The organism is Bacteroidota bacterium, from assembly GCA_013696965.1.
Classification (GTDB): Bacteria; Bacteroidota; Bacteroidia; order JACCXN01; family JACCXN01; genus JACCXN01.
The window spans coordinates 1-57,671 of sequence record JACCXN010000044.1 but is presented as its reverse complement, the minus strand read 5'-3'; the positions used below and the strand labels follow the sequence as shown (position 1 = coordinate 57,671).

Genomic DNA, 57,671 nt, shown 5'->3' with positions numbered 1-57,671 from the left:
ACAATAGAAGTAAATATTGGGCAGGGAGTAAATTTTTTAATGGTGGGATTGCCTGACAGTGCAGTAAAAGAAAGCCAGCAAAGAATTGATGCCGCTTTGAAAAACAATGGCTACAAAATCCCGGGAAGAAGCATTGTCATAAATATGGCTCCGGCAGATATAAGAAAGGAAGGTTCTGCTTATGATTTAACCCTTGCAATTGGTATTCTGGCAGCTTCAGAACAAATAAAAGCAGAAAATGTGCATAAATATATGATCATGGGGGAGCTTTCCCTGGATGGAGGATTGCAATCCATTAAAGGAGTTTTGCCAATTGCCATTAATGCCCGTAATGAAGGTTTTACAGGAATTATTCTTCCCAAACAAAATGCAGGTGAGGCAGCAGTTGTAGACAACCTGGAAGTATTGGGAGTTGAAAACATTAAAGAAGTAATAGATTTTTTCAATGGAGACCTTGAATTGGAAAAAACCATCATAAATATTAAGGATGAGTTTTATTCCAGCTTAAACACCATTGAATTTGATTTTTCAGATGTAAAAGGCCAGGAAAACATAAAAAGAGCATTGGAAATTGCGGCAGCAGGTGGACATAATGTTATTTTAATAGGCCCTCCAGGAGCAGGAAAAACCATGCTTGCTAAAAGACTTCCAACTATTCTTCCTCCTTTAAATTTACAGGAATCATTAGAAACAACAAAAATACATTCTGTGGCAGGAAAAATGAGCAAAGGATCCTCTCTTATAACTGCACGTCCTTTTCGTTCTCCACACCATACAATTTCGGATGTGGCACTTGTTGGAGGGGGTAGCTATCCTCAACCTGGTGAAATTTCCCTTGCTCATAATGGAGTGCTGTTTCTGGATGAATTACCCGAATTTAAAAGAACAGTACTGGAAGTAATGCGCCAGCCATTAGAAGAGAGATTAATCACAATTTCAAGGGCAAAATTTTCTGTAGAATATCCCGCAAGCTTCATGCTTGTTTCTTCCATGAACCCTTGTCCTTGCGGTTATTACAACCATCCTGAAAAAGAGTGTGTTTGTGCTGCAGGTGTGGTCCAAAGGTATTTGAATAAAATTTCAGGCCCACTTTTAGATCGAATTGATATACATATTGAAGTTACCCCTGTATCTTTTAATGAATTAACTGATCAAAGAATTCCTGAAAAAAGTGAAACTATACGGGAAAGAGTGATATTGGCGCGTGAAATCCAGGAAAAAAGATACATAAATGCCCATGGTATCCATTGCAATGCCCAAATGACCTCAAAGTTATTAAAAGAAATTTGCAAAATAGATGCAGCAGGACAGCAACTATTAAAAATTGCCATGGAAAGGCTTGGCCTATCAGCAAGGGCTTATGACAGAATATTAAAAGTAGCCAGAACCATTGCTGATTTAGAAAAAAGTGAAAGTATCCAGAATCAGCATCTGGCAGAGGCAATACAATTCAGGAGCCTGGATAGGCAAAACTGGGCCGGATAGGTGAAGGATTAAAAACAATTAAATTTGTTTTCCGGCTAAATCCTAACAATCTTATAATTAAATTTAACATCATTAAGGTAAACCCTCAAATAATAGATGCCATTTGCCATATTTAATCCATCCAAATTTACTTCATATTCATAAATTCCGATTGTTTGATTCTCAGAAAAAACAACATGTACTTTTTGCCCAAGATTATTTAAGATCTCAATACTTACAGCAGCTTTTTCAGCCAAAGTATATTTTATTTTAAACATACTTCTTACAGGATTTGGAGCTATTGCCAAACCTTTGAAATTTAATTGGGAAAGTTCTGAAATTTCACATATTCCCAAAGGGATTTTTTCCATAGGCTCAAAACTACAAATCTTCATTGTTGTACTCTCATTCATTACAAGATTTCCGGCCTCAATATTTCTTTCATTCAAAACCAGGTTTTGTGTTCCCTGATTGTAGGAAAAGTGCATAATATCACTTGGATCAATCACATGGCCCAGTTGGTGCGCATGTCCAAGTTCATGCAAGGCAATTGTTTGCATGTCTATTTGAAAAGGCCCGGGCATTTCAGTTCCATAATGCCAGTTTACTCCTGGAGCAAACACGATGTCCATTTCACTTAAATACCACCTTCCTTCCTGGCAGGAGGAATAATAACTAAAAGCTGTACCAAGTACACCTTCAGGAAGTTCATTGAAAGCAGCAAAACGAATAATGTTAATATCATCTCTTTTTGTTACATCAACTTTTGCTACATCCCCAATAAGCCAATTTATGCCAGTATTGCATTTCCATGTGTTAAAAGCCCTTTTAAAAGCAGCTCCTGCAGCCTTGCTAAGATCGAATAATTCTGTCATTTGCCAAACATATCCTCCGGTTGGATTATTACTAACCATATTAGCAGGATAAGCTTTATCGTTATCTATCAAATTAATTCGGGAAAATAAAACAACCAAAGTGACCTGGCTTGTAGCTGTAGTTTGTTGCGTTACCCTAATTCTCCCTGTTCCTGCATCTTCTGGCACTTCAACTACTATTTCAGTGTTCGTCCACTTTATATATTGATGTGGCAAAGGTTCAACAAAACTAGCTCCACCATCATCTGCATTTCTAAATCCTACAGTTCCGCTTCCCTTGCTACTTCCAAACCCACTTCCCTGAATTGTTAACAATTCTTTTGTTCCTGCAGAAACACCCATTGGTAAGAAACCAGTAATTAATGGAATCATACGGGATGAATTATTTTGATCATCCCTTAACTCTGCAATATTAAATGCTTTTATTATTTTATATTGATTTTTTAATGAAAGCAAGGGATAAAGCTTTTTTTCTACATTGGTATATTTATTAAAAACATCCGTAGCACTTATATCTTCTGGATTATATTTAATAAAACCCTGTTTTGAAGCCACGGATTCAAAAATTTGATCTGAATAATAATTAATTACCCCTGGCAATTTTGATGATGTCAATACAAAAACTCCAACATTGCCTATATCTAATGATAAAAAATCAGAAACAAAAAGCATTTCATTCTCTAGCACGCCTCCCTCTGTTAATATTTGAATAAAGGCTGAAGAATTGCTTCCTTTAAATACTTTAAATACTTCAATTTTATTTAAGGTATATATCCTCTTAGTCTCAGGATTCCAAAAAGATTTTTTTTCTTCAACTTTACCTTCAATAATCAATGATGCGGAGTTTACTCTTCGGGATAGAGGAACTTCATAAAGGGAACATTGAGCATATATTCCCATGCCTGGTAAAAGCAAAAGAAAAAAAAACATATTGACTATAATCCTCATAGTGCAAAGTTAAGAATATTCTACAATAGATTTTCCAGGGTAAAAATGGTTAAACAAAGGTTTCTATATGTATGTTTTTATTAATTATTAAACAAACCAAGAATTGATAAAAGAATTTCATTAATTTTGAGGATTCCTTTTGAGTTATTATTCTAACCCTTCAACAAAACCACAGTAAGATGGTTTAATTGAATAATTCTCATCATACAACAAAGGCCATTCCTTTCGTCCAAATTCCTTTCTAACCCATGTATCTGCATCAGAAACACCCCATATGCTAATTCCGTATTTATTTTCAGATGGTAATTTATTAAAGGCTTCAACAATAATCTTGACCTTTTTTTTTTGCTCTTTCATTAAATGGAAAGTTGGATCCTCTACCTTGGTATTTGAATTTACAACAACATCAAGTTCAGAAATATGAACTTTTAAATTTGTTTGCTCAAAAGATTTAATTGCGTTTTGAATTTGTCTATCTGTTGGATATTCAAATGAAACATGCATTTGCATTCCTATTCCATGTATTTGAATTCCCAATGACTTTAATTCTTTTGCCATTTTTAATACGGCTTCCATTTTACGTGGCTTTGATTCAAGATTGTAATCATTATAAAAAAGAAGGGCATCAGGGTCTGCCTGGCTTGCATATTGGAATGCAAGGGTTATATAATGCTCTCCAATATGTTGTTTCCAAATTGTGTTCCTTAAGCTTCCATCATCTTCAAATGCCTCATTTACAACATCCCATGCTTTAATTTTTCCTTTATATCTACTTACCAAGGCAATAATGTGATTTCTGAACATAATGTTCCAATCTGCGGTATAGTTTTCCATCCAATGCGGCAAATGATTGTGCCAGATTAGGGCATGCCCATGAAAGCTTTTGTTTTCTTTAATACTAAAATCAACAAGTTGATCTGCTTCATCCCAATTAAAAACATTTTCTTCAGGATGAATAAATTCTGCTTTCATTGCATATTCAGGAGTAATACTATTAAACTGGGATTTAACTATCTCTTTGTATCTTTCATTGTTTATGATTTTATCATAGCTAACAGCAACCCCAACATTAAATGTTGTTAGTTTATACAAACTCTTCTCATTGCAATCAATTAGTTTTTGAATGTCCTTTTTACAGCTCGAAAACAGTACAATAAAAGACACCAAAAGCAACAGTTTTAATTTCATTTAACAAGAATTCTTTCCTATTAAATTTATCAAAAAATCCTGTAATTATAAAATTACACTATCTCGGCAGGTTTTTGTTTCAAGAAATAAAATCGGAAATGATAAAATGTTGAGTACATTCTTTGAACTTAAAATGGTATTCAATAATTTACAAAGGTAAATTACCTTTACATCATTCTAAAAAATGCTATATTTAATCCAGAAGAAAAAGAAAAATTTCTATTCGATAAGATCTTTTTGCATTCAATACCTTAATTATTCTTTTAGTTGAGAATTAGGAATTTCGGGAAATGGTTTTGTGTAAGAATTCGTTTGTGCTTTTTCTGGTGCAGCAGGAAATCTTAAATTTTCAAATTTCGATGACAAAACACCATTTTCATATGCATCTGCTCTATTAGCTACCACTTTATACGTGAATTTTACACTAGAATTGCCACTATTTAACTCTACTACATCAAAACTAGAGGCAGTTTTATTTGTTACAAATACACCATTGCATTCACCCTCTAATTGTATAAATACTCTTAAAGGATGATTTTGGTTAATAACAACATTTTTGGTAAATAATGGATCTAAATGAACTGTTGCTTTCCCTCCAATAATTTCTGAAAAACCATAATCTTCAAACAACACTTCTGGGGCCTCTGGACAAAACATAACTACATTGTTATTGCTTAAATCCTTAACAATTGTTGATGCTGCTCCCGGGCCTAGCACTTTATAGGCTGTGCCTGCACTATATGCAGCTACCCATGAATGGGTCATATTTGCAGCATTTAAACTATCCCTGAAATATCCTCCAGCAGAAGTTGCAGCAGTACTTCCTTGGGCAAAACCATATACTCCAAAATCTTTCCCATTAGCTGCTATTCCTGAACCAGAATTTAAAAAAAACGATGTTACATTATTTCCAGCTGCTAGCATAGCTGTTCCATTTGCATGGCTATTTCTTGCCCACAGACCCATTGCGCTAGCTGAAGTAGTGCTTCCAAATATTCCATCACCTCCTCCATTGGCAAGACCTACTACTCCTGTTCCTGCTGCTAAAGTACTTAAGCCATAGACACCTGTTCCTGTGGAATTATTCGTACCGTAGATACCTATAGCTGTAGTTCCTGATGAGAATCCACGGACTCCAATTCCAGATGCACCAGAATTAGCGCCATAAACGCCTGTGCCAGTACCTGTATTTTCCCCATAAATTCCAATTCCAGTTGTAATACTATATCCATTTATTGCATAAATTCCAACAGTATTTGTTGCTCCAGCTGCCCCTGAGGCATAAACTGAAAAAACATCATTTAGTACCGGAACATTCTGATTAATGGAAACATTTCCTGTTGACAGAATTCTCATTTTTTCTGTAAATGAATTATTGTTATTTGTAAAAAAACGAATATCTCCTGTTACATTAGTTACTGATGAGGCAGTTAAAAAACTTTCAATTGATGCAGATCTTCTATCATTAACTGCTTGAGTTGCAGCAAAATTTATTACCCCCGCCCTTAATCCATTTGCAGTGCCATGAGTACTTAATATAAATTGAGAGAAAGTGGAAGTTCCCATATCATGTAAATGTAAAACGGATGAGTTTGCACCTGGAATAAGATTAGTAATCGGAAAATTAGTTCCTATGCCTATTACAGGATAAGTTAAATTATATTTAATTCTCATCCTATCGTTGTTTCCAGTGCGAAAAACCAAGTCAACATTATCTGATGTACCTAGAAAGTTAGTTGATGGATTTGTACCAGCATTACCTAAGATTGTCCATGCAGCATTTGTTGATGTAATAGGGCCTCCAGAACCTGTAGTTCCATTCAATACTATATTTCCATTTGCGTTGTATTCCAAGGTAGCTAGGGTCCAGGTTGGGCCTGTGGTACCAGTTGAACCTGTCGATCCAAGTGCTCCTGTAGTTCCTTGAGCTCCTGTAGCACCGTTAATTCCTGCTAGGCCCTGAGCCCCAGTAGCTCCTGTTGTTCCAGCACTTCCTGTTGGACCTTGAGGCCCAGCTACACCGGCACTTCCTGTAGTTCCTTGAGCTCCTGTAGCACCGTTAATTCCAGCTACGCCCTGAGCCCCTGTAGCTCCTGCTGTTCCTGTTAGACCTTGAGGCCCTGCAACACCGGCACTTCCTGTAGCTCCTGTTGGCCCTTGCATACCTGTAGTTCCTGTGGGACCTTGAATACCTGTTGCTCCGTTTACTCCCGATGCACCTTGAGTTCCCGTAGATCCTGTTGCTCCCTGTGCACCCTGTGGTCCCGTAGCACCAACTGCTCCAGCCTGACATAAAGAGACCCAAGTAGGAACAGTACTATTAAAATAAAAGAAGCATGCTGAATCTGTATCAAAAACCAACAAACCATTTGCTGGAGAAGATATAGCCAAACGATTAACGGCTGAAATTCGAGGAACCAATAAACCTTTGTCAGAGGAAAGTAAGTCTAAAATTGCTGTAGGATGAGGAGTATTGGTGCCAATCCCTACATTATTTTGAGCGAATAAAGTCAAGAAGCTCAAGGAAAAGCCAATTAATAAAAGTAAGTTTTTAAACATAAATTAATTTTTTAAGAAAGTAAATTTACATCAAAATAAACAGCAAAAAGAATATTTAAAAAATTTCTTCTTAAATTAAACTCTTTGTTCTTGTTGAAATATTTTACATTCCGGGCACACTCTTTTTGTTTTCATCACAGGTTTTCTATCCATTACTTCTTCAGAAAGCATTTAAATATTTAGCTGAGTTCAAAAAATTGAATCGAGAGGAATCTTTTGGGAAATTATACTTAAATCAAAGGATGTATAAAAATTATTAAATTTTTATCTTAGAGTTGCACCAAGGTTTTCCTGAAAATCTTTCTGCAGTTTATCCATAAACTTGTCAATCTGGACATCTGTAAGGGTTTTTTCAGGATCTTGCAAAATAAAACTGACTGCATAAGATTTTTTGCCTGGTTCAAGTTTTTCCCCCTCATAAACATCAAACAAATTCACCTCTTTTAGCAGTTGCCTGCCACTTTGAAAGGAGATTTTTTCAATGTCTTGAAACTTAACATTTTTGTCAATTAACAGGGCAAGATCTCTTCTAACAAAAGGAAATTTTGGAATTCCTGTAAAATTTGTTTTTATTTTTTCAAGCAATGAAACAATTAGGTCCCAATTAACTTCAGCATAAAAAACAGGTTGATTAATATCCAAAGCCTTTAGGACTTTTTTGTTCAATTCACCATATTCACATATCGTTTCTTTTTTTGAGAAAAGCCTCAAGCCGTATGAAAATGCAGTGTTTTCGCTTTCTCCACTTAAGTACTCTAGGCCCAAACGTTCAAAAACACTTTGAATAAAACCTTTTAAGTAATAAAAATCTACTGGTTCCTCTTTTATATTCCAGCTTTCGGGGTTTTTACTTCCAGTTAAAAAAAGAGCTAACATTTGCTTTTCATCATAGCCTGAGTGATCTTGTTTTCTTTTGTATGTTTTCCCGAATTCATAGAATTTAAGGTTTGCATTTTTTCGGTTTATATTGTAAGCTAATGCTTCAAGACCACCAAAAATCAAGGTTCTTCGCATAACACCAAGATCACTGCTTAAGGGATTAAGAATATTTACATTCTCTTTTTCATCCAAATCACTTAATAGACCTACATAATTTATCTTAGTAAGGGAATTGCTCATGATCTCATTAAAGCCTTTATTACTCAATAAATCAGAAACAATGTTTTTTGCTTTATCCTTATCAGGTTTTTGTGAAAAAGTGAGTGAAGCTCTTACCTGTTGGGGGATTTCTATGTTATTGTATCCGTAAATGCGCAATACTTCTTCAATAAGGTCAACTTCTCGTGTAACATCAACCTTAAAAGGAGGAACAGAAAGAGAAAGCCCATCAGAAAATTCTGCATGGATTTCAATGCCCAAAACCCTTATGATTCGCTTTATTATTTCCCTGTCGATTGTTTTACCAATCAAACTATCGGTGGTTTTATACGATAATTGAATTTTAAAATTTTCTATTTTTTCAGGATACACATCCACAACTTCCGATGAAATTTGTCCACCTGCAATCTGTTTTATTAAAAGTGCTGCGCGCTTAAGTGCAAATACGGTAATATTGGGATCTGTACCTCTTTCATACCGGAATGAAGCATCGGTTTTAAGCCCATGAACTCTTGCGGTCTTTCGAATGGAAACAGCGTTAAAATAAGCACTTTCCAAAAAAACATTTGTAGTTAATTCGCTTACACCAGAATCTTTTCCACCAAAAACACCAGCAATGGCCAATGGCCCTTGCGAATCACAAATCATTAAATCCTGTGCATTGATTTGCCTTTCTACATCATCAAGAGTTTTGAATTTAGTGCCTGCTGCTACTTTTTTAACAATGATTTTATTTCCTTTAATTTGTGTAGCGTCAAAAGCATGCAAAGGTTGACCGGTTTCATGTAAAACAAAATTCGTAATATCAACAATGTTATTTATTGGTTTAAGTCCAATAGCTTTTAATTTTTGCTGCAACCACTTAGGTGATTGTTCAACCTTTATTCCTGTAATCGTTATTCCTGAATAGCGTGGACAAGCCATTTTATCTTCAATTTCAACAGAAATTTTAAAATCTTGATTATCAATTTTAAAATCAATTACATCAGGTAATTTCACAAAAATATCTCGATTTTCACTAATTGATAAAATTGCTGCCAAGTCCCTGGCTACACCTATATGAGAGGTAGCATCTGCCCTGTTTGGGGTAAGGCCAATTTCAAATACAAAATCATTTTCTATTTTAAAATAATCAGATACCAAAGTACCTTCTTTTGCATCTGAAGCAAGTACCATAATACCCTCATGAGAATTTCCTAGTCCAATTTCATCTTCAGCACAAATCATTCCTTCTGAAACGGCTCCTCTAATTTTGGATTTTTTTATTTGAAAAGGCTCACAAGAGCTTGGATATAAAGTTGTTCCAACCGTGGCTACTACAACCTTTTGGCCGGTATCAACATTTGATGCTCCGCATACAATATGCAAAGGATCCCCCTGTCCAACATCAACAGTAGTAAGGTTTAATCTATCTGCATCTGGATGTTTTTCCTTTGTTAATATCTTTCCAATAATCAGGCCTTCCAAACCACCTTTTACCGGTTGAAATTTTTCAACTGATTCTACTTCTAGTCCAGAGCTAGTTAATAAATCAGCAACTTCCTGAGCAGAAAGCCCTGTTTCAATATAATTCTTTAACCAGTTAAATGATATCTTCATTATTAAATATAAAAAATTTAGGGTGCAAAATTAATAATAATAACTTATAACAGAACATAGTAAATCAGAAGCAAAGGACTAAAAAATGAAAGCTAACCGATTATAGCAAGCAGTATTAACTGATTCTGCTCCAGTTTTGTTTATTGGATTTAAGCACCTGTAAGTGATGTTTAATTCGCTGGTGTTGTAGCAATGTTAGATCCGGATCAATTTTAAGAATAGAGGAGGCTATATCTCTAGACAATTGCAATATTTGCACATCACGCCTTAGATCAGCTAATTTCAAATCCATTATTCCACTTTGCTGAGTCCCCTCTAAATCACCTGGCCCCCTTAAGCGCATGTCCACATCTGCAATTTCAAAACCATCATTTGTCCGAACCATTGTCTCTACCCTTACTTTTGCGTCTGAACTAAGTTTAAAGGAAGTCATTAATATACAATAAGATTGATCAGCCCCTCTGCCAACTCGCCCTCTTAACTGATGCAATTGAGAAAGACCAAACCTTTCTGCACTTTCAATTACCATAACACTTGCATTGGGTACATTTACACCCACTTCTATCACCGTTGTGGCAACCATTATCTGTGTTTCCTTTTTTATAAACCGCTGCATCTCCTGATCCTTGGCACTTGCTTTCATTTTACCATGAACAATACTTATGCGAAAATCCGGAGGAGGGAATGCCCTTTCTATGCTTTCAAATCCATCTTCTAAATCCTTGTAATCCATTTTTTCAGATTCCTGTATCAAAGGGTAAACAATATAAATTTGTCTGCCTTCTGCAATTTGTTTGCGCATAAAATCGAAAACAACAAGTCTTCCCGAATCAAATTTATGAATTGTCTGAATTGGCTTTCGTCCAGGAGGTAATTCATCAATTACCGAAACATCAAGATCTCCATAAAGTGTCATTGCCAAGGTTCTTGGTATTGGGGTAGCGGTCATAACAAGTACATGAGGGGGAGAACTGTTTTTTTTCCACATTCTGGCCCTCTGCTCAACACCAAAACGGTGTTGCTCATCAATAATTACCAGTCCAAGGTTTTTAAATTGCACCTGATCTTCAATTAATGCATGAGTACCAATAAGAAGATGAATCTCTCCATTTTGCAAACCATTATGCAAAGCTTTTCTTTCAGAAGCCTTTGTTGAACCGGTTAAAATTCCAACATTAATATCCATTTTTAAAAGTGATTCAGAAATTGATTCGAAGTGTTGCCTGGCCAAAATCTCTGTTGGAGCCATTAAGCATGCTTGAAAAGAATTGTCAATTGCCATTAATGCAGACAAAAGCGCCACCATAGTCTTCCCACTTCCAACATCTCCCTGCAAAAGTCTATTCATCTGTTTCCCGGAACCCATATCAATTCGAATTTCACGAAGAACTCTTTTTTGGGCGTTGGTTAATTCAAATGGCAAATGATCATGATAAAAATTATTAAAAAGTTTTCCAATGGATGAGAAAACCAATCCTTTAATTTCAGTATTCCTGTTTACTTTTAATTTTAAAATACGAAGCTGCACAAAAAACAATTCCTCGAATTTCATTCTAAACTGTGCCTTCTGAAGCAAAATAGAATTTTCCGGAAAATGCAAATTCCTTAAAGCTTCTGCCCTGGAAATTAGTTTTTGTTTCTCTATAATTTCATTTGACAATGTTTCTGGAAACAGCTGTGAATATTCTGCTCCTGGAGAAAAAGAAAGAAGCGTGTTTTTTATTATTCGGGCAATACTTTTTGTGTCAAGGCCTTTTGCTTTTAATTTTTCCGAAGTATGGTATACAGGTTGCAATGAACTTGCAAATGTTGTGTTTTCTTCAGTTACAGGCTCTATTTCAGGATGAACTATATTGAATTTGCTATTAAAACGATTTGCTTTTCCAAAAACAACATATTCTACATTGATTTTAAGGGCAGCTGCAATCCATCTCACGCCTTGAAACCAAACCAATTCAATGATGCCTGAATCGTCTTTAAACATAGCTACAAATCGTTTTTGACGAGCCGTTCCAATTGTTTGCATTTGAATTATCCGACCTCTTAATTGAACATAAGGCAAATCATCATTTACTTCTATTATCTTATAGAATTTTGTTCGGTCTTCATAACGAAAGGGATAATGTGAAAATAAATCCGAAAGGGTAAAAACACCCAGCTCTTTTTTAAGCAGTTCGCCCCGCAAAGGCCCTATACCTTTTACATATTCAATGGGAGTATCTAATGACATTGGTTTCATAACTCTTCAGTAAAACAAAGTTATTAGGATTGAAAGATATAGGGTAAATATTCTAAAGTAAATATCAACAACGAATTGAGGGTAAATAATATTTTTACTTTAATGAATATTCAAAATCCAAATTCATTGGTTTTTACCTTGTAAAAAAGATCAAGCCTTTGGCTAAAAAAAGAAAGGCGTTTCAATTGAAACGCCTTTCTTTAAAAGAAATTTATTGCTAATTTAATAAACCACAACCTTCTTTGTTTGGTTGTAAACTCCATCAGAAATATTTAAAAAATAAACACCCGCTTTCATATTCGTTTCTGACATATTAACGATGGTTGTATTTTCACCAGGTCCATTATTTTCATTTATTGAATAAACAAGCTTTCCAACTAAATCAGTAATAGATAATTTAACCTCATTTCCTTTGCTTAAATAGGAAACATTTAAATTCTGATCATCTCTTGAAGGATTTGGGAAAATGTTCAAAGAAAAATATTCATTTTTCATTTTTTCTTCAATACCAACTACACCATCAATTGTAAAATTATTTATGTATATATTATTTGAACCATCACTTGCAGTATATTCAAATTTAAACCTAACATTACCTTGATGAAAAAATGCAGGAATACTTACCGTTGCTGTTCTCCATTGGTTGGCCTGTGTTGGAACATAAGGCCCATCAACCACACCCGCACTAATTAATTCTACACCTGTAATGGTTCTTCTAGGAGCACCCCATGTTTTCCCACAATCTGTTGAAAAATAAACAACGAGTCTTTCTGTAATTCCAGCAGCAGATGGCGACCTTGTTGCAGCAGAATAAGTAAAAGATAGATTTCCGCTTGTCATAAGAGAAAGATCATAAGAAGGGGAAATAAGAGCATCTCTTTTTCCACCTACTCTTTCATAATATCCAAACTGAGGAGCGTTTGCAATCGCATTTCTAAGTCCGTATGCTTTGCTAGCACCTGAAACACCAATGTTTACTAACTCCCATTGCACCTGATCTTTTCCAATATTGTCAACTAGCCACCAATTTTCTGATTGAAAATTATCTACATGTGTACCCTGAAATTCAGTCCATGCTCCTGATACATATATGAAATTTTCCATTGTTGTTGTATGAGAACCTGCTGCGTTTGTGGCAGTAAGGGAAACTGTTTTCCAGCCATGTGTGTTAAAAGTAACTGTTGGATTTGCTTCGGTTGAAGTAGCAGGAGTTCCATCGGTAAATGTCCAGGAATAAGTTCCCTCTGCTCTCCATGTTGCATTATTAAAAGTAATTGCAGATCCTGCGCAAATAAATTTATTGCTTACGTTAAAATCGGCAACAGGAATACACACAGGCATTGTTGTAACATCAGTACCAGTTTGAGCAAGATTAGTTGCTTTGGATAAATTGTCTCTGCTTGCTGTACTATTGTTCAAAGTAGCTTCCATTGCCTCAGCCTGTCCAATAGTAAACATTTTTGAGCAGTAAGCATATTCCATGTAGTTTTGGATGTTTTCTACTTTTCCGTTTCCTAAAGTTATAGTAACATTATCAATACCAAAAGTTCCCAAAACATCTTCAGCATTCCATCCATAAAACCGAAACTTAATTGGGGAAGTTCTTTTTACATAATTTGTAACCCCGTCAAGGTTTATCGTGCTCTTATCCATATAAGAGGTGTCATTTTTAATGAAAAATATATTTGGTGAAACAATAGTATATTTACTTGTATCGGCTGACGCAGCAAGATTATCGGCAAAATTATCAACACTTGAACGCACTGCAAAAGTTCTTACTCCTGTTTGAGTACGATAAAAATTAAAATCAATTTTTGAAATACTCATATTGTAACCTAACTTAGGAGTTATAGTTATTTCATAGTATTTTGATGTATTTAAACTTCCTGTTAATAAGTTATAGTCTGTTTCTCCATCAGTTGATCCTGTTTCCCAGTTTGTAAAAGAAAAACTTGTATCAACAAATGAATTATTGGATACACCAGAAGCTGAAAAGCTACTGAAAACAATACCGCTATCAGCAACAACAGGAGTTGGATCGGTTACTCCAGAACCGGTTGTAACACTAGAAAAAGAATAAGCCTTGGCAATATTAACAGCAGGACAACTAGTGGCATCATTCAACGAACAAAAACTCCAACCTTTGGTAGGAGGAGTATCTAAAATACCATCATTTCCGCAACCTGTACCTATTTCTCCATCTCCCCATGGATGCGATAGTCCAAGATAATGTCCTACCTCATGAGTAAGTACACGATGAGATTCTCCTACATAATCTTTGGTTACCATTATTCCATCAAGAAAATACATATATCCACCTACAGCACCTGAGGGAAAAGTGGCATAACCGGCAACTCCTGGTCTGCTAATATTTGCCGACACCCAAATATTTAAATATTTTTCTCTTGGCCAGGGATTCAGTTTGGAAAAGTCATCTCCAATTTGGGTTTCATGTGTAAATATACGTTCTATACCATTGGTACAGTTACCTTGATAATCCTTGGTTGCTAGTTTAAATTCAACTCTTGAATCAGCAATCAGTCCTTTAAATTCGGGAACAACATTAGCTGTATCTTCATTTAACTTTCTGAAATCCTTATTTAACCTTGCAATCTGAGCCTTAATTATAGTATCATGCAGATTTTCAGACCCGTATTCATGCAATATATGAAATACAACAGGAATTGTATAAACAACAGAACGTGAACGACCATTATTTTCAATTACAAATTGCTTACTGCTTTCTACTAATTTTTTTTGTTCTTCTTTTAAACCAGGATATTTTTCATACAAATCTTGCATAGCTTGATTAGTTCCGCAAAAGCCCTGAGCACTAGCCAATGAAGGACTGAAAATAAAGAAAAGCACTCCAAAAAAGGATATTAATTTTTTTAGAATTGTAAATTGTTTCATATGTTTCTGTTAAAAAGTTTAAAATCGGGTTAAATTTATAAAAAAAAACTCAACCAGTTTAATAAACTCTCTTTTTTTTTTGCAAAATCTTGATTCTAGCCTAAGCTTACGGGGGATGCAGGAACTTAATAAAATTCAAAAAACAATTATATATTGAAACTGTGAATAAAATTTCACTGTTAAATTAAATCAAATGACTTAAAAACAAACAATAGCTTAATATCGGGAGGGAATAAAATAAAAAAAGGCAGTAAAACCTATGTCTTACTGCCTTTTTTTATTTAATCTACGCGTTAATTATATAAATTTCAAATTATATAACAGCCATTAAAAAAGGATTCTCAAGAATTTTTTTAAAGCTGATGAGGAATTCCGAACCAGTAACGCCATCAACAACCCTGTGATCACAGGAAAGAGTAACTTTCATTATGTTTCCTATCTTTATCAACCCATCTATTACCACTGGTGTTTGTTTAATTCCCCCAACAGCCATAATACATGCATCAGGTGGATTTATTATTGCTGTAAATTCTTCTATACCAAACATTCCTAAATTAGAAATGGTAAAAGTATTACCCTCCCAATCCTGTGGTTGAAGTTTCTTATTTTTTGCTTTTTGAGAAAAAGACTTAACTTCTTCAGCAATACCTGCTAATGGCTTGGTATCTGCAAATCGAACAACAGGAACCAACAAGCCTTCCTCCACGGCAATTGCAACCCCAATATGAACATGATCATTAAACCTGATTTTGTCTCCCAGCCATGATGAATTCACTTTTGGATGTTTTCGCAGTGCGATTGCCGCAGCTTTCACAACTAAATCATTAAAAGAAATTTTAACTGAGGACATTTCATTAATAGCAGTTCTTGCATCAATTGCCTTGTCCATATTAATTTCCATTGTAAGATAAAAATGTGGGGCTGAAAATTTGCTTTCAGCAAGCCTTCGCGCAATGGTTTTACGCATCTGGGAAACAGGTTCTTCTCGGAAATTTTCTTGTCTGGATGCAGAGCCAGCAAAAGATGCACCTGGAATATAGTTTTCAATATCTCGCCTTACAATCCTTCCTCCATCTCCACTGCCTCTAATATTTGAAATATCTATTCCTTTATCTTCAGCGAGTTTACGGGCAAGGGGAGATGTTTTTAAACGTCCATCAGAAGAATCATGTTCACGAACAGGAATGATTCCTTGAGATTTATCTTTTTGAGCAACTTCTTTGATTTCTGGTTCTTTCTCGGGCTGCTTTTGTTCCTTTTTCTCAGGAACTTGCTTTTTTTCAGGAAGTTTTTCTTCTTTAGCAGGCCCTTGTTTTGATTTTTCTTCTTTTAAAATTTGGGAAATATCTTCATTTTTTTCTCCCAGAATAGCTAAAATAGAATCAACGGGAGCACTTTTACCCGTTTCAATACCTTGATGCAATAAAAATCCCTCCTGAAAAGATTCAAATTCCATTGTGGCCTTGTCTGTTTCAATTTCAGCAAGCAAATCTCCTGAGGACACTTTATCGCCAACTTTTTTATGCCAGGCTGCAACCACACCTTCTGTCATGGTATCACTTAATTTTGGCATTCTGACTATTTCAGCCATAGTTTATCTATTTTACTTTTATGTTAAATTAATCTTCGATAATATAAGGGTAATCCTGTTGCATATATACATCTTTATATAATTCATCTGGATCTGGAAAAGGGGATTCATCAGCAAATTTTACCGATTCTTCAATAAGGTTCTTAATTCGATTGTTTATTTTTTCCAAGTCTTTTTCTGAGGCCCATTTGTTCTTTTCAATTACACCTAAAACCTGCTCAATTGGGTCTTTTGCTTTATACTGTGCCAATTCTTCTTTTGTACGGTATTTTGCAGGATCAGACATAGAATGACCTTTATATCTGTAAGTAAGCATTTCTAAAAGTGTTGGACCTTCCCCATTTCTAGCTCGTTGAGCTGCATTAAATACGGCTTCATGAACCTTCTCGCAATCCATACCGTCAATTGGGTAGGAAGGCATTTCGTATGCACTTCCTAATTTATGTAACTCTTTTACATTAGATGTTCGCTCAACCGAAGTCCCCATTGCATAATAATTATTTTCAATGATGAATATAACGGGCAATTTCCAGGTCATAGCCATATTTAATGCTTCGTGAAAAGCCCCTTGCCTTACAGCCCCGTCACCCATATAACAAAGGGTTACCCTGTCATTTCCGCTGTATTTATCCGCAAAGGCAATACCAGCGCCTAAAGGAATCTGAGCACCCACAATTCCATGTCCACCAAAAAAACGAAGTTTTTTATCAAACATATGCATTGATCCCCCTTTGCCTTTTGAGCAACCGGTAATTCTTCCAAATAATTCTGCCATTACATATTTTGGATGCATTCCTTTTCCTATTGGGTGAACATGGTTTCTGTATGCAGTAATCATATTATCATCTTCCCGGGTGGCTGAAATTGCACCAGCAACCAATGCTTCTTGTCCTATATAAAGATGACAAAAACCTTGGAATTTTTGTTGAATGTATAATTGACCAGCTTTCTCTTCAAATCGCCTCATCAGCAACATGGATTCATACCATTGCAGATATGTTTCTTTTGAAAACGCTTTAGTCAATTCGTTTTTAGATGTCGTTTTTGTAGTTGTTTTTGCCATTACTAACAATGTAGGTATTAATTATGTTGGCGACAAAAATAAAACTTTTAAGTTAGAAAATCAGAAACTTTAAAAGTTTAAGTTTTTATATCTCAAAATAGGTGTGTATTAAGGCTGAAAAAATCATTGAAATCAAGAGAAATGATTACAATTACAAAACAATCAAATGTCATGAAGTCAAAAGGTTTGAATACCTGTGGTGAGATATTTAAAAAAAAATCAACCAAACAATTAAACCTAGTAATAAGAAAAAACCAAGTAATAATAACAAAGCAACCAACACAATTAAAATTCTATATTTAGAAGCCTTTGCCTTTGCTTTCTCAATTACGAACGGGGGTAATTCATTAGCAGCAAAGGCCAAAAGAGAAGGAACTACAATCAAATCATCCACCCAGCCAGCAAGAGGAATAAAATCAGGAATAAAATCAAATGGGATTATAAGATAAAGAAAAGAAATGCATAATAAAATTTTTGTCTTAAAAGGTGTTTGCCTATCGAGGAAAGCCAAAAACAGAACAAGGGCCTTAAAAGGAATTTTTAATAATGATCGCTTCAATAGCTTTAATTGAAAACATTAAAATAAAGGAAATAGTTATTTAAATAATTATATACCTAAGTTGCTACTATCAAAAACCAAAGGAAGCAAATCAACAACTGAATCAATAGAAAACACTTTGCCATGCTCCCCTTTGAGGATCAATTTAATGGGGTTTCCATTTTTTTTCTCATATTCAACAAGAACTTGCCGACAAGCCCCACAAGGAGCCACAGGAGATAAAATAGCAACATTCTTAGAATTTGCAGTAATGGCAATAGATTTTATGGAAATGCCAGGAAACTGTGCCCCTGCAGCAAAAATAGCAACTCTTTCTGCACAAAGACCGGATGGATAAGCAGCATTTTCCTGATTGCTGCCAATCACTATCATTCCACCTTCCAATAAAACCGCAGCACCTACATTAAATCCAGAATAAGGGGCATATGCATGTTTTGCAGCATCAACAGCTCTTTCCAAAAGAATTTGGTCCGGGATATCTAATTCCGAAATTGTATCAAATGCGTTTAATTGAAAACGTATTTCTATTTGTTTTTTCATTCGTTTTTTTCTATTAAAGCTACGGCATAAGCATTTACACCTTGCTCCCTACCTACATAACCCAGGGTTTCATTGGTAGTTGCCTTTATCGATAAGCATTCGGCATCTATTCCCATTACATCACACAAAACACTTATCATTTCAGGGATATAAGGATTTATTTTGGGATTTTCAAGGGTAAGCGTTGCATCAATATTTCCAATATTATATCCCTTTAATTGAATAATTCGCATTACTTCTTTAAGCAATTCCTTTGAATCAATCCCTTTGTATTTAGGATCAGTATTTGGGAAATGAAAACCAATATCACGCATATTTGCAGCACCAAGGAGTGCATCACATATTGCATGAATTAAAACATCAGCATCAGAATGCCCAACAGCACCTTTTGTATGCGGTATATTTATTCCCCCTAACCAAAAGTCCTTACCATTTTCAAGTTGATGAACATCAAAACCAAAACCAATTCTAATCTTCATTGTCTTTTTATATGAGCATACTTATTATATGAGCATACTTACTATGAACATGACAAGTATACCAAAAAAGCGAATATTTAATATACTGTTACAAATTTCCCGATCCTTTATCTGATTTTACAGCAGCAAAATTCATAGTGAGGGTAAATCTTAATGTATTTGCAAGGGGATGTCTTTGAACCGTTGGAACAATATAAGCCAAATCAAGCCCAAATACATTGTACTTTAATCCAGCTCCGAAAGTAACAAATTTCCTGTTTCCTTTGGAGGAATGCTCATGAAAATAGCCAACACGCAATGCGAATTGCTTATCATACCAGTACTCCATGCCTAAAGACATATTAATTTCCCTTAATTCTTCCTTGAAAACACTTCCTTTTTCAATCTGAAGGGTTCCATCATCCATAAATACCCTATTTCCATCTTCGTCTTTTACTGGAACTCCTGGAGCATCACTAAATGAACCAAACATACCCGCTGCAATTCCAACATCCGGATCACTCCCGGCAATTATTCTATTGTTATCCAAAGGATCGGTTATAGGAGGAGTAGGAACCAATAACTTTACAGCATCAAAAACAAATGTTATACTGTTGTAATCATCCGGTTTTAATGTAATTGATGGACCTAAACGCATATTAATAGGAATAAAATCTCTTCGCCCAGTACCAGAATAAGACATTTTGGATCCTATATTTGAAATATTTAAACCAAAGGCAACAGTTGCTGGAATATTACCCAATTGAGCGTCCGGATTCACATAATATCCAGAAATGTCAGCGGCAACAGACATTCCAGGACGAGTATCAGCACCACCAACCACTTGGCCCATTGTAAGATTTGAATAAATATACCTAAGGGCCATTCCTCCTGAAAAATTAGGTGATAATTTTCTTGCATAAGCCAAATCAAAAGCAAATTCATTTGGCCTGTAATTACCAATAGTCATCCCTGATTGGTCGGTAAAAGTTATATCTCCTAAGGATGAATAAAATAAGGATGCAGCGATAGTTTGGTTGTTATCCAGCCTTTTGTATCCCGACAAATAAGAAAGATTGATATCAGGAACAAGACTCCTTAACCAAGGAATATAGGAGAGTGAAAAACCCATATCTTCCTTAATAAAAGCAAGCTTTGAAGGATTCCAATGAATGGAATTTCCATCGGGGGAAGCAGCAACTCCGGCATCACCCATTCCACCAGCTCTGGAATCAGGAGCAATTAATAAAAAAGGAACTGCGGTTGTAATGGCATTTAATTCCTGTTGTGCATAAATTTTTCCCCCAATCAGAAAAAATAAAGTTGAAAAAATTTTTATTAACCTGCTATTTTTGTACATAAAATCACTATTATTTAAGAATTCAAAGATAGAATATTATTTTTTTAATTCAAGATTACTAGTTTTTCTATTTTCTCAGCAACTGAACCATCGTTTGCCCTTACTTTTAATCTGTAAATATAAACACCTCTACCAATTTTATCACCAAAATCATCCATACCATTCCAAGGGATTGGCTCAGCTCTAAAACCATCAGATCTTGTGCTTGTATTAAGAGTTTTGATTAATTTACCTGACACAGTGAATATTTGAACCTGAACATCAAGCCACATACCCGGTTGATTGTGTTCAAAATTAAACTCGGTATAGGTAGTAAATGGGTTTGGGTAATTTAACACGTGTTTTAAGGCAAGTTCAGCAGAATTTGCAACAACAAATTCAGTAAAAGCTTCATTTGAATTGTTATATACATCCCAAACCTTTAACCTCAATGTATGGTTGCCTTCCTCAAGTTTAGAGAAAGGGTAAGAAATAACCCCTTTTTGATAACTATCGAGTTCTGCTTCATAATAGTCGTTTAACACAATTGCTCTATCCGTATTTTCATCTAAAACTGCCACAAGATCATGACCAATACCATTACCAACGGTATTTATTCCGCTTTCGTCTTTAACATAAGCAAGGAGTTTTGGTTTTTCATCGGTAACCCCACCAAAAACGAATTTATCATTGTTCAAATACAGATCAACCTCTGGGCCTGTGGCATCCAAAGCAGCATTCTCCTCAGTTCCCCCAATATAAAACTCATCAAAATAACCTTGGGCATCCTCTATTGTGTTTTCTGCATAATAACTGATGCGGCCTTTTCCGAAATTATATCCAATGTCTTTGGGAACAATGAAAGTAAATGAAAAATCTCCATTTTTAACACTTACTTTTCCTTTATAAACTACATTTTTTTGAAGTTTAAATTCAGTAACAGGACTTTCTGAATCGTTGCCAAGGGTTTTAATTGTACTTGGTTTATCAAAAACCGTGGGGTAGACAATTCCATTAAACCCAGTTAATTTCTGACCATTATCATCACTAACAAAACCTGTTATAGTGACTTTTTGTAGCGCTTTTATCGTGTCGATAACAGTTGAAACGGCATTGCCATTAATGGTGGATGTTATTACTTTATGTTTTGGATAGGCCAGTTCAACAGAAGGATCACCAATAAAAGTGAAATTTCGGTTATTAATACCTCCGGGAATTGCACTTGCCATTTTTGTGAGCCTGAATAAATCCCCTAAAGTTGGCTTTCTTCCATCAATTTTTTCAAAGGCATAATTATATAAATGTTTGTTCAAATCAAAATTAGGACCAGCATAAACTAGCCTAACTGTAGTAAATAAAGCAATTGCTCCACCATTTGGATTTAAAAAAACATGTTCACCTGCTGATGTAAGTGAAGGATCATCAAATCTGGTAAATTCACATGTTGCTGTAACAAAAAGAGGAAGATTTTCAGAATTTTTCCAACTGTTTATTTGTGGAATGCTAATAATTCTCTCTTCTGCTAGCCCAATTTCACCACCATGTCCAGTATAATTAATTATTAATGCACCTTTTTCAAATCTTCTATTTATTGCTTCATTTACATCAGGAAACCTTTTTCCACCAGGGGTTGAAATCTGTTGATAAGCATCTAAAAATATTTTATCAATATTGTAATTTTTATTTTTCACCGAATTATTCGCCATGAATTCTGCCTGACTAAAATGAAGATTATTATCTTGGTCATCTGCTATAAAACAAAGAAAATTTCTCCAATCACGCATGGTTTTAGGCTCATAATACGACTTCACTTTTTTTACAACATTTTGCGCCTCTGCAACTGATTTAACAGGAAAACGTCCTATCCCTATATCAACAAGTTCATTTGATGTCAACCAATCTCCTTCATCATCATCAAGAAGCCCAAAAAAATCATCAGAAACATAGGAAGAAGTTGGAGCTAATGAATTCAATGATTGATAACTAAGTATAAAATTAGTATTTGAAAACCCTTTTCCTTTATTATCAAAAGACCCATCACCAAAAAGCAACAAATATTTTGGTAACTCATTTTGATTGGCAGCCCTGTCGTATATCATTTTCATGAAGTCTCTAATAGCAGATACATCTGGAGCACCGGAGGAAAATTCGTTATACAGGCTTTCGGTTGAAACCACTTCAACACTAAGTCCTCTGGTTTTGTGAAAAACAGCAAGATCGTGGGCCTGGTTAATAAACAAAGGATGTGAAACGATTACCATTTCGGGATGGCCTATACCATGCAGATTTTGATTTACTACTTTTCCAGAAAATGAAGGCAGGTAAAATTCATCACTATTAAATGCAATATACTCCCTGATTGAATCGGCAGCTGCTTTAAAAGAATGCATTGGTCCGGTAACAATTGAATTTTGATTCATTACTTCATATGGATAAGTAACATCCCATATTTTAACTCCAGGACTTGTATTTACCAGGTTAAATTCTGCAATATTTCCAGCGCCAAAAGATTTCTTATCTCTGAAAATCATTTGATTTCCATGCATTCTCAATTCCCTGCGAGCGTTAATCTGAAGATAATTCAACCAACCCATTGAACTTGAATTAGGCTTGTTATAATTTATATTCACACTTATGTTTGAGGATTGAGGAAGGAATGTTAATACGCCTTGACCTTGATTAGCGTAGGGGCCATTGTAATTGGCAAAATTAGTTAGTGCAATGGAAGTTTGCATTGAAGCACCTGCTGCACTTGTGGTGAATTTACTTTCGGAAGCTGATCTTGCTGCAAAATCTGCCTTGATGCTAATAGGAGATGAAAGATCTATATTTGGAAATGAAAATGAAAAATCATAAGAAGTAACATAATCAAATTTTTCTCCATACCAAACTCTTCCAGACTTAATTAAATTATAAACTTCTTTATCGTGAAAGGAATAATCATCAAAGCTTGTAACAGAATGTGTTGCAGGCAATTGCAATGAGGATTTGTTTTGAATTCTTTTTCCTGGGCCTGGGGAAACAGAAATAAAATAAAAAGTAGTATCACTATATAAATTCAAATGATGAACGAAAATATCAGTATTAAGTGTCCACCTATTTGGATCCTGACCATAGAAGAGTATGTAATCCGTTGAATCAAATTTACCATCAGACTCTCCATTAACAAAAATAGAGTTCTGAATAATATCATCAATGCGGGCTTTATTATTGGCAAAAGGAATCATTCCTCCACCATTTCCATATATTTTTAAATTCCTGGGATCTATCTCATCAGGATTTAACCCCATGTTTTTTATAAAATTATAATCCATTTTATAAATTCCATCCTTTGTTACACCAATTTTAAACCATTCATCGGTTGATAAAACGGAAAAAGGCGAATAAACTTTAACTGAACGCGAAGATCTGCTTCCTTTATGGGAGATGTTTATTTGTCCTGAAATTAACTTCTCATAACCACCAGTTGACTCGTTAAATTGAATAGGAACAAATCCAGCAAGAACAAAAGCTTGTTTTTTATCATATCCTACTGATGTATTTATTACGATAGGCCCTTTTATCTGGTCTAAACCCATTACATTTTCTATCTCCTCCTTATTAATAGGCTCAAATACAGTATTTACCAATTCGGCATTAATGCTTTCAGGATTTCCTGCTATTTTTTCAGTATAGAGATAGGCTGGTAAATAGTTGTAGGCGGCATCAACAACAGCATTTTCAAATGACATAAACCTTTTGGTCTCCTTGTCGCTTTTAAATAATAATTCTGTTGGTTTCCAAACAATATCAATCTTGTTTTCTTTATTTTGAGCGAATGCACAAACGTATAAAAGAGAAAAAGAAATAATAAAAAAGAAAGTCAGTCTCATATCATTCAATTTTATAAAAAAAGACCTGTTTAAGAATTAACTGTATGCATCTATTCTCAATTAACAGGAAAAGCACTACGAATAATAAAAAATGACAAAACAATCAATAAAGTCGAAAAAAATATCAAACCTAAAAACGAATTATTACTCATTATATTGCCGGAACAAAATTAGAATTTTAATACACACCCATAATAAATCAGTTTGGATGAATTTCCATTGAAATAAAAAGAACAATAAAAAAACGGAATGGAATGTTTTACATATTTTATATGATCCTAACAATTAAGAAAGCCATTTCTTTAGATAAGGTAAAAAAAATTAACCTTATTTTTAATTTTTTTTAAAAATTCAACCAGATTAATCATAATGTTTGTATCTTTATGTTTTAAAAGGCCCAACAAAGGGCAAGATTTTTTTTACAGGGAAACAAATTAGGATATTAAAAAAAATGCAGCTTAATTTTAATATCCTGTAACATCTGTAAAAAATATTTCGTATTATTGCCCAATTAACTATTACCCTGTACTATTTTATAGAATGACATACAAGATAATAAGACTGTTTTTACTGCTATGCATTGGTGTAGGTTGGGGTAATTCCGCTAAGGCGCAGGATCCGCAATTTTCGCAATTTTATGCCAATCCTTTATATTTAAACCCTGCCTTTGCTGGCACAGGGAAATGTCCTCGCATTAATTTAAACTATAGGAATCAATGGCCGGGTTTAAGTGGAACATTTATAACATCCAGCGCTTCATATGATCAGCATGTAGATGCACTTTCGGGAGGAATTGGGTTAATTGTAGTGAATGACAATGCTGGAGATGGCACACTTAATACAACCAATGTTAGTGCAATTTATTCCTATCAATTGCCAGTAACCAGAACTCTTTCTATAAAGGCTGGATTCCAGGGAACATACCTTCAGAAAAGAATTGATTGGAGCAAATTGACTTTTGGAGACATGATTGATGCAAGAAGAGGATTCATATATGAAACAAATCAAACGCCAATAAATCAAGGCATTAATACCCTTGATTTTTCTGCGGGTGTTCTTGCCTTTAGTAAAACATATTATGTGGGAATGGCTGCTCATCACCTTACCGAACCAAACGAATCTTTAACAAATAGAGAAAGTCCTTTGCCTCGGAAACTGACTTTCCATGGAGGTGTTGTAATTCCAGCTGGAAGTCCATCGGAGGAAGTAAATATTTCTCCCAATATTCTTTATATGATACAACAGAATTTCCAACAAATGCTATTGGGGCTATATGCAACTAAAGGGCCTATGGTTGGTGGAATCTGGTACAGACATACTCCCAGAAACCCAGATGCTATGATTGTACTTTTGGGAATTGAACAGGGAATATTCAAATTTGGTTATAGTTATGATGTTACTGTTTCCAAACTCGGAGTAAAAACATGGGGGGCACATGAGTTCTCTTTAGGGATGCAATTTTACTGCAAACCAAAAAAGAAAAAATTCCGTACAATATCTTGTCCATCTTTTTAGTTTAACCTTTTACAGTTCTTTTGATTTAACGCTATGCTTATGAAAACAAATTTTTCAACCGCTACAAAACTTATTGGATTACTGGTGGTTTTGTTAACATTTTTTTCTTGTAGTAAAGAACGATCCGGCACAACTGGATGGAACTACAATGATCCAAAAAATGGTGGGTACGAAAAAGTACCTTATGAAGAACAAGAGACTGGTCCGGGACTTGTCCTTATTGAAGGTGGTACATTTTCTATGGGCCGTACCGAACAAGATGTTCTTTACGATTGGAATGCTGTTCCAAGAAGAGTTTCCATTTCATCTTTTTACATGGATGAAACAGAAGTAAGTAACATGAACTACCTTGAATACCTTCACTGGCTTAGTAGAATTTATGGTGAGGACTATCCTGAAGTTTATAAAAAAGCACTTCCAGACACTCTTGTTTGGAGAGACAAACTTGCCTTTAATGAACCTTACGTTGAATATTATTTACGTCACCCTTCCTATAGAGATTATCCTGTAGTTGGTGTTAACTGGCTACAAGCAACAGATTTTGCAGCCTGGAGAACTGATAGGGTAAATGAATTTATCTTAATAAGAGAAGGTTTATTTGAATGGTATATTGGACAAACATCCGATGACAATTTTAATACAGATGCTTATTTGGCTGGTCAATATGAAAGTGGTAAAGCAATTGATGGTTTACCCAATTACAGTCCGGATGGAGGATCGAGAAATGTTAGAATGGAAGATGGTATCTTGCTTCCTAGATATAGGCTCCCAACAGAAGCCGAATGGGAATATGCAGCATACGGACTTATTGGAAACACTATGGCAGAAATGGTGGTTGAAAGAAAATTATATCCATGGAATGGACACGGTGTAAGAAACAGCAACGATAAATATTTGGGAGACATTCTTGCCAATTTCAAAAGAGGTGCTGGAGATAACATGGGAGTTGCAGGAAGATTGAATGACAACGCAGATATTACTGCTCCTGTTTATTCATACTGGCCAAATGATTATGGCTTATACAATATGGCTGCTAATGTTAGTGAATGGGTAATGGATGTTTACAGGCCGCTTTCTCCTGAGGACAAATCAGATTTCAGAGCCTTTAGAGGTAGCGTTTTTCAAACCCAAAAAAGGGATGAAGACGGTAATATTGATGAAAAGGACACATTGGGTAGAATACAGTGGAGAGATGTAGATCTTGAAAAAGACAACCTTGCTGACAGAAGAAATTACAGACAAGCTGATAACATTAACTTTTTAGATGGTGATTTAAATTCAAGTATTTATTATACAGAGGGTGTTGAAACAGAAAGAGGAAACAAACTCATGTATGAACATGGAGTAACTTCTATGGTTAGCGACAGGGCCAGAGTTTATAAGGGAGGATCCTGGAAGGACAGGGCATATTGGATGAATCCAGGAACAAGACGATTCCTTGACGAAAAACAATCAACAGATTACATTGGCTTTAGATGTGCCATGACAAGAGTGGGAAGTCCAGTTGGGCTTGGAACAAAAAGAAGATAAAAAAATAAAAAATGTTAATTAAAAAACCCGGAAAATTCTCCGGGTTTTTTTTGATAGAATAAGTTATGAATGATTTATATGAAATATTCAAGGCTAATAATACTATTTGCACTGATACCCGCACTGCAAAACCTGGTGCATTGTTTTTTGCGCTAAAAGGAGAAAATTTCAATGGAAATAGTTTTGCTTTTCAAGCAATTGAAAAAGGATGTAGCTATGCTGTAATTGATGATCCGAAATTTAAAAAAGATGAAAGATTTATACTTGTGAATGATGTATTAAAAGCTTTACAAGAACTGGCAGCATTCCATAGAAAACAACTTAATATCCCATTTATTGGAATTACCGGAAGTAATGGAAAGACTACTACCAAAGAATTGATTTTCTCTGTTCTAAAACAAAAATTCAAAACTTTTGCCACCCTTGGAAACTTAAATAATCATATTGGTGTTGCGCTTTCCATATTATCGGTAAAAGCGGATACTGAAATTGCCATAATAGAAATGGGAGCAAACCATATAGGAGAAATAGAATTTTTAAGCAGTTTAACCAAACCGGATTATGGGATTATCACCAACATTGGAAAAGCTCATTTAGATGGATTTGGTGGAATAGAGGGAGTTAAAAAAGGAAAAGGCGAATTGTTTGAATATATCAGGGAGCATAAAGGGAAAATATTTTTAAACGCAGATACAGGGCTTATTGTTGAAATGTCTGCAGATATTGCTTCTATAACTTATGGATCCCTTGATTCGTGTTATGTGTCTGGAAGTTTTCTAGCTGCTGATCCATATGTAAGATTAAACTGGAGATGCAAGGCAAAAGGAATAGAAAATCAAATTTTGGAAAGCACACTGATTGGAACATATAATTACCCTAATATTTTAGCTGCAATTTGTGTTGGCGTTTTTTTTGATGTACAGTCAGAAAAAATAAATCATGCAATTAAAAACTACATCCCAACAAATAACCGATCACAGTTAATAGAAACAAAGGCAAATTCCATTGTTCTTGATGCATATAATGCAAATCCTTCAAGTATGGAAGAATCCATAAAAAACTTTGCAGCTATGAAAGGTGAAAAAAAAGTTTATATCCTAGGAGATATGCTGGAACTTGGCAATGATACAGAAAGGGAACATCAGCACATAATCGATTTACTGGAAAAATTGAATCCTAACAGAGTATTTTTGGTTGGTCAACATTTTTCAAACACCAAAAACTCTTTTGAATCTTTCAGTAACAGCGAGGAATTAAAAGACTATTTGAAAACTCAAAACATATTAAACAGTACTATTCTTATAAAAGGTTCAAGGGGAATTAAACTTGAAAAAGCTGTGGAAACATTATAGGTTTATTCTTTTTGCACAACAATATTCCCTTTATTATTCTCAAGAGGAATAAGCAATATGAATAAAAAAACTTTTAAAAATCAATTAAAAACATTTTTAGTTAAATGAAAAAGGTCACAAGCAGTTTGTGACCTTTTTCATTTCGCAGTATCCAATTCCTAATTCAATAATTTAAAACCAATGAAAGCAACTGATTTTATTTCTATGGAATTACTAAAAAACCTAAAATCAGTCATTCAGAATTGATCTTGAAATAACAATTTTTTGTACTTCAGTGGTTCCTTCATATATCTGCGTGATTTTCGCATCTCGCATTAGTCTTTCAACGTGATATTCTTTCACAAAACCGTATCCACCATGTATTTGAACAGCCTCTGTGGTTACCCACATTGCCACTTTTGAGGCAAAAACCTTGGCAATTGCACTTTGTGTTCCATAATCCTCACCACGATCCTTAAGAACAGCCGCTTTCAAACAAATTAATCTTGCGGCCTCAATTTCTGTGGCCATATCAGCAAGTTTAAACTGAATAATCTGGTGCTGACAAATTTCCTTACCAAAGGCTTTTCTTTCTTTGGAATATGCAAGAGCTAATTCGTAGGCTCCCGAAGCAATACCCAATGCTTGGGAAGCTATTCCAATTCTACCTCCGGCCAAAGTTTTCATGGCAAATTTAAAACCAAATCCATCCTCCCCTATCCTATTTTCCTTGGGCACTTTAACATCAGTAAACATTAATGAATGGGTATCTGATCCCCTGATTCCCAATTTGTTTTCCTTTGGTCCAATTTGAAAACCCGGCATTCCTTTTTCAACAATAACTACATTAATCCCTCTGTGACCTTTTTCTATATCAGATTGTGCAATTACAAGGTAAACAGAAGCAGTGCTGCCATTTGTAATCCAATTTTTTGTACCATTTAACAGATAATGGTCGCCCATATCAATAGCGGTAGTTCTTTGAGAGGTTGCATCAGAACCGGCTTCAGGTTCTGATAAACAAAATGCACCAATAATTTCACCCTTTGCAAGGGGAACAAGGTATTTTTGTTTTTGTGCCTCTGAACCGAATTTTTCTATTCCCCAACATACAAGCGAATTGTTTACAGACATAACAACCGAAGCAGAAGCATCAACCTTGGATATTTCCTCCATTGCTAAAACATAAGAAATAGTATCCATTCCTCCCCCACCGTATTTAGGATCAACCATCATTCCTAAAAATCCAAGTTCACCTAACTGTTTAATTTCCTCATGAGGAAACTTTTGAGCCTCATCGCGGTCGATTACCCCTGGTTTTAAAACATCCTGGGCAAAATCCCTTGCCGCCTTCTGAATCATCAAGTGCTCTTCTGTTAGTTGAAAGTCCATTTTATTCTGATTTTATCAATGTAAATTAATGTTTTCTAATCAGGCAAAAGTAATTTTTTAAATTAAATTTTACTACTCTTGTAGCTTCAGAAATTAAAATTATGGTGAAATACACAGCAATAGGCTTAATGTCAGGCACATCCCTGGATGGCCTTGACATTTCATTGTGTAATTATATTAAGAATAATGAAAAATGGGAGTTTGAATTCCTAGGGGGGAAGACCATACCTTATACTAACCAATGGAAAAAAAAACTTTCAGAGGTGGAAAATTCATCAGCATTGGATTTTTCAATAATTAATTCTCAGTATGGCCATTACCTTGGAAAATGCGCTAATGAATTTATTACGCAAAACAAAACCAGAGTTGATTTTATTTCATCTCATGGGCATACCATATTTCATCAGCCTGATAAAAATCTTACAGTACAAATTGGGTCAGGGGCAGCAATTGCAGCGGAATGCATTCTGCCGGTAGTTTGTGATTTTAGAACAATAGATGTTGCTTTAAATGGCCAGGGTGCACCTCTTGTTCCTGCGGGTGAAGCACATCTTTTCAACAAATATCCTTATTGCCTTAATATAGGCGGCTTTGCAAATATTACTTTAAGTAAAAACAATGAAAAATTAGCTTTTGATATTTGCCCTGCAAATATTGTATTAAATTATTTGGTAAAATTATTAAATCCAGAATTGGAATATGATGACAAGGGAACAAATGCAGCAAATGGCGTAATTGACAAGGAATTGTTATACGCATTAAATGCAATCGATTTTTACAAATCAACTTCTTATAAATCATTGGGAAAAGAATGGGTTTTAAAACATATTCATCCCCTGATTCTCAAGGAAAAATATTCACCTGTTGAATTACTGAGAACATTTACAGAACATATTGCCATTCAAATAGCATCGGTATTAAATGAGCAGGAACCCGGAGAAGTGCTTATTACAGGAGGAGGAGCTTTTAATAATTTTTTAATAGCAAGGTTAAAAGATTTAACAAGGCAGAAACTAATTATACCATCAGAAGAAACAATTTTATTCAAAGAGGCTATTATTTTTGGATTTCTTGGAGTTTTAAGAATGGAAAAGCAAGTTAACTGTTTAAAATCAGTAACTGGAGCCGACTTTGATAATATTGGAGGTGCTGTTTATTGGCCTAAACCATAATTTCATCTAATGAACAAGCATAGGAATGATTTGTTTTTATAAATTTGTGCCAATTTAAAGTTGAAATGAAAGAATTACTTGAAAAGTTTGAGAACAAAAGGCCTGAGCTAGTGTTTGAATGGAAAGATTCAGAAACTGAGGCAGAGGGATGGATAGTAATAAATTCCTTACGGGGTGGAGCAGCAGGTGGTGGCACTAGGATGCGTAAAGGGCTAGACAAAAGAGAAGTTGAATCGCTGGCCAAAACCATGGAAATAAAATTTAGTGTTTCAGGACCCGCAATAGGAGGCGCAAAATCAGGAATAAATTTCGATCCCCTTGATCCAAGGAAAACCGATGTTTTAAAAAGATGGTATAAGGCCGTATATCCTATTCTGAAAAATTATTATGGAACAGGTGGAGATATGAATGTAGATGAAATCCATGAGGTCATTCCAATAACAGAAGGCTATGGATTATGGCATCCCCAAGAAGGCATTGTAAATGGGCATTTTAATCCCAACCCTAGTGAAAAAATAAGAAAGCTGGGACAACTTCGTATGGGCGTTTCTAAAATAATAGAAAATTCTAAATATACTCCAAGCCTTTATGAAAAATTAATGATAGCAGATATGGTTACGGGGTATGGTGTAACCGAGGCTGTAAAACATTACTACAACTTATACAATGGAAGCTTGCAAGGCAAAAGAGCAATTATACAGGGATGGGGTAATGTAGCAGCAGCTTCCGCTTTTTATCTTGCCCTTTACGGTGTAAAAATTGTGGGAATTATAGACCGCACTGGTGGAGTAATAAATTCAGAAGGATATGATCTTGAACAAGTAACAGCATTGTTTTTAAATAAATCAGGCAATACCCTGCAGTCTCCTGAAATAATTAGTTTCGAAGAAACCAACAATCAAATATGGGATTTAAAAGCTGATATTTTTATTCCAGGAGCTGGGTCTAGACTCATAACAAAAGAACAGATTGACAGGATGATTAATTCGGGAGTGGAAGTAATTTCCTGTGGGGCTAATGTTCCTTTTGCCGATTCAGAGATATTTATGGGGCCAATTGCGGAATATGCAGATTCAAGGCTAAGCGTAATTCCTGATTTTATTGCAAATTGTGGAATGGCAAGGGTTTTCGCATTTCTTATGACAACAAAAGAAGATATTACGGATGAAGCGATTTTCAATGATGTCTCTGACACCATTAAAACTGCCATGGAAAAAGCCAGGAACGAAAATTCTTCAAAATTAAATATATCAGCAACTGCACTTAAAATCGCCTTGAATCAACTTTTATGACAAATTCATTCAAGGCCTACCTTGATAAAGTTTATTTCAGCAATACAATAGAGGACTATCTTTGGTTTTTACTTTTGATGGCCCTTGCTATTATTTTCAATAAAATAATTTCAAAATACCTGAGCAGTTTACTTTTTAAACTTTTTGACAGATACTCAGAGGGGGTTGACAAAAAAAAGTTATTCAATTTGCTGTACAAGCCATTAAGCTTATTGATTTTGTTAATTATTTTCTATTTTGCAACGGTTCACATACAGTATCCGGCAGAAATGGATAATAAAGTATTTGAACGTTTAAATCTTAGAAATTTTTTCCGTACAACACATCAACTGTTATTATTGGTATCCTTGATATGGATAGTTTTTCGACTTATTGATTTTACCGAAATAATTCTTCTTCATAAAGCAGCTAAAACAGAAACAAAACAAGATGACCAAATTATTTCTTTTGTAACTGAATTTACAAAAATCATAGCAGGAATTTTTGGTGTATTTATTATTCTAGGAGCAGTATTCAATTTAGACATAGGCACTTTAGTTGCAGGATTGGGAATTGGTGGACTAGCCCTGGCGTTAGCAGCAAAAGAAAGCCTGGAAAATCTTTTGGCATCATTTACCATATTTGTTGATCAACCATTTGTTGTAGGGGACCTGGTACAGGTTGGAAGTACAATTGGAATTGTGGAAAAGGTAGGATTTCGAAGTACAAGACTACGTACTTTAGAAAAAAGCTTCTTAACCATTCCAAATAAAAAAATGGTGGATAATGAATTAGATAATTTATCTTTACGCACTTTCAGAAGGGCGAGATTCAGTATTGGCTTAATTTATAGCACTTCCGAGGAACAAATTACTGCTATTGTAAGAGATATACAGCTATTTATTGATGAACATCCGAATACAAATCAGGATGGCATTGTGAAATTTACAGAATTTGGTAGCAGTTCTCTTGATGTCTTGGTTCAATATTTTGTTGATACTATGGATTGGAATGTGTTTTTACAAGTAAAACAGGAAATAAATTTTAACATTATGGGAATTGTAAAAAAACACGGAAGTAATTTTGCTTACCCAACAACAACTGTATATTTGCACCCCTCAAACTCAATTTAATATTATGTACGGCTTAATCATTACTATTTTCATTATTGGTTATATTACAATAGCATTTGAACATCCATTGCATATAAATAAAGCAGCCTCAGCAATTATTACTGGAGTACTTTGTTGGACCGTTTACATTTTATTCCCTTTAGAATTCATTAGTTCGGCTAATTTCCCTGCTTCTTTTACAGAAGCAATAAAAGAATCAAAAATGGTCCTTACTGAGAGTGAACTTATAACACACTTTGTTGGTCATCAATTGTTGCATTTTTTAAGCGAGGTAGCAGGTATTTTGTTTTTCTTATTGGGCGCAATGACAATAGTTGAAGTTGTTGATGCACATAAAGGTTTTTCTGTAATTACGGATAGAATAACTACCACAAACAAGGTAAAACTTCTTTGGATTATCAGTACAGTTACTTTTTTCTTTTCCGCAGCCCTTGATAATCTCACCACAGCAATTGTAATGGTCTCGCTTCTTAGAAAACTTATTAGTCATAAGGAAGACCGCATGTTTTTCTGTGGGATTGTAATTATAGCGGCTAATGCTGGAGGAGCCTGGTCTCCGATTGGCGATATAACAACCACAATGCTTTGGATAGGAGGGCAAATCACGGCCATAAATATTGTAAAAATGCTAATTCTCCCTAGTATTGTCTGTATTGTGGTTCCAGCAGTATTTTTATCCTTTACATTAAAAGGAGACGTAACTCGTCCGGAAAACGCAATTATTCCAGGAGGACACCACGCAAAGGTTTCAGATTCAGAGAAAAAAATTGTATTTATCCTGGGGGTTGCAGGCCTTCTATTTGTACCTATATTTAAAACCTTTACCCATTTACCTCCATTTATGGGAATGTTATTGAGTTTAGGAGTTCTGTGGATAGTAACTGAACTCATGCATAAAGGGAAATCAGATGAAGAAAAAGAGGCAGCAACTGTTAGCGGAATTATTAGAAAAGTTGATACACCAAGTGTCTTATTCTTTTTAGGTATATTGGTGGCAATAGGAGCCTTACAGTCTACTGGAATTTTGGGAACCCTAGCAAGTACAATGGATGAACTAATAGGAAATCAAAATGTAATTTTAATTACTATTGGCCTTTTGTCCTCAATTGTAGATAACGTTCCACTAGTTGCAGCAGGAATGGGTATGTATAACTTTCCAACTGATGACCCCTTCTGGGAATTCCTTGCTTATTGTGCAGGAACCGGAGGCAGCGCCTTAATTATAGGATCTGCTGCTGGTGTGGCGGTTATGGGCATGGAGAAAATCGATTTTATCTGGTACATGAAAAAAATGTCTTTACTTGCACTCCTGGGGTATTTTGCAGGTGCATTTACATTTTTATTGATGCAAATGTTTATCAATAGTTAATTTTTATTGTTCTTCTTTCAAAGCAAGAGCCAAAGAAAACAAACAATAAAACTAACAATTCCCTGTTTATAAACTTACCAACTTCACATCTATTTAACTTTGGATAAGTGGTAATTTTACCCTGAATATTTTAAAACAACAAACATGATATTATTGCAGCAACTCAATGTTACTTCTGGTGCTCTTGTTGAGGCCGCAACGGTTGTACCTACCCAGGAAACAATTTCAATTCTTGAATTATTTCTTGGTGGAGGATTATATATAATGATTCCTCTTGTAATTCTTTCTGTAATTGCAGTTTATATTTTTATTGAAAGGTATTTGGCCATTCAAAAAGCATCTAAATCGGATAGTAACTTTATGAATAACATCAAAGATTTTATTCACGATGGAAAAATTGATGCTGCCAAAGCCTTATGTCGTGCCACAGATGCACCCACTGCAAGAATGGTTGAAAAAGGAGTATCGAGAATTGGCAAACCGCTGAATGATATTAGTGCGGCTATTGAAAATGTTGGAAAGCTAGAAATTTATAAATTGGAAAAAAGCCTTGCAACTCTAGCTACGGTAGCAGGAGCGGCTCCAATGATAGGTTTTCTTGGAACTGTAATTGGTATGATATTTACATTTCATGAAATGAAAATCAGTGGAAATGGAGTAGAAATAAGTCAGCTTTCCGGTGGTATTATGCAAGCAATGGTTACAACCGTAGCAGGATTAGTGGTAGGAATTGTTGCTTATATCTGCTATAACCTACTTGTTGCAAAAGTTGAAAAGGTAGTTTATAAGTTGGAAGTAACCTCCATTGAATTTATGGATTTGTTGCAGGAACCAGCTTAATATTTAAAACCCAAGGTTGGTAAATTTGATTTTTCTGAAATTAATTAATTTACAAAAAAGCAAGTCTTTACCTAAAAATTCCAAAGCAAAACAGTAATATACAAACGGTTAAAAACCACTACAAAAAATGGGACTTAAATCAAGAAATAAAGTAAGTGTTGCATTCAGCATGGCATCCATGACTGACATTGTATTTTTACTGCTTATTTTTTTCATTATTGTTTCAACACTTGTAAGCCCTTATGCACTAAATGTTACCTTACCAACAAGTGCCAATAAATCCACTGAGAAAGCATCCGTTTCTGTAACCGTTACACCCGATCTTATCCATTACCTAAATGGAAAGCAAGTAGATACCGAAGGTATTGAATCCATAATTGTTTCTCAACTAGCAGGAACTGAAAAACCACAAATTGTTTTACATGTTGATGAAACCGTACCCACGGGTATTACCGTAAACATACTTGATATTGCAAACCGAAATAAATTCGGCATTGTATTGGCAACCAAACCAAAATAAAGTTATGGAACTACTTGAGGATAAAAATCGCAATTTAGGGTTAATTGGTACAGTTATTTTTCACGCACTATTGCTTTTGTTTTTTATTTATTATGGATTAACTACGCCTGTTCCTATTCCAAAACAAACAATAGTAATTAATTTCGGGACAAGTGATCAAGGACAAGGAAATGTTCAACCTGAAGAGGCAAATGCAGCCCCAATGGCGCAAAACAAGGTTCAGGAAGTAGTAAAACAAATTGACCCTACTCCTGTTAAGACAAATACTGAAGCAGTAACCCAGGATAATACAGATGCTGTAAGTTTAAACAATAAGAAAACCGAAACAAAAAAGGTAGAACCTGAGCCAATAAAAGAACCTGAAAAAACAGTGAATAAAAGCGCACTATACACAGGAAAATCCAATACAAGCAAAAGTTCATCCAGTGAGGGAGAAACAGGTAAAGCAGGAGATCAGGGTGATCCGGGAGGGGACAAAAGTTCATTGAATCACACCGGAAGTTATTCAGGGGGTGGAGATCGTTATGATTTAGGTATAAGAAAAGCACTAGTAAAAACAAAGCCGCGCTATGATTGCCAAGAAAGTGGAAAAGTAGCAGTTACTATCAAGGTTGATAAAAAAGGAAACGTAGTAAGTGCTCAAGCAGGAGGAAGAGGAACAACAAATTCAGCAGAATGCTTAATTAAAACCGCAGAGGAAGCAGCATTTAAAACAAAATGGCAAGCTGACGAAAATGCCCCAGAACTTCAAACAGGGGTTATAGTTTATAATTTTGTTTTGAATTAAATGAACTATACTGAAACTCTGGATTACCTTTTTAGTCGGCTTCCAATGTTTCAAAGAACAGGTCCAGCAGCTTATAAGGGAAGCCTGGATAATACCATTGCCCTTTGTGATTTTCTTGGGAATCCCCAAAACGAATTTAAAACAATCCATATTGCAGGTACAAACGGTAAAGGGTCCTGCTCCCATCTTATTGCCTCTATATTACAAGAGTCTGGATTAAAAACCGGATTATATACTTCTCCCCATATGAAGGATTTCAGGGAGAGAATAAAAATCAATGGTAAAGAAATTTCTCAAGATTATGTTATTGAGTTTGTTGAACAAAATAAAATAAAATTTGAAGAAATACATCCTTCATTTTTTGAAATGACAGTTGCACTTGCTTTTAACTATTTTGCAGACAATAATGTAGACATTGCCGTAATAGAAACCGGCCTGGGAGGAAGGCTTGATTCTACCAACATAATCACTCCCCTCCTTTCTGTTATTACCAATATCAGCAATGATCATAGTGCATTATTAGGGGACACTTTAGAGAAAATTGCAGCAGAAAAAGCAGGGATAATAAAACATGGAATTCCTATTATAATAGGCGAAACCCAGAATGAGATTAAACATGTGTTTAATGAAAAGGCAAATCTGTTGTCGGCTCCTATTTTGTATGCAGAAGATGAAGGCAAGATACATAGTATTGAAAAAATTGCCGGGATTGAACCTGTAATGAAATTAAATATATCGTTTGGACCAAAGTTTTACAAAAATATTAGCTGTCCTCTTACTGGAAATTACCAAACTAAAAATCTTGTTACTGCTATAACAGCAATAAACCATTTAAGCGATAATCATTTTCAAATAAAAGATGAAGCAATTCACAAAGGCATTCAAAAGGTAATTGAAAATACAGGCCTAATGGGAAGATGGCAAATACTTTCCACCAATCCTCTTAGTATTTGTGATGCTGCTCACAATGAAGCTGGATTAGCTATTGTAATTGAGCAAATAAAACAAATACCCTATAAAAACCTTCACATTATTTTAGGAGTGGTTGCTGATAAAGACATTGAGAATATATTAAAGCTGTTTCCTACTAAAGCAAGTTATTATTTTTGCAAAGCAGATATTCCACGTGCTATGGAAGCACAAGATTTACAGGAAAAAGCGCTCAAATATGGTTTAACTGGCACTGTATTTATTTCCGTTAAGCAAGCATTTAAAATAGCCACTGAAAAAGCAGAAAAAGATGATCTCATATTTATAGGAGGAAGTACTTTTGTAGTGGCCGAAGTAGTTTAAGCCTCCTAAAGAATGAATTAAAAAAAAGTCAAACAATTTTTTCTTTTTTTATGAAGTTCTTGTTTTTTACTATATATTTGCAGCCCGAACAAAAAAAAGGGAGCTTAGCTCAGTTGGTTCAGAGCATCTGGTTTACACCCAGAGGGTCGGGGGTTCGAATCCCTCAGCTCCCACAAGGTCACCGAAAGGTGGCCTTTTTTTATTTACACTCCTCCCATTGTTTAGGCTTTATTTAAGCGGAAAAGTTGGTGAGATTTTCTTCCCCCCAACTTTTCCGTTTGATCCGTTATTTTTACATTAAAATAAGTTTTTTAACAGATTTATAGTATCCGTTCTCAATGGTTAGAAAATAAATACCACGATCAAAATCAGAAACATTAATCTCCATATTTAAATTCCCTCCAGTGGTACTATTTTTCATGAGGATAGTTCTACCAACAATATCTTTAATTGATATTTTTGTGTTGTTTTCAATTTTACCCGTAATAATTATTTTATCTGAGGCAGGGTTGGGAAATACAAGCCATTCATCTGATGAATTTTCTGCTAATCCAACGCTTACAAAATCAATTTTTTTACAAATCTTATCCAAGCAGCCCAATTTGTTTTCAATAGTAAGACAAACATCATAAATATCTTTAATGATAAAATTTTTAACAGGGAATTGTCTTGTTGAAGATGAACCTTTGTCAAATTCCCATAACCAAGATGTAGCTCCTATGGATTGATCAAAGAAACTTACAGTTAATCCATCTATTGTATAGCTATAATCTGCAATTGCTTCTGATTCCTGAAAAACATAAATAGAATCTGAAGAATAGCAACCATATTCATTAAAGACATCAACATAAAATAAACCCTTTGAGTTTATTGTAATTGTTTGTGTGGTATCGTAAGTATTCCATATAAAATAAGCACCCTGATTACCAGCATCTACAATAAGTTCTGCAGCACATTCAATTATAGTATCAGTTCCAAGATTAACTATTGGCTTATTCCTGATGGTTAAATTTTTCTGGTTGATTGCAGAGGAAATTGGATTGGTGGACCTCACTCTAACTCTATAACCTCTACCAGGGTTTATTTGATCAGGAATTTTTCCTATTATTTTTCCTGAAACATTTGATTGAATTTCACCAAGATAAAATGGACTTGTAAAATCTCCCTGTTCATTTGAAAGTTCTGCAATAAAAATATTTCCCGGATCATAAAATGTAACAACCTCATAAATTACTTTTATACTGTCTCCTGAACAAAATCTATCGCCTACCACCTTTACTGCAAATAATTCAGAAGGATCAGGCTTTACCAATTTTAATTTAGCCAGAAAGGAAGGGTTACTTTCATTAAACCCTTTAGTTAAAACAATTGGACCAAAAAATGTTGTGTCTGAAGCAAAACTTCCAGAAAGATAAATGTTTTGATCATTATCTAAGCCTAAAGATCGGGTGGTAATGTATTGTCCACTGTCAAGTGGAAATGATTCATAATTACCATCAGGAGAAAATTTCCAAAAATAATGTAAAGCTCCAATATCATTTGCAATAAAACCTGTAATGTAGATTGTGTTATTATCCCTTGATATAAGAACATCTGTTGCATCTCCAAAAACATTCGATATTTGTTCAATCCATTGGCTATCTCCATTATTGCCTATTTTATGTACAATAAATCCACTGTATCTTCTCCATTGAGTAATATAACTGTTTCCAAAATCATCTGTATTCAGGTTAAGATATGGCTGATAATAATTACTTCCTAAATCTTTACCCCATTTCCCATTTCCTTTTGCATCAAGTTGGGCTAAAAAATGGTATCCAAAAGAACTTTCAAAAGGTCCACTAATTTGTATTTCATCCTTTGATACTGCAGTACTATAATAGGCCAGCAAATAAATATTGTTGTCACTATCTGTACTTATTTCTCTTCCAAAGGATTCTCCATTAATTTGTGTAAGCATTTGAAGATTGCCATTGTTGTCATATTTTGCAATAAAAGCATTTCTAGGGTCGGTATTTGTTAAGGCATTTGTTTCAAAAACTGCTGCTGTTCTATAAAGTCCGGTAATATAAATATCTGCTGTTTTTGAAACATGAATAAAATATGAGTTATCATCCTGAGAACCTCCTCCTTGTTTTGCAAACAAGGGATTTCCGGATGAATCATATTTAGCTAAAAAAACATCCAATCCACCTTTGCTTATTAGCGTATCCTTTCCAATTGGAAGTGTATCTTCAAAAGATCCTGTAGTATAAATAGTACCATTAAAATCAACAGTTACACCATTAACAACTCCTTCCATTGCTCTTACCCATATAAAATCTCCTTTTGAATTGTGTTTTATTAAAATCGTTAAAGGATTGTTTCTTGAAAAAAATGTATGGCCTCTAATCGTAATGGATTGATTTTCTCGAACAGACAAAACATTAAAGATATTTCCGGCACTATCCACATGGATTTCACCGGCTGTTTCTTTATTTGCCCATTCCCATTCATAGTTTTCAGGGTCATTTTGAGCAAAAACAAACAAAACGGAATTGACCAAGAAAAAGAACAATAAAAAGGTTTTCATATTATTGATTTACTCAAAAAAAAAGACGTATTAAAACTTGGCCAATTATTTATTTCACCCTAAACTCGTCTTTTCCAATCAACATGTGGAGTTATTGATCGATTTTTTCAGAAAAACTGGGATTAAATACAAGGAAATTGGGGAAAGAATTAATCAATTTAATTTATTCTGGTCCTTCGTAAAGGATAAAAAAAAATGAACTAAGGGCAAATCTGATGATTATAGACAAAAACAAATTTCATGAATTGGTAAAGCAAAATCTCTTATTATCAAAGTAAGATGACCTTTCTGATAAGAATGACAGGATAACAGATGATTGTTAGAAAGGATAATGGATAGTAAATGTTCAAGAAGGATTGGGAGAAAAAAAGGTATAGATGCAATTCGAAAGATTTGATCGAAAAAAGGAAAAAAAAGGGGGAATAGTATTGCTACGATTCCCCTTTTATTGCAAATCTATTAAATTGTTTATTCTTTACCGTGGCACTGTTTAAACTTCTTACCGCTTCCACAGGGACAAGGATCATTTCTGCCCGCCTTCTGTTCTACTCTCACCGGCTCTAATTTGCGCTCCTGCTGCTCTTCTGCGTTGCCATTTGTGCTCAATTGATCCGTACGTGAAGCTTTAAGGTTTATTGGCATTCTAAGTGGAGCTTTAGCTTGCTGAATATTATCGGGATTTTGAATGGGGAGGTTTGCTTTCATTAAAAAGGAAATTATTTCCTTGTTAATTTTATCAAGCATGCGTTTAAATAATTCAAAAGACTCAAACTTGTATACCAACAATGGATCCTTTTGCTCATAAACGGCATTTTGTACCGATTGCTTTAAATCATCCATCTCTCTTAAATGCTCTTTCCAGGCTTCGTCAATAATGGATAGAATAATACCTTCTTCAAAGGACTTTATAACTGTTTTTCCATTTGATTCGTAAGCCTTTTTCAAATTGGTAACAACCTGCATTGTTTTAATTCCATCTGTAAAAGGAACTACAATATTTTCAAATGAATTTCCCTGGTTTTCAAATACACCTTTTATTACAGGAAATGATGTTTTACTTATCTGAATCTTTTTATCTGAGTATTTCCTAAGGGATTCATTGTAAATAAGATCAACAAGGCTCTGAGCATTCATTTTCAGGAATTGTTGTTCATCAATAGTAACACTTACTGCCAGATTTCTGATTAACTCTAATTTAAAAGCTTCAAAATTTCTTTCAGCATGATACACATTTACAATGCTCTCACAAGTGTCATATATCATATTTGCTATATCTACCTCAAGCCTCTCACCATATAAAGCGTGCCTTCTTTTGGTATATATAACTTCCCTTTGAGAATTCATTACATCATCATATTCCAGCAACCTTTTACGGATACCAAAGTTGTTTTCCTCCACCTTTTTCTGAGCACGTTCAATTGATTTGGTAATCATGGAATGCTGAATAACCTCTCCTTCTTTCAAACCCATCCGATCCATAAGCGAAGCAATTCTTCCCGAACCAAATAACCTCATCAGATCATCATCCAAAGAAACAAAAAACTGGGAAGTTCCTGGATCACCTTGTCTACCAGCGCGACCTCTTAACTGCCTGTCTACTCTTCTGGATTCATGTCTTTCGGTACCAACAATGGCAAGACCACCAGATTTTTTCACTTCTTCAGTAATCTTAATATCTGTTCCCCTACCAGCCATGTTTGTTGCAATTGTTACTGCTCCGGGTTTACCAGCTTCAGCAACAATGTCTGCTTCCTTTTGGTGCAATTTCGCATTCAGTACATTATGCTTTATGTTTTTCATTTTAAGCATACGGCTTAGCAATTCAGAAATTTCCACAGAAGTAGTACCAACAAGTACAGGACGTCCGTCTTTATTTAGTTTTTCAATTTCCTCAATTGCCGCATTGTATTTCTCACGCTTTGTTTTATAAACCAAATCTTCCTGATCTTTTCTAACAATAGGACGGTTTGTAGGAATTACCATTACATCCAACTTGTAGATATCCCAAAGTTCACCTGCTTCTGTTTCAGCCGTACCAGTCATACCGGCCAGTTTATTATACATTCTGAAATAGTTCTGCAAAGTAATGGTAGAATATGTTTGGGTAGCAGCCTCAATTTTAACATTTTCTTTTGCTTCAATTGCCTGGTGCAATCCATCGGAATATCTTCTACCCTCCATAATACGTCCGGTTTGCTCATCCACAATTTTTACCTTGCTGTCCATCAAAACATAATCAACATCTTTTTCAAATAAGGTGTAAGCCTTTAACAATTGGTTGATGGTATGAATTCTTTCTGCTTTAATAGCATAATCAGTCATCAGACTGTCTTTTTTTGCTAATTTTTCCTGATCAGCAAGTTTTGATTTTTCAATGTCTGCAATGGCCGTACCAACATCTGGAAGGATAAAGAAATCGGCATCTTCAGAAGAAGTTGTAATTAATTCAATGCCTTTTTCAGTTAATTCAATTGAATTGTGTTTTTCATCAATAACAAAAAACAATTCAGCATCCACCTTGTGCATTTCCTTTGACTGGTCCTGCATATAAAAATTTTCAGTTTTCTGAAGCAATTGCTTTGCTCCTGATTCGCTTAAAAATTTAATTAAAGCCTTGTTTTTAGGTAAGCCGCGGTAAGCCCTTAAAAGTGGCAAGCCTGCGTCTTTCTCATTGTTTTCGGCAAGTAATTTTTTCGCCTCAGAAAGAATTGAAGTAACATATTGTTTTTGTGCGGCAACCAATTTTTCAATTTTAGGCTTCATTGGAAAAAACTCATGTTTATCTCCTTTAGGCGTAGGTCCTGAAATAATCAAAGGTGTTCTTGCATCATCAATCAAAACGGAGTCAACCTCATCCACAATTGCATAATTATGCTTACGTTGAACAAGATCTTCAGGATTACGGGCCATGTTATCACGCAGGTAATCAAAACCAAATTCATTGTTGGTACCATATGTAATGTCTGCAAGGTATGCTTTTCTCCTGGCGTCAGAATTAGGTTCGTATTTGTCAATACAATCCACACTAAGTCCATGGAATTCAAATAATGGCCCCATCCATTCGGAGTCACGTTTTGACAAGTATGTATTAACAGTTACCAGGTGAACACCGTTTCCTGAAAGTGCGTTTAAATAAACAGGCAATGTTCCCACAAGGGTTTTACCCTCGCCTGTTGCCATCTCGGCTATTTTTCCTTGATGCAGCACTATACCACCAATTAACTGAACGTCATAATGAACCATGTCCCATGTAACTTCAGAACCGGCAGCAGTCCAGGTATTGGTGTAAATTGCCTTATCGCCATTTACAGAGACACTGTCTTTTCTAGCGGCAAGATCACGATCCATTTGGGTTGCAGTTACCTCAAAAGTTTTATTTTCTTTAAATCTTTTTGCAGTTTCCTTTACCACAGCAAAGGCCTCAGGAAGCAAATCAAGAAGTTTTTCTTCGATTTTTTTCTGGATATTCTTTTCAAGGATATCAATTTTCTTATAATGCTCCTCCGACTCATCCACGTTTGCCGAATCCGATTGCACCAGCTTTTTTAATTCTTCAATTTGTTTGTTTTCACCGGAAATATAATCGGAAATTTGTTTACGGAATTCTTGGGTCCTATTTCTTAACTGGTCATTATCCAACAATGAAATTGACTTGGTATGTACATGCACTTTATCAACTAAAGGCTGCATTTCCTTAAGGTCTTTGTCGGATTTTGTGCCAAAAACCTTAAATATATTTGTAATTAATTCTATCATCTTTTATAAACGATTAAACCTCTTTTTAAGGTATATTTTGACACAAAAATAAACTAAATTCTTTATGGAAGAAAGAGCAACAAAAAAAGGCTGTTAATAAACAGCCTTTTTTTGCATCATCAGACCAATTTTAATATTCGTCCTCGTTAAAGAAAAAATCATCTTTGGTTGGATAATCAGGCCATATATCTTCTATGGATTCATAGATTTCACCTTCGTCTTCAATTTCCTGAAGATTTTCAATAACTTCCATAGGTGATCCTGATCTCACTCCAAAATCAATTAATTCTTCTTTAGTGGCAGGCCAAGGCGCATCTTCAAGATACGATGCTAATTCTAACGTCCAATACATTTCTTATAGTTTTTTTTTTGTTTTGCAAAATTAAATTTATTCTACAAATACACAAGTAAAAATTTTATGTTTTAAAAAACTCAACGCAATGGTTCTGGGAATATTACTTAGAATAAAAAAAATTCTCGCTATTTCCACTAAATTCGTGGTTTCCAGGGTATTTCAATTGCATTAAAATCCTGTGATAGCTTTCTGGATAAAACAAAAAGATAATCGGAAAGGCGGTTTAGGTAAATTATTACCATTTCTGCAACAAAACTCTCTTCAGAAAGATGAATCACATTCCTTTCTGCCCTTCTGCACACACAGCGTGAAATATGGCAAAAGGATACAATGCTGTGTCCTCCAGGGAGGACGAAAGAACGCATTTCCGGGAGCAAATCGTTCATTTTATCCATTTCCGTTTCCAAAAGCGATATATCCTGTTCTTTTAAATCAGGAATTTTCATTTTTGATTTTTCAGGATCCGAAGCCAAAGAAGAGCCAATAGTAAATAACCTATCCTGAATTTCGATAAGCATTTGTTTTGAATGCTCATCTATTTGTTGATCTCTGATTAAACCAATAAAAGAATTTAATTCATCAATGGTTCCATATGCTTCAATCCTTAAATGATATTTAGGTACTCTGGTTCCACCAAGCAAAGATGTTTGACCTTTATCTCCTGTTTTTGTATATATTTTCATGTTATTTATGGTTTATTGAAAATATTTGGAAGCTCAAATTCGTTCCTCCAAAATTTTAATTTCCTGATTAATCCCGTCAGATTCAACATGTCCATCTTTTAAACGAATTATCCGATGTGCATGCATTGCAATATCTTCCTCATGCGTTACCACGATTATGGTATTTCCATTTTTATGAATTTGTTGGAAAAGTGCCATTATTTCGTAGGATGTTTTAGAATCAAGATTCCCGGTAGGTTCATCTGCAAGAATAATGGAAGGATTATTTACAAGGGCTCTTGCCACTGCCACTCTTTGTCTTTGCCCTCCTGATAGTTCATTGGGTTTGTGATGAACTCTGTTTCCTAATCCCACCTGATCAAGAACTTCAAGTGCACGCTGATCTCTTTTTGCTTTAGACCATCCTGCGTATATAAGTGGAAGAGCCACATTTTCCAATGCCGTGGATCGGGGAAGCAAGTTAAAAGTCTGGAAAACAAATCCAATTTCTTTATTCCTGATTTCCGCTAATTCATTATCATTCATTCTGCTTACATCGTGGTTGCTTAACAAATATCTGCCTTTACTGGGTGTGTCAAGACAACCCAGGATATTCATGAGTGTAGATTTCCCAGATCCTGATGGCCCCATTAATGCAACATACTCGTTTTTTGAAATATCCAGGGAAACTGAACCCAGTGCCTGAACTATTTCAGAGCCCACTTTATAAGTCCGGTTGATTTCCTGAAGTTGTATTACAGAAGTCATTTTATGTTTATTAAATAATTAGCTCTACGAATTTCGGATTTTCTTCCTTTATAATGAAGCTTTTTTTATGAACGGTTGAAATTTAAGGTTAAGTATACTGGAGTTTTGTGTATTTGATAGAATGTATATACATATTGGAACAGGTTTACTATTTTACCCCACCCTGTTTTTACACGCTTTAAAATCTAATAAACAGCAAAAATTCCACTTAAAATCTAACTGTAAAATTCTCGCGTGGCTGTTCTTTTCTAAAAAACACCAGTCCCACAAAAAAAAGATCAACAGTAACGGTTACTTTGGGATGACTGGTAATTGTTTTCCATGCTTGTTCCATTCCTTCTGACCAATGAATATCATCAAAAATAAAAACCGAATCATTGTCTACTTTTTGTAAACAGGTATTAAAATAGCTCAATGTTGCTTCCTTTTGGTGATTTCCGTCAAAAAAAACAAAATCCAAAACAGGGAGCTCAGGGATTAAAGCAGGTAGCGTGTCTTCAAATTTTCCTTGAATTAGTTTTATGTTTTTGATACCCGCTTTTTCAAAATTTTCAAGGGCTATTTTTGAGGTTTGAGTACAGCCTTCCAAAGTATAAAGGATTGAATTATTTTCTGCTTTTGCCAGATAAATGCTGGTGATGCCTAATGATGTACCCAATTCAAGTATGTTATGGGGTTTAAAATATTTTACCAAGCGAAATAACAATTGTGCATATTTTTTTGATTTTGCTGAATACCTTGCTATGTCTGCTATTTTTCTGCTTTTTGAATTGTTAATGGAGGAACCTGCACCAAAATCTTCAATAATTAATTTTGTGTTGTTTGATTTTAATGCCTTTCTTGTTTTATCAATTTCAAAAAAAAGGGGAGAAATTGTTTTATCGTAAATAACCTTATCTATTAAATCATAAACAAAGGGAGAATGTACACCATGCCTGCTTTTGGATGTAAACAGGTACCGAATGTATTTAGCTAGAATATAAAACTTTTTCACCTGGACGAAATTAACAGATATTAATATACCTTTGGCTTTAAACTCATTATTTTATGAAAAAAAATTATAGGCTAATCCTTGTCCTTGGAATACAGTTAATTTCATTTTCAACTATATGTGCCCAGGATAAAAACATTGTTTTTATGATACATGGTGGTGCAGGTACTATCCTAAAAAAGAACATGACTCCAGAAAAAGAAAAAGAATATACTGATAAAATGGAAGAGGCAGTTACACTTGGATATAAAATTTTAATAAATGGTGGTTCAGGACTTGATGCAATAGAATCTGCAATTAAAATACTTGAGGATTCTCCATTGTTTAATGCAGGTAAAGGTGCAGTTTTTACCCATGATAAAAGAAATGAACTTGATGCCTCGATAATGGATGGAAAAACGTTAAAGGCAGGAGCTGTTGCGGGTGTTACTACCATTAAAAATCCAATTACCGCAGCGCGTAGTGTAATGGAAAATTCTCCTCATGTGTTAATGGTGGGTAAAGGCGCAGAAAAATTTGCCAGGGAACAAAATTTAGTTTTGGTTGATCCTTCTTATTTTAAAGATGAAAAGCGACTTGAGCAGCTAAAAAAATTGCAGGAGAAGGAACAAAAATCAAAAGGCTTAAAGGATGGCAGTGGTTATGTTTTACCCCTTGAATTAAAAGACTATAAATATGGAACCGTTGGAGCTGTTGCACTTGATAGCCATGGAAATCTTTCTGCCGGAACTTCAACTGGAGGAATGACAAATAAAAAGTATGGAAGGATTGGAGATTCTCCAATAATAGGTGCTGGAACATATGCCAACAATAAAACATGTGCAGTTTCATCAACAGGCCATGGCGAGTATTTTATTCGCTCAGTTGTGGCACATGATATTTCAGCAATGATGGAATATAAAGGTTATTCTGTAGATGAAGCATCAAATGAAGTAATTAACAAAAAGCTTATCAATATAGGGGGAGATGGAGGAGTAATAGCACTTGATAGCCAGGGTAATTATTCCATGACTTTTAACACTGATGGCATGTTCAGGGCAGTAATAGATAAGGATGGAAAAATGTTCATTAAAATTTATAAGGATTAATTTTCCTTATTCCTTCTTCAAAATAATATCTTTTTGCAATTCAGATATAAATGATGCTTTATCGAAAATTATTAAATCATCCTTAAATAAATTATAACCTTTGGCCTCAACTTGAATAGTATAAATTGCAGGTGGTGCTATAATTATAAATTTTCCTGAAGATTGACTAAGGTAAGTTCCAAAAACTTCATTCGTTTTTTTATTTGTAATTGTAATAAATGCATCCCCAACTATTTCTGTTTCTATTGTAGGTATTAACTCAGGGGAGGGAACATAACCAGGAATTTTAACCAGTATATTCTTAATATCTTTAAACTTAAAAGCCGGATCGGTTGGAATTTTCTCAGGACCTACAGTAAGTTCAACTCCGTTTTTTTCAAAAATCAAAATGGTTTTGAATATAAAACCTTTTTTTTCCTCCATTTTTTTTGTTTCTACAAATTTCCATAAGCTTTCCTTTGGTGGATGGTATTCATCTGGAAAGTCTTTTAAAATGTTATCTTTTTTATACACATGAAAATTTTTATACTTTTTGTCGTCAATAATCATTTCGGCTTTTATTGTCCCTTTTATTGTTGTAACAACAGGTTCGGCAGCATTAAAGCTCACCTTGTAAATATCCAGGTCTCCAAAACTATCTTCGCGGTAAGCAGAAATATAAGCATGTGTACCTGTCCTAGCAAATGAAATGGTCATATTATCTTCGGGGGTATTTATAGGAAAACCTAAATTAACAGGATTCATCCATTCTTGTATTTGTTCATCCCAGTTTGATTTAAAAAGATCAAACCCTCCCATGCTATTGTGACCTTGGGAACAAAAATAAATTACTTTACCATCGCTGGAGAACATAGGAAAATCTTCATTGTATTTGCTGTTCAGGTTTGACAGATTTGTTGCCACGCCCCAATTTCCGGTAGGCAATTTTCTTGACATAAAAATATCTAACTCTCCTTGTCCACCATCTTTATCACTGGAAAACAAAAGTATATTTCCATCTGGGGAAATAGATCCGGCAACCTCAAGTGCATTTGTATTTATATTCTGATCCAACAATTCCCTTCTTTGATAGCTTTTTCCTTTTTTTAGTGAAGCCAGGATGTCTCCATATTCAAAAGCATTTTCTGAGTAAATAAATAAATATTTACCCTCATCAGCAATTCCAACTGCTTCATCATCTCCGTCTGAATTTACATTTGCCCCCATATTCTTGGCTTTGGACCAGTTACCATTTTTTTCTTTCGAAATATAAATATCAGAGGTAAAGTATCCGTCAATAGTTTCAAACCCTCCAATATTTCCTTTGCGTCTTGATGTAAAAATCAAATCGTTTTCATCACTAGAAACAAAAGGATAATAGTCGGGAAATTCTGTGTTTATTTCTTTACCCAAATTTTCAAAGGAAACATTTTGTGGGAATTTAATTAGTTCTTTTGCATTAAAACAATAGGCAATTAATTTATCTGCTTCTATGATTGCTGCACCTTTTTTTCCAAGTTCCTCTTTATATCTTTTTAAAATCTCAATAGCCTCGTCAAATCTATAAGCATAATGGTATGCTTTGCCAAGTTCAAGCAGAGCTTGTTTATCATATCCTGCTTGTTTAATAACAAATTCAAGATGTGTAATTGCTTTTGATTTATCGGTATTTAAATTTAAATAACACAAGGCGGTTCTATAATGAAAAGTGGTGTTTTTAGGATCTGACTTCAACAATTCCGTATATTCAATAAGTGATCCTTTAAAATTCCCCTTGGAAAAATTGTCTCTGGCGTCATTTGCATTTGCCTCTTTTTTTGCTCTATATTGTCCAATAACAGGAAGGAATAACACGACAGCAATTCCAAACAAAATAATTTTACGCATAAATAATTAAAGGTTTTTAAAATGAAATATTGAGCAAATTGATTCTAAAGAAAAAAGAACAGATGGCAAATAAATTTTACTTTGACAAACCTCCACTTACCACATCAACAACACCTCCACCATCATCTGCAGTGTAATTAAGGTTCATTCTGCTTTTGCTAATTATTACCCCATCACCTGAAATAGTAATATTGTTTACAACTTGCTTAGGAATAATAAGGTCACTGCCATTAATGTTTACTTTAACAGAAGCACTTATTCCTAATTGATAAAAATTTTCTACAGTAATTTGACTAGAAGATGCTGCTGATTTTGATACTATCACCTCATAATTTGAAGATGAGTAAACCTGGCTTTTTTCAGCACAGTTATAAGTACCAACCATTTCTTCGGCTGTAAAATTCACATTCTCGCCTTCAGGTTCACATGAAGTTAGGAATAAAAGACCAGCTAAAATGGCTAGAGTAATTCGGAAGGGTTTATAAAAAATCATGTTTTTAATTTTTTAAAATAAGTTTTTTAAAAGTTCATCATCAGGGATACTTGGTATTGTAACCTTTAATAAAGGTTCAGCCTGCATGGCTCTTTTAATAGCAAACATTGCTTCTTTATTCCTGGCCCAGCTCCTGCGTGAAATGCCATTGTTAACATCCCAAAAGAGCATAGACTGTAATTTCTTAAATGCATTATCGCTCCCATCAAGAACAAGGCCAAAACCTCCATTGATGACCTCTCCCCATCCAACACCTCCGCCATTATGAACAGAAACCCATGTTGCGCCCCTGAAAGAATCGCCAATAACATTGTGAATAGCCATATCGGCAGTAAATTGGGAACCATCATAAATATTGGACGTTTCGCGGTAGGGTGAATCTGTACCTGAAACATCATGATGATCCCTGCCAAGAACAACAGGAGCAGAAATTTTTCCATCTTTAATAGCCTTATTAAAGGCCGATGCAATTTTTATCCTGCCTTCACTATCCGCATATAAAATTCTTGCCTGGGAACCAACCACCAGTTTGTTTTCCTCTGCCTTTCTTATCCAAATTAAATTGTCGTTAAGCTGCTGTTTAATTTCATCAGGGGCTGTAATAAGCATTTCTAAAATTACCTCTTCAGCTATTTTATCTGTAATTTTTAAATCTTTAGGGTCGGAAGATGTACATACCCACCTAAAAGGACCAAAACCATAATCAAAACAGAGTGGGCCTAAAATATCCTGAACATAAGAAGGATAAATAAAAGTGCCATCTGATTTTAGCACATCGGCACCAGCACGGGAAGCTTCCAATAGAAAAGCATTTCCATAATCCCAGAAATACATTCCATTTGACACCATTTGCTTTACTGCATTTACATGCCTTATTAATGATTTTTGCACCTGTTTTTTAAATTCTTCCGGATTATTGGCCATCATTTCATTTGATTGTTCATAAGACAATCCTGCAGGATAATATCCACCTGAATAAGGGTTATGAAGTGATGTTTGATCAGAGCCTAATTCTATTTTAACTTTTTCAGCGGCAAATTTCTCCCATAAATCTACAATATTTCCTTGATAGGACAGGGAAACAGCCTCTTTGGCTTTACGCGCTATTTCAATTCTTGCAATAAGCTTGTCCAAATCCTGGTAAACCTCATCTACCCAACCCTGTTCATGTCTTACTTTAGTTGCTTTGGGATTTACCTCGGCAATTACCGACACAGCTCCGGCAATAACCCCAGCCTTGGGTTGAGCTCCAGACATTCCTCCCAAACCAGAGGAAACAAAAATTCTTCCTGCAAGCCCTTCATTGCCTAGTTTCATTCTTCTTCCTGCATTAAGAACTGTGATGGTAGTTCCATGAACAATGCCTTGAGGCCCAATATACATAAAAGAACCGGCAGTCATTTGTCCATATTGGGTAACACCTAATGCGTTAAAACGTTCCCAATCATCTGGTTTTGAATAATTGGGTATCATCATACCATTCGTTACAACCACTCTTGGGGCATCAATGTTTGAAGGGAACAATCCCATGGGATGCCCTGAATACAAAACCAGGGTTTGTTCATCTGTCATTTGGGCAAGATATTGCATTGTAAGCAGGTATTGGGCCCAGTTTTGAAAAACAGAACCATTTCCTCCATAAGTAATTAATTCATGAGGATGTTGGGCTACTGCATAATCAAGATTGTTGCTTAGCATTAGCATTATTGCTGCAGCCTGTTTTGAATTATGTGGATAATCATTTATACTTCTTGCGTGTATTTTATAATCAGGCCTGAACCTGTACATATAAATGCGTCCGTAAGTGTTTAATTCCTTTGCAAACTCAGGTGCAAGAACAGGGTGATGTTTTTCATCAAAATACCTCAGCGCATTTTTTACAGCAAGTTTTTTTTCTTCCTTAGATAAAATATCCTTCCTTTTAGGGGCATGATTTAGGGAAGCATCAAAAGGTTTTAATGTGGGCAGTTCATCAGGAATTCCCTTTAAAACAGCAGCGTTAAAAGCTGACTTGGAAATTTCTTTTTGAGAAATATTATTTATTGTTTCCATTGTTGTTCTTTTTAAAGTAAAGCCATAGGGACAGTGCCTGCATCCATTTTTACAGCAATATGCTCTTTTTAATAAATATTTTTCAGTAAAGACAATATATCCTTCCGGTGAATGATAAAAATCATCGGGATCGAATTTATCTTTTTTTGAAAATCCTTCCATAATGGGGGAAATATACAAAATTCGCCTTGTTTTTTGCATTTTTTTCAAAAAATATCATCCATTAAGAAATAATTACAAATGATTTCCAACTTATCATTTTGAATTTCCAAAATGGTATAATACTTTTACCAACCATGCTAAATCCTAAACCTGTAATTCAGGAAATTATTGACTACAATAAAAAATTTACCTCAAAGCTATTTATAAAAAGAGATGATATGATTGACCCTCTTGTCTCAGGGAATAAATGGTGGAAATTAAAATACAATATTTTAGAAGCCAGTAAGACAGGATTTGAAACCATATTAACATTTGGTGGTGCTTATTCAAATCATATAGCTGCAACTGCAGCAATGGGAAGCCTGTCAGGATTAAAAACCATTGGTATAATTAGAGGTGAAGAGCCAAAAAACTTTAATCCTACTCTTGATTTGGCTCGAAAAAATGGGATGCAACTCTATTTTATTGGCAGAGGAACATATCGAGAAAAAAACAATGCTGAATTTATAAAGCAATTAGAAGAAAAATTTGGACCTTTTTACTTGATACCTGAAGGAGGAGCGAATTTGAACGGAGTAAAGGGCTGTATGGAAATTTTATCGGAAGTAGAACAGGATTATGATTATATCTGCTGTGCGATGGGAACAGGAACAACCATGGCAGGAATAGTTCTTTCAAAAAAACCAAAAACAAAAGCTCTGGGCTTTTCGGCACTTAAAGGCGGTGATTTTTTAAAAGAAAATGTAAATCAATTTTTAGAATCCTATATCAAAACTTATTCTGGTGTAAAAAAGGATGAAAATTGGGAAATCATTACAGATTACCACTTTGGAGGCTATGCAAAAGTAAAACCTGAATTGCTTGCTTTTATTAATGCCTTTGAAGAAAGGACAAAAATTCCACTGGATTACATATATACCGGGAAAATGATGTATGGAATATATGATATGGGAGCAAAAGGTTTTTTTAAACCCGAGGATAAAATTCTTGTTATTCATTCAGGTGGTTTACAAGGAAATTTAGGTTTCTCCAAAATTGTTTCCTAAAAATCAATACCCGATCAAATTTTGGAATGTTGAGCAGTTTATTTTACGAAAACAAATGTTCCATTCCTTCCAACCACTATTTAATTTAAATTTTATAGGATATGGCATAAAAATCTACGTATTTGGTGAAAAAATATACAGACTGCAAAAGGGGAAGATAACAGGATTAGAAACACGCAATGAAATTTATAGTTTTAAAGAGTTTAACCCAAAGCCTGATAGCACAAATGCATTTATTCCATAATATGAATGGTATAAAAGCTTTAGTATTTATCGCTTTGCCTTATTTTGTTTTATTGATTTCTTGCAAACCTGAACCTAAAATAAAAGGCAATTTTATAATTGAAAATTTATGTGATGATGAAATTATTGCCCGCTCTGTTGTAGAATAAAGAATAGGAAATAATCCACCAGTTGATGTTGAAATAACAGATTATATCGCACCATGTGAATATTTTACATTAAGAAGTTTGCCTGGTCTTCACAAGGAGAAGCCACCAGAAATGAAATATTTTTTTAAAGAATTGGAGATAAAAAAACAGGGGCAAATCTTAAATAAAAATGTTTTAGAAAACAGTTTATGGATAAGGAAAGAAAAGTCAGAAAAAGAAGTAGATTTTGTTCTTAAAGTAGATACAACATTCTTTAAATAATAATAAACTCTTCAATAACAAAGTCCCAATGAAACCGAGGCTTTATGCTATTTTATATCTAACGCCAATAATGGGCCCAATGGCTTTGTGGAAGATTTTTCCTATAACAACCTCAACAGGTTAAAAACACAAACCGGGGATTACAATATGTCCACTGATTTCAACGCCCATTTCTTTTTGCCTGAGTTTATTTAACAATTAATTTTTTTCTTGTAAACTGATCTCCAGTTTGTATTTGTATTAAATAAAATCCAGCATTTAGATTTTTAATGTCAATTGGTTCGATGAAATTTTCCGCATTTTCAATATTTTTTGAAAACATTATTTTCCCCAAAGCATCAATAAGTTGTATTTTTGTTTTTTCATTTCCCTTTACCTCTCCTGAAAGGAAAATGTGATCTGTTGCAGGGTTTGGATAAATATTGAATGCATATTCTTTATTTTTAATTGTTTCCATTCCAACAGTATTCAGGTCGACAAGTTTACAAATTTTCCCCTCGCATCCGTTAAAATTATATCCGGAAAGGCATACTTCATAAATTCCTTTTGTTGCATAAGAATGCAAAACATTAACGCTGGTACTTATAGAACCATCACCAAACTGCCAGTAATATTCCCCGGCACCAACGGTATTATTCACAAAACTAACTTTAAGGCTATCAATAAAGGAAAAGGTAAATTCTGTTGCAGGCTTTTCATGTATAGCAATTGGTTTTTCAATAGTATCCTTGTTTTGAAGATTATCGGTAATAATAAGTTTTACCATATAATTTCCAAAAACAGGATAATCATAATTGGGAAATTGATTTATTGAAGAATTTCCATCTCCAAAATTCCATTCCCAGCTAACAATGTTGGTACTATCGGTTGAAGTTGAGTTATCGACAAAAATTACAGGAATGCCGAAACAGGAATTGGTTAAACTAAAATCAGCATTAAAGGTATCTTTTCTGGCAAAGGCCCAGAAATCATTCTTGTAAGTAGATGAAGAGGATATACCTGTTCCAATATACCCAGTACTTCCAATTGAAAACCCAACTGCAGATCTTCGTGCAGCACCATCAAAATCTGACATTTGTGACCATGAATTAGAAACAGGATCATATTGCCAAAATTCATTTGTTGAAGTAGCAGCATAGGCTTTATTATTTAGGACGAAAACAGTATTATTACTATTTGTTTCCCCAGGGAAATTAGCCATTTTATTCCAGGTATCCTCTACAGGGCTATATTCCCAAAAATTATTTGAAGAATCAATTGTACATACATACCCTTTGTTATTGATTGCAAAACCAAAAGCCCCTAAAGCATTGAAAGGGAATTTTTTAATGGCAGACCAGGAATCAGTTACAGGATCATATTTATAAAAATCGTCAACAGCTCCGGCTGACCCGGATCCTATTCCGATATATCCTTTATTGTCAATAGCAAAACCTGTAGCACTATCTGCTGAGTAGGGTAAGTCAGCTTTTTTATTCCAGGAGTTTGTTAACTGGTTGTATTGGTATAGTTCATTTGTAGGCGTCCCATTGCTAGCAGCCCCAGTTCCAACATAAGCGGAAGAACCGATGGTAAAACTAACTGCATTTGATCTTGTGTTCCCAGGAAAAACAGCTGCTTGTGCCCAGCTATCAGAAACAGGATTGTATTCCCAAAAATCATCTTTATAATTACTTGAACCTGTTTTGCCAAGGCCAATATAACCTTTAGAAAGAATTGAAAATCCTACTGCTTTACTTCTTTTAGTTCCTCCAAAATCAGTTTTTTGCATCCATACCCCCTGTCCAAAAACAGGCACACTAATACATGCAAATATTAATGCAAGCAGTGGTAATTTTCTTAGAAACTTTAACAAGTATTGATTTTTCATATTGCTCAAATTTTAATTTTCGAAAATGTATTTTGCCAATTATCAGTATAAAAAAATTTGCCATTAAAATCTTTTTGCCTGATTATCGATAATAGGAACAAGTTCCATTTAAAAAAGAATCATTTATGCCCCTTATATATGTGGAAAAACAAGGACATTTTGGGGAGTGAACTAAACAAAACAAATCCTGATTAAGGGAATAATTGATTCATAAACTAGCCTACTTGAAACCTTATTAAACAAAACGGGGAACAGCAGGGAGTTTATTGGAGATAAAAACAGAAAATTGAATTGCTTATAATCAATAAGATACTTTTAAACTATCTAGTTCTTCAAGTGTTATTGCAGGTGGGAAAAAGCCTTTTTTTAATTTCTCTATGGCTAAATTAGCCGTTGAAATTGCCTCATCTTCTGATTTAAAAGATATAAATTCTGTTATGGTTGGAATATTTTCCTGATTAATAAGCATTTTTTCAGAATTGTAAATTTTATACCCCCACCCTGTTTCTGTTTGAAAGGTTTCTATTTTGTAAATTATTTGATTTGGTATTTTTTGCTTTTCTTTCTGCTTATTGCCAGAGAACATAAATACAATTAAGAAAAGAAAAACAAGTGTAAATAAAGCTATCACCTTATTTACGGGTATAATTTCTGTGATTTTTCTCATGTATGAATTTACAAAAAAAAATCAAATAAAATTTTTGTTAAAGCTAAAAAACTTAAGACCAAAACTTAGAAAATTGAGTTCGAGATCATTGTTAATGAAGAACCATTTACTATCCTTTCTCGAATTACTTTCATATGTAGATAATTTGTTTTTTAAATGTCATCCCGATTTATCGGGACGCCATGTTATATTCATTATTGTTTGTGCACTGT

40 protein-coding genes and 1 tRNA gene (1 of these 41 running past the window's edge) are annotated in these 57,671 nt (G+C 34.6%); 16 read left to right on the top strand and 25 right to left on the bottom strand.

What is annotated here, in order from left to right:
• Nucleotides 1-1,485, top strand: the 3' portion of a protein-coding gene (locus H0V01_07195; GenBank protein MBA2583155.1) for a YifB family Mg chelatase-like AAA ATPase. Its footprint begins 54 nt before the window's first position; 1,485 of the gene's 1,539 nt are visible here — the last part of the coding sequence; its start codon lies beyond the left edge, outside the window; the stop codon is at nucleotides 1,483-1,485.
• Nucleotides 1,486-1,520: 35 nt separating this feature from the next.
• Here the strand turns inward: H0V01_07195 and H0V01_07190 are convergent, their stop codons facing one another.
• The 13 genes from H0V01_07190 to porU form a co-directional block, all read right to left on the bottom strand.
• Nucleotides 1,521-3,287, bottom strand: coding sequence for a T9SS type A sorting domain-containing protein (locus H0V01_07190; GenBank protein MBA2583154.1), 1,767 nt, complete (start codon nucleotides 3,285-3,287; stop codon nucleotides 1,521-1,523).
• A gap of 147 nt (nucleotides 3,288-3,434) precedes the next feature.
• Nucleotides 3,435-4,475, bottom strand: coding sequence for an endo-1,4-beta-xylanase (locus H0V01_07185; GenBank protein MBA2583153.1), 1,041 nt, complete (start codon nucleotides 4,473-4,475; stop codon nucleotides 3,435-3,437).
• Nucleotides 4,476-4,730: 255 nt separating this feature from the next.
• Complete coding sequence (locus H0V01_07180) at nucleotides 4,731-7,034, bottom strand: collagen-like protein (GenBank protein MBA2583152.1); 2,304 nt, start codon at nucleotides 7,032-7,034, stop codon at nucleotides 4,731-4,733.
• 264 nt (nucleotides 7,035-7,298) lie between these two features.
• A complete protein-coding gene (locus H0V01_07175; protein MBA2583151.1) occupies nucleotides 7,299-9,731 on the bottom strand; it encodes a phenylalanine--tRNA ligase subunit beta in 2,433 nt (810 codons plus the stop codon).
• A gap of 115 nt (nucleotides 9,732-9,846) precedes the next feature.
• The gene (recG, locus tag H0V01_07170; GenBank protein MBA2583150.1) at nucleotides 9,847-11,970 is read right to left on the bottom strand and encodes an ATP-dependent DNA helicase RecG; all 2,124 of its coding nucleotides are present in this window, start codon (nucleotides 11,968-11,970) and stop codon (nucleotides 9,847-9,849) included.
• A 222-nt stretch (nucleotides 11,971-12,192) separates the two neighbouring features.
• Complete coding sequence (locus H0V01_07165; protein ID MBA2583149.1) at nucleotides 12,193-14,883, bottom strand: T9SS type A sorting domain-containing protein; 2,691 nt, start codon at nucleotides 14,881-14,883, stop codon at nucleotides 12,193-12,195.
• A gap of 313 nt (nucleotides 14,884-15,196) precedes the next feature.
• Nucleotides 15,197-16,474 carry a pyruvate dehydrogenase complex dihydrolipoamide acetyltransferase gene (locus H0V01_07160; protein ID MBA2583148.1) on the bottom strand — a complete coding sequence of 426 codons (1,278 nt, stop codon included), beginning with the start codon at nucleotides 16,472-16,474 and terminating at the stop codon, nucleotides 15,197-15,199.
• A 28-nt stretch (nucleotides 16,475-16,502) separates the two neighbouring features.
• Nucleotides 16,503-17,537, bottom strand: coding sequence for a pyruvate dehydrogenase (acetyl-transferring) E1 component subunit alpha (pdhA, locus tag H0V01_07155; GenBank protein ID MBA2583147.1), 1,035 nt, complete (start codon nucleotides 17,535-17,537; stop codon nucleotides 16,503-16,505).
• 208 nt (nucleotides 17,538-17,745) lie between these two features.
• Entirely contained in the window at nucleotides 17,746-18,096 is a 351-nt protein-coding gene (locus H0V01_07150; protein MBA2583146.1) for a DUF1232 domain-containing protein, read from the bottom strand.
• A 48-nt stretch (nucleotides 18,097-18,144) separates the two neighbouring features.
• A complete protein-coding gene (locus H0V01_07145) occupies nucleotides 18,145-18,636 on the bottom strand; it encodes a cytidine deaminase (protein ID MBA2583145.1) in 492 nt (163 codons plus the stop codon).
• A complete protein-coding gene (locus H0V01_07140) occupies nucleotides 18,633-19,115 on the bottom strand; it encodes a 2-C-methyl-D-erythritol 2,4-cyclodiphosphate synthase (protein ID MBA2583144.1) in 483 nt (160 codons plus the stop codon). Before H0V01_07140 ends, H0V01_07145 begins: the two co-directional genes overlap by 4 nt.
• Nucleotides 19,116-19,203: 88 nt before the next feature.
• On the bottom strand, nucleotides 19,204-20,454 hold the full coding sequence (gene porV, locus H0V01_07135) for a type IX secretion system outer membrane channel protein PorV (GenBank protein MBA2583143.1): 1,251 nt from the start codon (nucleotides 20,452-20,454) through the stop codon (nucleotides 19,204-19,206).
• A gap of 44 nt (nucleotides 20,455-20,498) precedes the next feature.
• Nucleotides 20,499-24,305: a type IX secretion system sortase PorU gene (gene porU, locus H0V01_07130; GenBank protein MBA2583142.1), complete on the bottom strand. Its 3,807-nt coding sequence runs from the start codon at nucleotides 24,303-24,305 to the stop codon at nucleotides 20,499-20,501.
• 540 nt (nucleotides 24,306-24,845) lie between these two features.
• Between porU and H0V01_07125 the strand changes: the two genes are divergently transcribed.
• From H0V01_07125 to H0V01_07115, 3 genes are all read left to right on the top strand, one after another.
• Nucleotides 24,846-25,820 (top strand): type IX secretion system membrane protein PorP/SprF, encoded by a 975-nt coding sequence (locus H0V01_07125; protein ID MBA2583141.1) that lies wholly within the window; start codon nucleotides 24,846-24,848, stop codon nucleotides 25,818-25,820.
• Between the two features lie 33 nt (nucleotides 25,821-25,853).
• A complete protein-coding gene (locus H0V01_07120; protein MBA2583140.1) occupies nucleotides 25,854-27,350 on the top strand; it encodes an SUMF1/EgtB/PvdO family nonheme iron enzyme in 1,497 nt (498 codons plus the stop codon).
• Between the two features lie 65 nt (nucleotides 27,351-27,415).
• The gene (locus tag H0V01_07115; GenBank protein MBA2583139.1) at nucleotides 27,416-28,702 is read left to right on the top strand and encodes a UDP-N-acetylmuramoyl-tripeptide--D-alanyl-D-alanine ligase; all 1,287 of its coding nucleotides are present in this window, start codon (nucleotides 27,416-27,418) and stop codon (nucleotides 28,700-28,702) included.
• Between the two features lie 228 nt (nucleotides 28,703-28,930).
• Here H0V01_07115 and H0V01_07110 read toward each other — a convergent pair whose 3' ends face one another.
• Nucleotides 28,931-30,073, bottom strand: a complete 1,143-nt coding sequence (locus tag H0V01_07110) for an acyl-CoA dehydrogenase (GenBank protein ID MBA2583138.1) — start codon at nucleotides 30,071-30,073, stop codon at nucleotides 28,931-28,933.
• 101 nt (nucleotides 30,074-30,174) lie between these two features.
• On the opposite strand from H0V01_07110, the gene H0V01_07105 reads away from it, so the two are divergent.
• The 9 genes from H0V01_07105 (at nucleotide 30,175) to H0V01_07065 (ending at nucleotide 38,631) form a co-directional block, all read left to right on the top strand.
• Nucleotides 30,175-31,245 carry an anhydro-N-acetylmuramic acid kinase gene (locus H0V01_07105; GenBank protein MBA2583137.1) on the top strand — a complete coding sequence of 357 codons (1,071 nt, stop codon included), beginning with the start codon at nucleotides 30,175-30,177 and terminating at the stop codon, nucleotides 31,243-31,245.
• Nucleotides 31,246-31,310: 65 nt separating this feature from the next.
• A complete protein-coding gene (locus H0V01_07100) occupies nucleotides 31,311-32,537 on the top strand; it encodes an amino acid dehydrogenase (GenBank protein MBA2583136.1) in 1,227 nt (408 codons plus the stop codon).
• On the top strand, nucleotides 32,534-33,649 hold the full coding sequence (locus H0V01_07095) for a mechanosensitive ion channel family protein (GenBank protein MBA2583135.1): 1,116 nt from the start codon (nucleotides 32,534-32,536) through the stop codon (nucleotides 33,647-33,649). Before H0V01_07100 ends, H0V01_07095 begins: the two co-directional genes overlap by 4 nt.
• Before the next feature lie 4 nt (nucleotides 33,650-33,653).
• The gene (gene nhaD / locus H0V01_07090) at nucleotides 33,654-35,018 is read left to right on the top strand and encodes a sodium:proton antiporter NhaD (GenBank protein MBA2583134.1); all 1,365 of its coding nucleotides are present in this window, start codon (nucleotides 33,654-33,656) and stop codon (nucleotides 35,016-35,018) included.
• Nucleotides 35,019-35,162: 144 nt separating this feature from the next.
• Entirely contained in the window at nucleotides 35,163-35,858 is a 696-nt protein-coding gene (locus H0V01_07085) for a MotA/TolQ/ExbB proton channel family protein (GenBank protein MBA2583133.1), read from the top strand.
• A 127-nt stretch (nucleotides 35,859-35,985) separates the two neighbouring features.
• Entirely contained in the window at nucleotides 35,986-36,378 is a 393-nt protein-coding gene (locus H0V01_07080; protein MBA2583132.1) for a biopolymer transporter ExbD, read from the top strand.
• 4 nt (nucleotides 36,379-36,382) lie between these two features.
• The gene (locus H0V01_07075) at nucleotides 36,383-37,165 is read left to right on the top strand and encodes an energy transducer TonB (GenBank protein MBA2583131.1); all 783 of its coding nucleotides are present in this window, start codon (nucleotides 36,383-36,385) and stop codon (nucleotides 37,163-37,165) included.
• A complete protein-coding gene (locus tag H0V01_07070; GenBank protein MBA2583130.1) occupies nucleotides 37,166-38,458 on the top strand; it encodes a bifunctional folylpolyglutamate synthase/dihydrofolate synthase in 1,293 nt (430 codons plus the stop codon).
• A 98-nt stretch (nucleotides 38,459-38,556) separates the two neighbouring features.
• A tRNA-Val gene (locus H0V01_07065) sits at nucleotides 38,557-38,631 on the top strand.
• A 119-nt stretch (nucleotides 38,632-38,750) separates the two neighbouring features.
• Here H0V01_07065 and H0V01_07060 read toward each other — a convergent pair.
• From H0V01_07060 to H0V01_07035, 6 genes are all read right to left on the bottom strand, one after another.
• Nucleotides 38,751-41,030 (bottom strand): T9SS type A sorting domain-containing protein, encoded by a 2,280-nt coding sequence (locus H0V01_07060; GenBank protein MBA2583129.1) that lies wholly within the window; start codon nucleotides 41,028-41,030, stop codon nucleotides 38,751-38,753.
• A gap of 468 nt (nucleotides 41,031-41,498) precedes the next feature.
• On the bottom strand, nucleotides 41,499-44,786 hold the full coding sequence (gene secA / locus H0V01_07055) for a preprotein translocase subunit SecA (GenBank protein ID MBA2583128.1): 3,288 nt from the start codon (nucleotides 44,784-44,786) through the stop codon (nucleotides 41,499-41,501).
• A gap of 130 nt (nucleotides 44,787-44,916) precedes the next feature.
• Nucleotides 44,917-45,138 (bottom strand): DUF2795 domain-containing protein, encoded by a 222-nt coding sequence (locus H0V01_07050; protein MBA2583127.1) that lies wholly within the window; start codon nucleotides 45,136-45,138, stop codon nucleotides 44,917-44,919.
• 137 nt (nucleotides 45,139-45,275) lie between these two features.
• A complete protein-coding gene (locus H0V01_07045; GenBank protein ID MBA2583126.1) occupies nucleotides 45,276-45,824 on the bottom strand; it encodes a cob(I)yrinic acid a,c-diamide adenosyltransferase in 549 nt (182 codons plus the stop codon).
• 33 nt (nucleotides 45,825-45,857) lie between these two features.
• Nucleotides 45,858-46,571, bottom strand: a complete 714-nt coding sequence (locus H0V01_07040) for an ABC transporter ATP-binding protein (GenBank protein MBA2583125.1) — start codon at nucleotides 46,569-46,571, stop codon at nucleotides 45,858-45,860.
• A 208-nt stretch (nucleotides 46,572-46,779) separates the two neighbouring features.
• Nucleotides 46,780-47,565 carry a class I SAM-dependent methyltransferase gene (locus H0V01_07035; GenBank protein MBA2583124.1) on the bottom strand — a complete coding sequence of 262 codons (786 nt, stop codon included), beginning with the start codon at nucleotides 47,563-47,565 and terminating at the stop codon, nucleotides 46,780-46,782.
• Between the two features lie 53 nt (nucleotides 47,566-47,618).
• Between H0V01_07035 and H0V01_07030 the strand changes: the two genes are divergently transcribed.
• Complete coding sequence (locus H0V01_07030; protein MBA2583123.1) at nucleotides 47,619-48,650, top strand: isoaspartyl peptidase/L-asparaginase; 1,032 nt, start codon at nucleotides 47,619-47,621, stop codon at nucleotides 48,648-48,650.
• 6 nt (nucleotides 48,651-48,656) lie between these two features.
• Here H0V01_07030 and H0V01_07025 read toward each other — a convergent pair whose 3' ends face one another.
• The 3 genes from H0V01_07025 to H0V01_07015 form a co-directional block, all read right to left on the bottom strand.
• The gene (locus H0V01_07025; protein MBA2583122.1) at nucleotides 48,657-50,516 is read right to left on the bottom strand and encodes a PD40 domain-containing protein; all 1,860 of its coding nucleotides are present in this window, start codon (nucleotides 50,514-50,516) and stop codon (nucleotides 48,657-48,659) included.
• A gap of 76 nt (nucleotides 50,517-50,592) precedes the next feature.
• Nucleotides 50,593-51,009, bottom strand: coding sequence for a hypothetical protein (locus H0V01_07020; GenBank protein ID MBA2583121.1), 417 nt, complete (start codon nucleotides 51,007-51,009; stop codon nucleotides 50,593-50,595).
• A 12-nt stretch (nucleotides 51,010-51,021) separates the two neighbouring features.
• Nucleotides 51,022-53,262: a urocanate hydratase gene (locus tag H0V01_07015; protein ID MBA2583120.1), complete on the bottom strand. Its 2,241-nt coding sequence runs from the start codon at nucleotides 53,260-53,262 to the stop codon at nucleotides 51,022-51,024.
• A 95-nt stretch (nucleotides 53,263-53,357) separates the two neighbouring features.
• Between H0V01_07015 and H0V01_07010 the strand changes: the two genes are divergently transcribed.
• Nucleotides 53,358-54,269 (top strand): 1-aminocyclopropane-1-carboxylate deaminase/D-cysteine desulfhydrase, encoded by a 912-nt coding sequence (locus H0V01_07010; protein ID MBA2583119.1) that lies wholly within the window; start codon nucleotides 53,358-53,360, stop codon nucleotides 54,267-54,269.
• 179 nt (nucleotides 54,270-54,448) lie between these two features.
• Nucleotides 54,449-54,661, top strand: coding sequence for a hypothetical protein (locus tag H0V01_07005; GenBank protein ID MBA2583118.1), 213 nt, complete (start codon nucleotides 54,449-54,451; stop codon nucleotides 54,659-54,661).
• Between the two features lie 448 nt (nucleotides 54,662-55,109).
• Here the strand turns inward: H0V01_07005 and H0V01_07000 are convergent, their stop codons facing one another.
• Together H0V01_07000 and H0V01_06995 are read right to left on the bottom strand one after the other, a co-directional pair.
• On the bottom strand, nucleotides 55,110-56,792 hold the full coding sequence (locus H0V01_07000; protein ID MBA2583117.1) for a T9SS type A sorting domain-containing protein: 1,683 nt from the start codon (nucleotides 56,790-56,792) through the stop codon (nucleotides 55,110-55,112).
• Nucleotides 56,793-57,093: 301 nt separating this feature from the next.
• Nucleotides 57,094-57,459, bottom strand: coding sequence for a DUF4907 domain-containing protein (locus H0V01_06995; GenBank protein ID MBA2583116.1), 366 nt, complete (start codon nucleotides 57,457-57,459; stop codon nucleotides 57,094-57,096).
• Between the last annotated feature and the right edge of the window lie 212 nt (nucleotides 57,460-57,671).

Excerpts from the sequence above, each read along its gene's own strand:
- H0V01_07185 (MBA2583153.1), bottom strand. The coding sequence starts at position 4,475 with ATGAAATTAAAACTGTTGCTTTTGGTGTCTTTTATTGTACTGTTTTCG.
- H0V01_06995 (MBA2583116.1), bottom strand. The coding sequence starts at position 57,459 with ATGAGAAAAATCACAGAAATTATACCCGTAAATAAGGTGATAGCTTTA.
- porU (MBA2583142.1), bottom strand. The coding sequence starts at position 24,305 with ATGAGACTGACTTTCTTTTTTATTATTTCTTTTTCTCTTTTATACGTT.
- H0V01_07125 (MBA2583141.1), top strand. The coding sequence starts at position 24,846 with ATGACATACAAGATAATAAGACTGTTTTTACTGCTATGCATTGGTGTA.
- recG (MBA2583150.1), bottom strand. The coding sequence starts at position 11,970 with ATGAAACCAATGTCATTAGATACTCCCATTGAATATGTAAAAGGTATA.
- H0V01_07000 (MBA2583117.1), bottom strand. The coding sequence starts at position 56,792 with ATGAAAAATCAATACTTGTTAAAGTTTCTAAGAAAATTACCACTGCTT.
- H0V01_07045 (MBA2583126.1), bottom strand. The coding sequence starts at position 45,824 with ATGAAAATATATACAAAAACAGGAGATAAAGGTCAAACATCTTTGCTT.
- H0V01_07115 (MBA2583139.1), top strand. The coding sequence starts at position 27,416 with ATGAATGATTTATATGAAATATTCAAGGCTAATAATACTATTTGCACT.
- pdhA (MBA2583147.1), bottom strand. The coding sequence starts at position 17,537 with ATGGCAAAAACAACTACAAAAACGACATCTAAAAACGAATTGACTAAA.
- secA (MBA2583128.1), bottom strand. The coding sequence starts at position 44,786 with ATGATAGAATTAATTACAAATATATTTAAGGTTTTTGGCACAAAATCC.
- H0V01_07190 (MBA2583154.1), bottom strand. The coding sequence starts at position 3,287 with ATGAGGATTATAGTCAATATGTTTTTTTTTCTTTTGCTTTTACCAGGC.
- H0V01_07040 (MBA2583125.1), bottom strand. The coding sequence starts at position 46,571 with ATGACTTCTGTAATACAACTTCAGGAAATCAACCGGACTTATAAAGTG.
- H0V01_07165 (MBA2583149.1), bottom strand. The coding sequence starts at position 14,883 with ATGAAACAATTTACAATTCTAAAAAAATTAATATCCTTTTTTGGAGTG.
- H0V01_07160 (MBA2583148.1), bottom strand. The coding sequence starts at position 16,474 with ATGGCTGAAATAGTCAGAATGCCAAAATTAAGTGATACCATGACAGAA.
- H0V01_07030 (MBA2583123.1), top strand. The coding sequence starts at position 47,619 with ATGAAAAAAAATTATAGGCTAATCCTTGTCCTTGGAATACAGTTAATT.
- H0V01_07145 (MBA2583145.1), bottom strand. The coding sequence starts at position 18,636 with ATGAAAAAACAAATAGAAATACGTTTTCAATTAAACGCATTTGATACA.
- H0V01_07010 (MBA2583119.1), top strand. The coding sequence starts at position 53,358 with ATGCTAAATCCTAAACCTGTAATTCAGGAAATTATTGACTACAATAAA.
- H0V01_07005 (MBA2583118.1), top strand. The coding sequence starts at position 54,449 with ATGAAATTTATAGTTTTAAAGAGTTTAACCCAAAGCCTGATAGCACAA.
- H0V01_07180 (MBA2583152.1), bottom strand. The coding sequence starts at position 7,034 with ATGTTTAAAAACTTACTTTTATTAATTGGCTTTTCCTTGAGCTTCTTG.
- H0V01_07075 (MBA2583131.1), top strand. The coding sequence starts at position 36,383 with ATGGAACTACTTGAGGATAAAAATCGCAATTTAGGGTTAATTGGTACA.
- porV (MBA2583143.1), bottom strand. The coding sequence starts at position 20,454 with ATGTACAAAAATAGCAGGTTAATAAAAATTTTTTCAACTTTATTTTTT.
- H0V01_07110 (MBA2583138.1), bottom strand. The coding sequence starts at position 30,073 with ATGGACTTTCAACTAACAGAAGAGCACTTGATGATTCAGAAGGCGGCA.
- H0V01_07025 (MBA2583122.1), bottom strand. The coding sequence starts at position 50,516 with ATGCGTAAAATTATTTTGTTTGGAATTGCTGTCGTGTTATTCCTTCCT.
- H0V01_07120 (MBA2583140.1), top strand. The coding sequence starts at position 25,854 with ATGCTTATGAAAACAAATTTTTCAACCGCTACAAAACTTATTGGATTA.
- H0V01_07175 (MBA2583151.1), bottom strand. The coding sequence starts at position 9,731 with ATGAAGATATCATTTAACTGGTTAAAGAATTATATTGAAACAGGGCTT.
- H0V01_07085 (MBA2583133.1), top strand. The coding sequence starts at position 35,163 with ATGATATTATTGCAGCAACTCAATGTTACTTCTGGTGCTCTTGTTGAG.
- H0V01_07140 (MBA2583144.1), bottom strand. The coding sequence starts at position 19,115 with ATGAAGATTAGAATTGGTTTTGGTTTTGATGTTCATCAACTTGAAAAT.
- H0V01_07080 (MBA2583132.1), top strand. The coding sequence starts at position 35,986 with ATGGGACTTAAATCAAGAAATAAAGTAAGTGTTGCATTCAGCATGGCA.
- H0V01_07060 (MBA2583129.1), bottom strand. The coding sequence starts at position 41,030 with ATGAAAACCTTTTTATTGTTCTTTTTCTTGGTCAATTCCGTTTTGTTT.
- H0V01_07015 (MBA2583120.1), bottom strand. The coding sequence starts at position 53,262 with ATGCAAAAAACAAGGCGAATTTTGTATATTTCCCCCATTATGGAAGGA.
- nhaD (MBA2583134.1), top strand. The coding sequence starts at position 33,654 with ATGTACGGCTTAATCATTACTATTTTCATTATTGGTTATATTACAATA.
- H0V01_07095 (MBA2583135.1), top strand. The coding sequence starts at position 32,534 with ATGACAAATTCATTCAAGGCCTACCTTGATAAAGTTTATTTCAGCAAT.
- H0V01_07105 (MBA2583137.1), top strand. The coding sequence starts at position 30,175 with ATGGTGAAATACACAGCAATAGGCTTAATGTCAGGCACATCCCTGGAT.
- H0V01_07100 (MBA2583136.1), top strand. The coding sequence starts at position 31,311 with ATGAAAGAATTACTTGAAAAGTTTGAGAACAAAAGGCCTGAGCTAGTG.
- H0V01_07050 (MBA2583127.1), bottom strand. The coding sequence starts at position 45,138 with ATGTATTGGACGTTAGAATTAGCATCGTATCTTGAAGATGCGCCTTGG.
- H0V01_07020 (MBA2583121.1), bottom strand. The coding sequence starts at position 51,009 with ATGATTTTTTATAAACCCTTCCGAATTACTCTAGCCATTTTAGCTGGT.
- H0V01_07070 (MBA2583130.1), top strand. The coding sequence starts at position 37,166 with ATGAACTATACTGAAACTCTGGATTACCTTTTTAGTCGGCTTCCAATG.